General features: G+C 37.3%; 41 protein-coding genes and 5 tRNA genes. 7 read left to right on the top strand and 39 right to left on the bottom strand.

Annotated features, from left to right (window positions below; all coding sequences use genetic code 11):
- Window positions 1–180 (top strand): hypothetical protein (locus tag cpu_RS13935; protein ID WP_234970193.1); only part of this gene is annotated, 180 nt, incomplete at its 5' end.
- A 399-nt stretch (window positions 181–579) separates the two neighbouring features.
- Here cpu_RS13935 and cpu_RS05230 read toward each other — a convergent pair.
- From cpu_RS05230 to speE, 5 genes are all read right to left on the bottom strand, one after another.
- Window positions 580–945: a tetratricopeptide repeat protein gene (locus cpu_RS05230; protein ID WP_075858987.1), complete on the bottom strand. Its 366-nt coding sequence runs from the start codon at window positions 943–945 to the stop codon at window positions 580–582.
- Window positions 899–1756: a DUF5685 family protein gene (locus cpu_RS05225; protein WP_075858986.1), complete on the bottom strand. Its 858-nt coding sequence runs from the start codon at window positions 1754–1756 to the stop codon at window positions 899–901. The genes cpu_RS05230 and cpu_RS05225 overlap by 47 nt, the downstream gene beginning before the upstream one ends.
- 5 nt (window positions 1757–1761) lie before the next feature.
- The gene (locus cpu_RS05220) at window positions 1762–2307 is read right to left on the bottom strand and encodes a DUF3786 domain-containing protein (protein ID WP_075858985.1); all 546 of its coding nucleotides are present in this window, start codon (window positions 2305–2307) and stop codon (window positions 1762–1764) included.
- Between the two features lie 4 nt (window positions 2308–2311).
- Complete coding sequence (locus cpu_RS05215; RefSeq protein ID WP_075858984.1) at window positions 2312–2737, bottom strand: hypothetical protein; 426 nt, start codon at window positions 2735–2737, stop codon at window positions 2312–2314.
- A gap of 63 nt (window positions 2738–2800) precedes the next feature.
- Window positions 2801–3634, bottom strand: coding sequence for a polyamine aminopropyltransferase (gene speE / locus cpu_RS05210; protein WP_075858983.1), 834 nt, complete (start codon window positions 3632–3634; stop codon window positions 2801–2803).
- A 55-nt stretch (window positions 3635–3689) separates the two neighbouring features.
- Between speE and cpu_RS05205 the strand changes: the two genes are divergently transcribed.
- The gene (locus tag cpu_RS05205) at window positions 3690–4499 is read left to right on the top strand and encodes an Asp23/Gls24 family envelope stress response protein (RefSeq protein WP_075858982.1); all 810 of its coding nucleotides are present in this window, start codon (window positions 3690–3692) and stop codon (window positions 4497–4499) included.
- On the opposite strand, the gene cpu_RS05200 is transcribed toward cpu_RS05205, so the two are convergent.
- The 22 genes from cpu_RS05200 to cpu_RS05095 all read right to left on the bottom strand — a co-directional run bounded on the left by cpu_RS05200 (window position 4492) and on the right by cpu_RS05095 (window position 29951).
- A complete protein-coding gene (locus tag cpu_RS05200; protein WP_075858981.1) occupies window positions 4492–5598 on the bottom strand; it encodes a DUF362 domain-containing protein in 1107 nt (368 codons plus the stop codon). The two genes, cpu_RS05205 and cpu_RS05200, sit on opposite strands and share 8 nt — an antisense overlap.
- A 17-nt stretch (window positions 5599–5615) precedes the next feature.
- Window positions 5616–7208, bottom strand: a complete 1593-nt coding sequence (locus tag cpu_RS05195; RefSeq protein ID WP_075858980.1) for an ABC1 kinase family protein — start codon at window positions 7206–7208, stop codon at window positions 5616–5618.
- Window positions 7209–7267: 59 nt separating this feature from the next.
- Window positions 7268–7981 (bottom strand): ATP-binding protein, encoded by a 714-nt coding sequence (locus cpu_RS05190; protein WP_075858979.1) that lies wholly within the window; start codon window positions 7979–7981, stop codon window positions 7268–7270.
- 11 nt (window positions 7982–7992) lie between these two features.
- Window positions 7993–8727, bottom strand: coding sequence for a DnaD domain protein (locus cpu_RS05185; protein ID WP_075858978.1), 735 nt, complete (start codon window positions 8725–8727; stop codon window positions 7993–7995).
- Window positions 8727–9578, bottom strand: coding sequence for a histidinol-phosphatase (locus tag cpu_RS05180; protein ID WP_075858977.1), 852 nt, complete (start codon window positions 9576–9578; stop codon window positions 8727–8729). The genes cpu_RS05185 and cpu_RS05180 overlap by 1 nt, the downstream gene beginning before the upstream one ends.
- A 74-nt stretch (window positions 9579–9652) precedes the next feature.
- Window positions 9653–10570 carry a methylenetetrahydrofolate reductase gene (locus cpu_RS05175; RefSeq protein WP_075858976.1) on the bottom strand — a complete coding sequence of 306 codons (918 nt, stop codon included), beginning with the start codon at window positions 10568–10570 and terminating at the stop codon, window positions 9653–9655.
- On the bottom strand, window positions 10567–11235 hold the full coding sequence (locus tag cpu_RS05170) for a methylenetetrahydrofolate reductase C-terminal domain-containing protein (protein ID WP_075858975.1): 669 nt from the start codon (window positions 11233–11235) through the stop codon (window positions 10567–10569). Before cpu_RS05170 ends, cpu_RS05175 begins: the two co-directional genes overlap by 4 nt.
- 24 nt (window positions 11236–11259) lie before the next feature.
- A complete protein-coding gene (locus cpu_RS05165; protein ID WP_075858974.1) occupies window positions 11260–11619 on the bottom strand; it encodes a hydrogenase iron-sulfur subunit in 360 nt (119 codons plus the stop codon).
- On the bottom strand, window positions 11620–14301 hold the full coding sequence (locus cpu_RS05160) for an FAD-dependent oxidoreductase (RefSeq protein WP_075858973.1): 2682 nt from the start codon (window positions 14299–14301) through the stop codon (window positions 11620–11622).
- A 22-nt stretch (window positions 14302–14323) separates the two neighbouring features.
- Window positions 14324–15187, bottom strand: a complete 864-nt coding sequence (locus cpu_RS05155; protein WP_075858972.1) for a CoB--CoM heterodisulfide reductase iron-sulfur subunit B family protein — start codon at window positions 15185–15187, stop codon at window positions 14324–14326.
- Complete coding sequence (locus cpu_RS05150) at window positions 15187–15720, bottom strand: 4Fe-4S dicluster domain-containing protein (protein ID WP_075858971.1); 534 nt, start codon at window positions 15718–15720, stop codon at window positions 15187–15189. Before cpu_RS05150 ends, cpu_RS05155 begins: the two co-directional genes overlap by 1 nt.
- A gap of 53 nt (window positions 15721–15773) precedes the next feature.
- Window positions 15774–16565 (bottom strand): methyltetrahydrofolate cobalamin methyltransferase, encoded by a 792-nt coding sequence (locus cpu_RS05145; RefSeq protein ID WP_075858970.1) that lies wholly within the window; start codon window positions 16563–16565, stop codon window positions 15774–15776.
- Between the two features lie 22 nt (window positions 16566–16587).
- Entirely contained in the window at window positions 16588–17520 is a 933-nt protein-coding gene (locus tag cpu_RS05140) for an acetyl-CoA decarbonylase/synthase complex subunit delta (protein ID WP_075858969.1), read from the bottom strand.
- A 24-nt stretch (window positions 17521–17544) separates the two neighbouring features.
- Window positions 17545–18303, bottom strand: a complete 759-nt coding sequence (locus tag cpu_RS05135) for an ATP-binding protein (RefSeq protein WP_075858968.1) — start codon at window positions 18301–18303, stop codon at window positions 17545–17547.
- A gap of 21 nt (window positions 18304–18324) precedes the next feature.
- Window positions 18325–20220 (bottom strand): ASKHA domain-containing protein, encoded by a 1896-nt coding sequence (locus cpu_RS05130; RefSeq protein ID WP_075858967.1) that lies wholly within the window; start codon window positions 20218–20220, stop codon window positions 18325–18327.
- A gap of 54 nt (window positions 20221–20274) precedes the next feature.
- Window positions 20275–21612 (bottom strand): acetyl-CoA decarbonylase/synthase complex subunit gamma, encoded by a 1338-nt coding sequence (gene acsC, locus cpu_RS05125; RefSeq protein ID WP_075858966.1) that lies wholly within the window; start codon window positions 21610–21612, stop codon window positions 20275–20277.
- A gap of 73 nt (window positions 21613–21685) precedes the next feature.
- Complete coding sequence (gene acsB, locus cpu_RS05120) at window positions 21686–23884, bottom strand: acetyl-CoA decarbonylase/synthase complex subunit alpha/beta (RefSeq protein WP_088775888.1); 2199 nt, start codon at window positions 23882–23884, stop codon at window positions 21686–21688.
- Between the two features lie 17 nt (window positions 23885–23901).
- Complete coding sequence (gene cooS, locus cpu_RS05115; RefSeq protein WP_075858965.1) at window positions 23902–25914, bottom strand: anaerobic carbon-monoxide dehydrogenase catalytic subunit; 2013 nt, start codon at window positions 25912–25914, stop codon at window positions 23902–23904.
- 63 nt (window positions 25915–25977) lie between these two features.
- Window positions 25978–26742, bottom strand: a complete 765-nt coding sequence (locus tag cpu_RS05110) for a carbon monoxide dehydrogenase accessory protein CooC (protein WP_075858964.1) — start codon at window positions 26740–26742, stop codon at window positions 25978–25980.
- 197 nt (window positions 26743–26939) lie between these two features.
- A complete protein-coding gene (locus tag cpu_RS05105) occupies window positions 26940–27929 on the bottom strand; it encodes a hypothetical protein (protein WP_075858963.1) in 990 nt (329 codons plus the stop codon).
- A gap of 59 nt (window positions 27930–27988) precedes the next feature.
- A complete protein-coding gene (locus tag cpu_RS05100) occupies window positions 27989–29614 on the bottom strand; it encodes an ABC1 kinase family protein (RefSeq protein ID WP_075858962.1) in 1626 nt (541 codons plus the stop codon).
- A 31-nt stretch (window positions 29615–29645) separates the two neighbouring features.
- The gene (locus cpu_RS05095; RefSeq protein ID WP_075858961.1) at window positions 29646–29951 is read right to left on the bottom strand and encodes a phasin family protein; all 306 of its coding nucleotides are present in this window, start codon (window positions 29949–29951) and stop codon (window positions 29646–29648) included.
- Between the two features lie 153 nt (window positions 29952–30104).
- Here cpu_RS05095 and cpu_RS05090 point away from each other — a divergent pair.
- The 4 genes from cpu_RS05090 (at window position 30105) to cpu_RS05075 (ending at window position 30535) form a co-directional block, all read left to right on the top strand.
- A tRNA-Pro gene (locus cpu_RS05090) sits at window positions 30105–30182 on the top strand.
- Window positions 30183–30209: 27 nt separating this feature from the next.
- Window positions 30210–30295: transfer RNA gene (locus cpu_RS05085), tRNA-Tyr, on the top strand.
- A gap of 69 nt (window positions 30296–30364) precedes the next feature.
- Window positions 30365–30440 (top strand) — tRNA-Gln (locus cpu_RS05080).
- A gap of 9 nt (window positions 30441–30449) precedes the next feature.
- Window positions 30450–30535 (top strand) — tRNA-Leu (locus tag cpu_RS05075).
- A 48-nt stretch (window positions 30536–30583) separates the two neighbouring features.
- On the opposite strand, the gene hemL is transcribed toward cpu_RS05075, so the two are convergent.
- From hemL to cpu_RS05040, 7 genes are all read right to left on the bottom strand, one after another.
- Window positions 30584–31882, bottom strand: a complete 1299-nt coding sequence (gene hemL, locus cpu_RS05070; protein WP_075858960.1) for a glutamate-1-semialdehyde 2,1-aminomutase — start codon at window positions 31880–31882, stop codon at window positions 30584–30586.
- A gap of 15 nt (window positions 31883–31897) precedes the next feature.
- Window positions 31898–32893 carry a putative heme d1 biosynthesis radical SAM protein NirJ2 gene (gene nirJ2 / locus cpu_RS05065; protein ID WP_075858959.1) on the bottom strand — a complete coding sequence of 332 codons (996 nt, stop codon included), beginning with the start codon at window positions 32891–32893 and terminating at the stop codon, window positions 31898–31900.
- Window positions 32887–33870, bottom strand: coding sequence for a porphobilinogen synthase (hemB, locus tag cpu_RS05060; RefSeq protein WP_075858958.1), 984 nt, complete (start codon window positions 33868–33870; stop codon window positions 32887–32889). The genes nirJ2 and hemB overlap by 7 nt, the downstream gene beginning before the upstream one ends.
- Before the next feature lie 8 nt (window positions 33871–33878).
- Window positions 33879–34913 (bottom strand): uroporphyrinogen-III synthase, encoded by a 1035-nt coding sequence (locus cpu_RS05055; protein ID WP_075858957.1) that lies wholly within the window; start codon window positions 34911–34913, stop codon window positions 33879–33881.
- Entirely contained in the window at window positions 34906–35841 is a 936-nt protein-coding gene (gene hemC, locus cpu_RS05050; protein ID WP_075858956.1) for a hydroxymethylbilane synthase, read from the bottom strand. Before hemC ends, cpu_RS05055 begins: the two co-directional genes overlap by 8 nt.
- On the bottom strand, window positions 35807–37156 hold the full coding sequence (gene hemA, locus cpu_RS05045; protein WP_075858955.1) for a glutamyl-tRNA reductase: 1350 nt from the start codon (window positions 37154–37156) through the stop codon (window positions 35807–35809). Before hemA ends, hemC begins: the two co-directional genes overlap by 35 nt.
- A gap of 80 nt (window positions 37157–37236) precedes the next feature.
- Window positions 37237–38187, bottom strand: coding sequence for a polyprenyl synthetase family protein (locus cpu_RS05040; protein ID WP_234970192.1), 951 nt, complete (start codon window positions 38185–38187; stop codon window positions 37237–37239).
- Between the two features lie 125 nt (window positions 38188–38312).
- Between cpu_RS05040 and cpu_RS05035 the strand changes: the two genes are divergently transcribed.
- Window positions 38313–38409: transfer RNA gene (locus cpu_RS05035), tRNA-Sec, on the top strand.
- 49 nt (window positions 38410–38458) lie between these two features.
- Here cpu_RS05035 and cpu_RS13605 read toward each other — a convergent pair.
- The 5 genes from cpu_RS13605 to cpu_RS14120 all read right to left on the bottom strand — a co-directional run bounded on the left by cpu_RS13605 (window position 38459) and on the right by cpu_RS14120 (window position 43269).
- Window positions 38459–38632, bottom strand: coding sequence for a hypothetical protein (locus tag cpu_RS13605; RefSeq protein WP_159433971.1), 174 nt, complete (start codon window positions 38630–38632; stop codon window positions 38459–38461).
- 29 nt (window positions 38633–38661) lie between these two features.
- Window positions 38662–39996 (bottom strand): SpoVR family protein, encoded by a 1335-nt coding sequence (locus cpu_RS05030; protein ID WP_075858954.1) that lies wholly within the window; start codon window positions 39994–39996, stop codon window positions 38662–38664.
- A 16-nt stretch (window positions 39997–40012) separates the two neighbouring features.
- Window positions 40013–41149: a sporulation protein YhbH gene (gene yhbH / locus cpu_RS05025; RefSeq protein ID WP_075858953.1), complete on the bottom strand. Its 1137-nt coding sequence runs from the start codon at window positions 41147–41149 to the stop codon at window positions 40013–40015.
- A gap of 9 nt (window positions 41150–41158) precedes the next feature.
- Window positions 41159–43054, bottom strand: a complete 1896-nt coding sequence (locus cpu_RS05020; RefSeq protein WP_075858952.1) for a PrkA family serine protein kinase — start codon at window positions 43052–43054, stop codon at window positions 41159–41161.
- Between the two features lie 92 nt (window positions 43055–43146).
- On the bottom strand, window positions 43147–43269 hold the full coding sequence (locus cpu_RS14120) for a hypothetical protein (protein WP_268761775.1): 123 nt from the start codon (window positions 43267–43269) through the stop codon (window positions 43147–43149).
- Window positions 43270–43448: the final 179 nt, after the last annotated feature.

The raw sequence follows: 43448 nt of genomic DNA, 5'->3' as shown, positions 1-43448 counted from the left end.
TTCGATATCTCTTCCTTGCCCTGGGATTATTTGCCCCGAAATTTAAAGCTTTTGAACGAAACTATGGCCTATTACCATTTAATAAATATTTTAAGAAATTTTCAGGTAAACTTTTCTTTATATAATTCCATCCATAATATAGGATTATATAATAAACAATTGTTGCCAGCACCGCTATAATTACTAAATATCCATAGTTATTAATTTTGAAATTGAATAAATAAATAAAATTAAAATATTTTAAATAGGTAAATAAATAAATTGATATCCCAATACTTCCCAGAACAAGGCTAAAAAGTGCATAAATTGCTTTTTTTCCTATAAGGACCAGGAAGAGGGGTAAAAGGGTGTACAGCAAAAGATACTTTAATCCGACTAAAGGATTTAAAAAAACCATTTCTAAAAAACCCAATAAGAAAAAATAAAGCAAAGCTTGACGTTTTCCTAAATAATCTCCACAAAAAAGTACTAAAAAACCTTGAACAAAACCAATGACTCGAGGTGCTATCTGCAGGTACTCCGACATAAATCCGGCTAAAAACGCAAAAGTCACCAAAAAGGTGGCTATAAGATCTTTTCTTAACAACACGAAATAAAATCTCCTCCCATACATTCACAGCAGGTATCCAAAAGACACGCACCACAGGCAATATCACAAAGAGAAAAGCCTTCCCGCCGGTAATGCCGGGGATAATTGGGATAATAAGTAAAAACCTTTTCTTTAAGATGCGGTTCAGCTTTTTCAAAGGCGCGAAAGGCTTCAGAAAACTCTCCAGCTAAATCATAAAGGATTCCTAGTAAATACCAATATTCGGCGCTAAGTCCATTTGAAATATCATTTTTTACTATTTTAATTTGTTCGTCAAGCGATTTGTACTTGATTTTTTCCCAATAAAGTTCAAGGTTTTTGGGTAAGTATGCGCCAAGATTCAGGCAATAATCCATATTCACCCTCCTTTAAAGGTAAATTTTTTACAAAACCGTAGATGGTTTTAAAATAACTGTTTTGCAAAATTGCAATCATTTCCGGAGTAAAATTTAAGTCTAATTTGCTTAAACGATCTTTTATTACTTCTAAGTGCCGAAATAATACATAATTAATTTCTTGTAATGCTTTACCTGTTACCCTATCTTTTAATTCAGGATATGCGGCTAAGATCCCATTAAATCGACGTAAAATCAGGTCTTTTTTAAAATCATGAAGTGCATCTAAAAGATAAATTAATCTACCAACGTAAAAGGCAAGCTCATAAGCGAGAAGGGTCTTGTTTAAGGGAATATCTTTGTCTAGTAAAGTATCAGCAGTTATTATTCCCAGTATTCCTCCAGATATTTCTGCATAAAATTCCAAAGTTTTATTGTATTTCTTTTCCCGAAGTTGTTGCTCAGCTAAAAATGATTCAAAAAGTCCTTGGAAGTTAAATTGTTTTACGGGGAAATCTTGCCATAAATCAATTAACTTTAGTCGTAAAAAAATTTTGGTATAATATCCTGCTTTTGTTATTCCATAAGTAGGGTTTTTAAAGCGAAATTTTTTTTTAAGGGTATAAAGGCAAAAAAACTCTTCAAGGTTTTCATGATTTTCAAGGAGCGTATCAATAAAAATGGCCCAAAAGGTAAAATCATAGTTGTTTATTACCTTAAAACCTTCAAAGTTTTTGCCCAACTCCCGACAAAGGGTACAATAAGTAGCTCGAAACTTTATTCCAAATTCAGTATCAGAATAGTTTTTGGGAAGTCGCATGAAACCAAACATATTTTCTAGATCCCGCCCGTCAGATAGTTAACCGTCTTGATACCAAGCACATATAAATCAACGGTTTTCAAATAAGTAAGGCAAATTTCGTCAAATAATACTTGACCTTTTTGATTATTCCATTTAACAACTGCAATGGGTATCTTAGGAAGCGGGTATATTAAAAACGATGTCGAACCATAAGAAAGTTTTTCAGCATTCAAGGAGTAAAGCCTTTCCTTAATTAGAGGCTTTTCGGCCAAAGGTTTCAAGGCTTCATAGGCAAAAGGTTGATAGTGGTGCATTCCTTCAGGTAAATCTAAAAATGACAGCCACTTATTTTTTGGAGGAAAACCGCTTGCCTGAAATAAATAGCGAACAATTAAGGTCTTCTCAAATTCGTCAAGATTTAATGTACTAAAAGCAAACCGAGTTAAATCAAAGTAAAACTTTTTTCCAAGATATGATAGATAAATTTTATCTCCCCGTAAGGTACCTCCAGTGCGTTCAGCAATCCGATGTTTACCAGAGAAAAAAATAAAATCTCTTAAGGCATTTTCAAACGGTCTCAACCTTTCATCTCCTATTTAATAATATATAAATTAGAATTAAAAAAAATACAAAAAGCCAAATTATAAAAGTAAAATTATTCGTTTGCAATGTAAGTTTAATGTTTCTTTCTTTAGCTTTACTATTTAATAAATGATAAAAACTAAGTGAACCTAAAGCTTTAATAATGGTTAAATTTAAAATATTAATATTACCATTACTGGCAAGAATATCTTCAATTAAAGCATTTAAGTATCTCTCCCGCTGTTGAGGATTAGCTTTAAAAAAGCTTTTAAGGTCTATTTTTAATTTTTTTAAGATAGGTACCAATTCTTGGTAATATTTTTTTCGCTCTTCTCGAGTTAAGGTACTTAAAGATTTTAATAAAATTTTTTCTGAAGACGGTAGGGAAAAATTATCTTCTTTTAACATTTTTAAAACTTTGTTTCCCATTTTCTTCCCTCTTTTTTATATTCTTTTTAAATTGTAAAATTCCTTTTTTTATAAAAAAGTCCGCTAAAGGTTAGCGGACTTAAGCATTTCTTTTACAAAATTAGGTAATGCAAAGCAAGCTTGATGAATATCTTCATTATAATACTTGGTAGCAAAATTAATTTTAGGAATAACTTCCTTAGGATTATAGCACTTTGAAGCAACGGTAAAAGCAAAAAAGCCACTAATATAAGCCGGTACTGGGGCTAAAGCAATATTTACAACTGGAAAGATATCTTTTAATGTGGTAACAATTTTAGTAAAAATTTCTGGATAAAAATTTGGAGATTCAGATTGAACTGAAACAACCCCATCCTCTTTTAAGGCATCGAAAAGAGAGCGGTAAAATTCCTCGCTGTATAAGACTACAGCTGGTCCCACTGGATCAGATGCGTCAACAAAAATTAAGTCGTAGGTGTTTTTAACGTTTTTTACAAAGCGGATACCGTCGTCAATTATAATGTTTACCCTTGGATCATTAAAACTTTGACTTAAAAAAGGTAAATATTCCCTTGCTGCTTTGATTACTTCTTCATCTATCTCGACTAAATCAACCTTTTCAATTGTCTCGTGTTTTAAAACTTCCCGCAGAGTTCCTCCATCTCCCCCCCCAATGATTAAAGCCTTTCGAGGAGCTTTATGGGTAAAGGCAGCAGGATGTACAAGCATTTCATGATATACATACTCTTCTTTTTCAGTAGTTTGTACGGCCTCATCTAAAACTAAGGCCCGACCTAATTCAGCAAATTCTACCACCGTAAGATTTTGATATGGAGTTTTTTTCTGGTATAATATATCAGAAACCCGCCAGGCTACTTGATAATTCTCATTATGCTTTTCATAAAACCACATTTTCATTACATTGCACCTCCTAAATTAATTACAGACTTTTTAAGAAGAAAGGAGCTTGTAAATGGCAACAGTCGGTTTTGTAGGACCAAGCGGCACAGGAAAAAGTCACCGAGCGGCTCTGATTGCCTATGAAAATAATTGTCAATTAATAATTGACGATGGTTTAATTATTAAAGGGCAACAGATTTTGGGTGGTGTCTCCGCTAAAAAGCAGAATTCCAAAATTGCCGCTATCCGCGTAGCCCTCTTTCAAGATGATTTCCACCGGGAGATGGCCAGAAATATTCTGGCAAATTACAAATCAGCAAATATTTTAGTTTTAGGTACTTCGAAAAATATGGTAGAAAAAATATGTGAAAATTTATCCATTGAAAAACCCCAAAAATATATATATATAGAAGAAGTGGCATCACCGGAAGAAATTAAACTTGCCCGTTTTCAGCGTTCACGTCTTGGAAAACACGTTATTCCAGTTCCAGCTTTTGAAGTTAAAAAATCATTACCTTCAATTTTTTTTGAACCAATAAGAGTTTATTTTAAAAGGGGTAAACAAAACAAAACAGTTTTTGACAAAACCATCGTTAAACCCTTCTATAACGAAAGGGGTAAGCTGTCAATAGCTGAAGAAGTCTTGGAAAAAATTTTAACTTTTATTATTACCAAAAATAAACCTATAAAAAGAGTTTTAAAGGTGGAATTAACTTACTCCTATGGACAATTAGCAGTAAAAGTAGATGTAGCGGTTGAGAAAAGCCAAAACATTCCTCAACAAATTAAAAATTTCATTCCCCAAGTAGTTAAAGAATTTGAAAGACAAACCGGGATAGAGATCATTAAATTAGACATAATTGTTAAAAAAATTTCTATTTAACTTCAATTAATTTATAATCTCTGCTTCCAAGGCCAATAGCTTCGCCATAAGCTAATTGTTTTTCCCAATTTATGGCTGGCTTATTGGCTTTAATTTTATCTACTCCTGGGGCCAATTTCCCAATTACTGAATTTTCTAATGATATTGCATTATTTACCAAATCAACAGCTGCCTGATCAATGGCAATAGGATCAAAAGAAGCTAAAATACCGATATCCGGAACCAAAGGTATATCGTTCCAGCTGCAGCAGTCACAATCCGGTGATATATTTGTTAAAAATGTTATGAAGGCAGCTTTTCCTTTTTTATCTTTTAAAACCCCATAAGTATACTCCACAATTTTTTCCTGGATAACATCTTTTTCATCTTTCCAGTTGATTTTTATTGCTTGAAAGTTACAAGTGGCAGTACACTCCCCACAACCAATGCAAAGATCATAGTTAATTACTGCTTTTCTATTTTCATAAAAAATCGCATTGGCAGGACACCAACGGGCACATTTTTGGCAACCGGTGCATATATCTATTTTTACTTCTGGCTTTAAATCGGAATGCATTTGTTGTTTTCCCGAACGACTTCCAAGTCCCATCCCGATGTTTTTTAAAGTACCGCCAAAACCAGTTGCTTCATGTCCTTTAAAGTGAGTTACCGCTATAAAGGCATCTGCCAGTACAGCAGCACTACCAATATTTACCTCTTTAAAGTGTTTAAGGTTTACAGGAACCTTAATATAATCTTTACCGGTTAGTCCATCGGCTATTATTAAAGGAGCTCCCACTACAGCATAATCAAAGCCATTTTCAATAGCTGTTTCTAAATGATCAACAGCATTGGCGCGGCTTCCAACATACAGGGTATTAGCATCAGTAAGAAAAGGTTTGCCCTTCTTTGCCTTTACTTTATTAACTATCCTTCTCAGGAATTGGGGCCGAATATAGGCAGTATTACCCCTTTCGCCAAAATGAAGTTTAATTGCAACTAGATCATTGGGTGCTACAATTTCCATTAAACCACTACGGTCAATTAAACGTTCGAGTTTTTCTAATAAACTTGAGCCTTTTTGAGCATGCATATTTACATAATAAACTTCAGAACTCATTTTAAACCCCCCTTTTTTTAATGCCACTTTCCCGATTTTAATATTAAATACATTAATGAAAGAGCAGCCCCTATTGATAATAAATAAGTAGTTGTTCCAAGGGTTTGTAAAAGTTGTCCATCAGCTGCTACAATTAACCCTGAAGCAATTAATAAAGAGGCAATGATAAGACCAAAAGTAATCCGCATAGACGTCCGGTCTAATGCTTTTATGATTGACTCTAACCCCGCATGTTTAAAAACCACTTGGCTATTTCCTTCATCAAACTTTTTTAAGATTGATAATAAAAGTAATGGTATCTTCTCACTAACCTCAAGCTTTTTATATAAATTTAAATAAATTGCTTGGGGCTCAAGATATTTGAAATAATTTTTACTCAAAGCTTGTTCACTGTACTCCTTTGCCAGATCCAAGAAATTAAAGCGAGTACCTAAAGAAAAGGCAGTACTTTCAATGTTTAAGGCAGCTTTCCCAATATAAACAAGATTTGCAGGAACGTTAATACCATACTTTATGCTAATTTTAATAATATCAAGAATTATTCGTCCCGCCAAGACCTCTCCTTTACCTATTTCTGATACTAGTTCAATTATTTTATAAATTTCCTGGTAAAAAGTAAAATCATCAATTTCTCCTCGATGTTGGCCAAGACGGTAAATTAAATTAATTATACCATTGAAATTTTTTTCACTTAAATATAAAAATAGCTCAGAAAGAATGTCGCGAGTTTTATTATCAATAAATCCAACTGCTCCAAAATCCACAAAGCCAATTTTTTTATCTTTAGTCAGTATAATATTTCCTGGATGGGGGTCAGCATGAAAGAGATTTTCTATTAAAAGCATTCGACAAAAACTTTTAACCAGCTTTTCCCCTAAAGCTGGATAGTAAACCCTATTTTTTAAAAAATTCGTTAACTGGTTCCCTTCAATGTATTCCATGACCAAAATATTTCTTCCGGATAAATCTTTAAAAGCTTTTGGAATAAGTATATCTTCTTCTGCTTTTAAGGCGTTGTAAAAAATTCTAATATTTTGTAGCTCATGTAAAAAATCCAATTCTTCTTTTAGTTTTAATTCAAATAAATTATAAATTTTTTCTAAGTCTAAAGGAGAAATGAACCCCAAAACTTTAAATTGGGGTAAAAAATATTTCTTTATTATCTCTAAATCAGTTGCAATTATCTTTTCTAAAATTGGTCTTTTTATTTTTAAAACCACTTTTTGACCGTTTAGAAGAGTTCCACGGTAAACCTGAGCGATAGAAGCACTAGCTAAAGGAATTGGTTCAATTTCTCTAAACTGGTTAAAATAATTTTCGTGCAAAGTTTCTTCAATAAATTTTTTACAGTCTGTAAAAGGCACAGAGGGAACATTATCTTGCAAATTTCGCAAAACTGCAACAAGTTTTTCATCGACCAGATCCGGTCGAGTACTTAAAAACTGTCCAAACTTAATAAAAGTCGGACCTAATTCTGAAAACAATTGTAAAATTTGTTGTTCATCTAAAAGAAAGGTTTTGCTCTCTTTTTTTATTTTATTTTCTAATATTCTCAAACCATATTTTCCCAATATCCTAATGATTTCTTTAAGCCTTTGGGTTTCCTGCATTTAAACCAACCCATCTAGATAATATAGAGAACAATATTATTTTTTCCCCAAAATCTCCTTTACATTCCTCGTACTTTCTTTAAGCGAATGTCTAAATCTACCGGTAACCAGTAATGATGACAAAGTTGAAAAATACGGGAAGTTGTTCGCTCTCCTAAGTAGCTTTCTAAATCTTCAAGGCCAATATTTGTAGTAATAATAACAGGTAATTGATAATTTAACCGGTGATTGATAATTAAATATAAGGTGTTTCGAGTCCATTCAGTGTAATTATGGGCTCCCAGGTCGTCTAGAATTAATAACTCTGAAGATAAAGCTTTTTTCATTAAAAAACCGTCATCCTCTTCCCCGAAGCTTTGCTTAACTTTTTCTAAAAATTCCGGAACAACTACAAATAAAACCTCTTTTCCCGCTTTAATTGCTTCATTGGCTATTATAGCAGCTAATAATGTTTTACCACTACCTACCGGGCCGGAAAAATATAAACCTTTAGTTGGTTTATTAAGAGAAAGTAGTTTAACAAAATTAACTGCTGCTTTTAATGCTCGCTGGGCACTTTCATAATAAGAAATATTACGTTCCCGGTCAAAGTGGAACTTTGAATAATAGCTTAAATTAAAATCAGAAAAAGACTTATTCCTGTAAAGGGGTGGAATTAAGCTCTGAACTTGTTTTAAATCATGACTTTTTTTAGTAACGCAGTGACATTGAATATATTCTCCCTTTTCGTTTTTTATTAAACCCCGGTCTTGGCAATCTGGACAGTTTGCCATCTAAAAATCACCTAGCTTAAATAAAGTTTTTTAATTATCTCTTTCTTTCTTTCGTCTGAGTCCTTGGACTCTACTTTACTTGTTTTTGGTGTCCTTTTCTTTTTTGTTTGTTCCTCAAAAGCATTAATTTCCTCGATGGATTTTAAATTATTTGTTTCCCATCGATATAATATAGCATCGATATAGCGAAAACTTTTTTTATTTAACATAACTGCACGCTTTAAAGCTTCATAAATTAATTCTTCTTGATACTGCTTTTGATTAAGCCAATTATCAATAAGCTCTATTTCCATTGGCGATAATCCCCGGCCAAATTCGCGACTAAAAATTTCCACTACTCTAGAGGTAGTGTCTAGGTTTACCTTATCTGGAATTTTATTACTTTCCTTAAAGACTTTTTGAGCAGCCCAGAGATCTGTAAGTTTTTCCAATAGTGGTATATAATCAATTGTTTCCACGTATTTTGCGGATTTTTCATCAAACTTACGGCTAACCGAGATAATTCCTTTTTTGATAAGTTCGCGGTAGTTTTTTTTAACTTCAGCTAAATCTTCTCCTAAAGTTTGGGCAATAAATTCAGCCGAAGGTAGCAAATTCCCTTCATTAATAAAACTCATAAGCTGCAACAAAAATACCAGTTCTTTTTCATTTAAATTTAAGTGTTTATAATTTTTTAAAAGAAAGGTGGGAACACTTATTAAACCTTGATTAAAAAGTTCCGCCAAAAATAAAGTAAGTCCACTCATTAAAAATCCTCCCTGGCTGAAACTACCCCATTCGTCAAAGAAACCGGTTTTAAGTTGAAATTTTTAAGAAGGGTTAACATTGTTTCTTGCCCAAAACCAAGTTCAGAAAGGGAATGAGCATCAGAACCAATAACAAACTTATCTATTCCTAAAGAGATTAATTTTTTTAGAAAAAATTGATGAGGATGAATAAAATCGTATCCCCGCCTTAACGAAGAACTGTTAAGCTCGATAACAAGCTCCCTTTTTTTAATTAATAAAAAAACATTCCTAATTCTCTCGTTGAAAATTAGTAAATTTTTCAGACCATAAAAAGATATGCCGTAGCGCAAAAATAAATCTAAATGACCAATAACTTCAAACAAACCGGATTGAATAAGGTTTTCTAATCTTTTAAAATATTTTTCTAAAATTTCCTCTGCCGACAACCGTGAAAATAAGGAAGGAGCTTCTTTTTTCGATGATATGGCAATGTGATCCAGGGTATGGATGGAACCCATTATAAAGTCAAAGGGATAATTTTCTTTTAACTTTATAATCTTTTCTTCAATACCTTCGAAATAACCTACCTCTAAACCAATTTTAACATTTAAACCATAGCTTTTATAGACCTCTCTTAAATCTAGTAATTCATCAAAATAAACTTTTAGCCAATCCTCTTTCTCCATTGGAACTAAAGTGCCATTTATCCTTAAAAACCAATCTATTTCCCGTCTTTCAGGTTCTGCCTCATAATGGGTGGTAAAGGCAATTTCTTTTAAATTAAGAGCTAAAGCCTTTTCACAATAATCCTTTGGCGTATAATTGGCGGCATCAATTGAATAGCCAGGGTGAATGTGATAATCCTGCACCTGTTACACCTCCATTCCTGCAATCAATACTATATCAGAATTTATCACTGTTTAAAAGAAAAAAGACCTGAAGTTTAAACTTCAGGTCGCGGAAGTAACCCTGCTCGTTCAACAATTACAGGAACAATATCTTCCCAGGCAATTGCCATTATATGCACCCCGGCAACGCCTTTAACGGCTTTCAAGTGCTCAATCATTTCCACAGCTATTTTAACTCCTTCTTCTTTCTGGTCTTCTGCTTTTTCCATCCGTTCAATTATGTGATCAGGCATGATCATACCAGCGACGTTTTTCATATATTTAGCCGCTTTTGCTGATTTTAACGGGGTTATTCCCGCCAAGATATATGCCCTTTCATGTAGTCCCCTCTCCCGAACCATTTCCATAAATCTTTCAAATCTTTCCATGTCAAAGATGCACTGGGTTTGGATAAACTGGGCACCAGCTTCAATTTTTTTCTCAAGCCTCAATACTCGAAATTCGAAGGGGTCACCAAAGGGGTTTTCAACAGCTCCAATAAAAAACCGTGGCTCATGTTCTTTAATTGCTTCTCCCGATAAAAACTGCTTTTCGTCCCGCATTTTTTTTATAGTTCGAATGAGCTGGATCGAATCTAAGTCATACACATTTTTCGAAGTAGGATGGTTCCCAAAAGATTGATGGTCACCCGTTAAGGCTAGAACATTACGTATTCCTAGGCTGTATGCTCCCAGGAGATCTGACTGTAAGCCAATGCGGTTACGATCCCGACAGGTCATTTGAATTATCGGATCTAGGCCTTCCGACAAAACATGGTACCCCGCTGCAATACTTGATAACCTTACTACAGCTGTTTGGTTGTCGGTAAGGTTTGCTCCGTCGATGTAATTTTTTAAGTTCCGGGCATGTTTTCTTACTACTTCTCCGTTACTATTTTTAGGAGGTCCAATTTCAGCAGTCACCACGAAATGTCCATCGGTAAATAATTTTTCTAAACGGCTCTCAGTAATCATAACCGGACCTCCTCCTTAATTACTTTTCGGGGACCGCCATCCCGGGCTTTGGACCAATCTTTAGGCGGTTGAATTTTAAGGATAAGGTCTAGACTATTTAAGCTCTTTAAACGGTCATAAATTAATTGCCAGGCACAGTCAATTTCACTGGAAACTTCACATTTCCCATTTTGGGAACCACCACAAGGACCATTTAACAAACTTTTGGAACAACGGATTACAGGACAGACACCACCAGTTAAATGTAAAATACACTCGCCACAGAGACCGCATCTTTCCCCCCAAACTCCCAGCTCTAAGTTCGCTCCCGCGAATTTCGTATTAAGAGCCGGATAAACCCACTTACCGGGGTAATTTTCTGCCATAAACTGTACTCCTACACCACAAGCGGTAGATAATACAGCGTCAGCTTTGGCCACTTCTTCCGCCACAGACTTTACATATTCCGGGTCACATTGTCTGGTAATAGTTGTGGTAATTGTTTTAAACTGTTTGTTTTCCTTTTGAAAATACAGGCGTAGGGTTGTTGCTAATTGTTCGGCTTCTTTTTCTCCACCTGCCAGACACACGGTTACACATCCACCGCAACCTAACACCAGAATATTTTCGTGTTTTTCAACCATTTTAATTATTTCTTCAATAGGCTTTCTTTCGGCAACAATCAAGTTTTGTCACCCTTTCCCAGAGTATTAAAGCTTTATTAAAATTGTTTTAAGACTCTCTAAGTCACCCGGTTTTAGTTCATAAAAAGAAAGTCTTGTCGGTTCATAACCAATTTCCTCTAAGATTTTTTGCGCCTCAAGAACTCTTTTTTGAGCCCTTAGGCTCCCTTTTAAAAACCGGCAATCGTTACTGGTTCCCCCAATGACAACGACCTTTTCAAACCCTTTTTCTATTGCTTCTAAGAGCATATTTACTGATAAAGTTCCGGTACAGGGGAGATCGGTAATCACTACATTTTCCTGAAGAGAAACCTTGTATTGGCCAAGTAAATCCAAAGTTAAATAGGAACAATAAGAGCAATGGTAAATTAATACTTTCCCTGCCATTTATTTCCCCTCCCCGGCTAAAACCCTGATTTCTGCTAAAACACCGTCGTGGGGACGGTTGTGCTGGACTATTGCCTTATTGGGACATTCTGAAGCACAAACACCACATCCTTGACAGGCAATTGGGTCAATATAAGCTACGTTTTTACCATTTATAACTTCTGGAATAGAATATGGACATACCCGGACACAAGTTAGGCAAGCTGCACACTTTTCTTCAATAACTTCGCTGAAATTGGTTTTTAGCTGGGATTGCTGAATTTGATTTAAAAAAGCTAGTACATTTTTTGCCGCATTTTGAGCAGAGTAAAGAATTTCCATTACTGTTTTTGGCCCTTGAGCTTCTCCTGCAATAAAAACTCCCCATTTCGGGAAATACCCTCCTGAAATATCCTGGTGTGTTTCGCGTAAAAAACCAAACTCATCAATACCAACTTTAAATATCTCAGCTAACTTCCTATTTTCTTCTTTTGGTTTTGTTCCTTCGGCAAGAACCAGTAAATCAAGATAAATATCATCTAGATAGTTTTCAGTTGTAATAACTTTAATTTTATCTCCAACTGTAGAAAATTCTGGATATTGCCCCCGGTCATAAGGAATAAATTTAACTCCCATATCTCTTGCTTTTAGGTATTTAAATTCATACTTTCCGTAAGCCATAATGTCTTGATAAAATATATATACTTCCTTTTGCGGAAATTTTTCTTTTAAATACAGAGCAGTATCTAAGCTCTTAATACAGCAGTTACGGCTGCAAAGGGGATTTTCTACATTACGACTACCGGCACACTGTAAGAAGCCAATAGAATTATATTCCGAAAGTTTATTATCGAAAGTATAAAAATCTTCCTGGTAAATTACCTTTTGACTTCTGGTAAAATTACCGTAACTTTTTTGAGCTCCAGTAGCTAACACAATTGCAGCTGTTTCCAACGTAAACTGTTGTCCAAAACGTTCCGCCAAAAGTTTATATTTACCAGGACCCCCAAAGACCTCTACCACCCGTGTATTTTTAAATAAATTAGCACCGCGATTTTCCAATAAAGTTACAGTTGTTTCAATGTGTTTCTTTAAATTCAAACCTTCTTGGGGAATGCTAATATTTTGATATCTTCCACCAAAAGAATTTTGCTTTTCAATTACCGTTACAGGTACTCCTTTTGCCGTCAAAGCTTCAGCGACCTTTAATCCTGCCAGCCCTCCACCTATAATGGTAACCCCGAGATTCACCTCAGCTTTAGTATTTAAAATTGGGCTTTTAAGGTATTGAATTCTGGCAAGTGTTCCTGCTACCATTGTTCTGGCAATGGACTTTAACTTTTCTTTGCCATATAAAGAAAACCCTTGTTCTTTAATGTTAACTACTTCAAAACGAGTTCCTAAATTTTCTTCCAATGCTAATTTTTCTAAACCAGTTTTAATTTTAACTTTACTGCAACCAACAAAAACTGTCCTGCCTATTTGGTTATCCAAAATAAACTTTTTAATTTTATTTAATTCCTCTTCTTTTAAGCAATCTGAAACAACCATTTCCGGAAGGTTTTCTGCTACTCCTTTTAATTCATCTACGGGTATTGAACCCCGGCAATTACAGTAGATAATACCAGTGTTTGGATAATTTTTTACAGCAATTTCTGGCTGGATATCCCTATTTAAATTAACCTCATTAAAGACAGAAGAGCCGGCAGAAATCATGCTCTCTGCCCCATCCATTGGGTTTAAAAGTGAACCGGCAAAATATATTCCTGGAAGGATTTGATGGGGATTTTCCGGGGTACCTGAGAAATTTATAATTTCCTTTTCCGAAATATTGAAATTTGCTAAAAGTTTTTTTAATTGCTGACCTAGATCTGCACCTTGAGCTAAAACCACCAGGTCAAAAAGTTCGTCTTTAAAGCGACCATTATCTAAATAACGAACGATTGGTTTATAGCTTTTTGGTTCTTCTTTAATAGCAGAAATCATATTACGAATAAAAATAACGTTTTTGGCAAGAGCTTTTCTGTATAATTTTTCGGCTCCTTTATTATAAAGCCGTAAATCTAAATAAAAAACTTTAATTTCTGTATCAGGCAAAGCTTGCTTTAAAAGGTCAATTTCCTTTAAACTGTATAAACAACAAAAACCAGAACAATAAGGCTTTCCAGCTCCAATTCCGTTGTTTCTGGAGCCTACACATTGGATAAAAGCAATTTTTTCTGGAGGATTCTTTTTAAGCTCACCAGTTTTTAGTAAATTTTCAAGTTCTAAGCCAGTTAAAACAAAACTATTTATTCCATATAAGTATTCAGCTCTTTCTTCAGGATTAAAAGGCACAAAACCGGGGGTAAGATAAATACTATCAAAAACTTCAGTTAAAGTTTCATTTTGACTTACAATCTCTACCGAAAACTTTCCGTTAATTTTATTAATTGTGGAAACTTTCGTATTATAAAAAAGCTTTGCCCTTTTGGATGCCATAAGGCTTACTGCTTTATTAGTATACAGGTAATCGCCTGGATGATAGATGCCGCTTAAAAAAGCTAAACTTATTCCCGGTTCTAAAGGCTTTTGGCTGTTAAATTTTCCTCCCGGCATTGATGTTTCTTCCACCAGCCAAACCTCGTGACCGTTTTCTTCAAGATCCAGAGCTATCTGTAAGCCAACGGCTCCGGCACCAACAACTAAAAATTTTTTAGCCATATTTACCTCCCCACCTTCCCCTTTAATCTTTTAACGAAGGGGGAACAAGATGTTTTGCAAACCACTTTTCTGTTGGAAGACCCAAGGCGTAACCAATAAGCTCGGAAATGTACAAGACTGGTAATAATTCTTTGTTTTGTTCTGGGGAATCCCAGTTAATTTGCCGACCATCCAAGTTTGCCTGACATAATGGACAAGCGGTTACTATTAGCTGGGCACCATTATCCCGAGCATTGGTTATAATGTTTCCCACAAGCTTTACCACCAAATTAGGCTTTGAAAGGGCTTGACTACCACCACAACAATCACTTTTAGCACTCCAGCGAACCGCTGTAGCCCCTAAGACTTCTAAAAGCTGCTCCATTTTCGTTGGTCGTTCAGGATTATCAAAGCCTACAACATTATGAGGACGTAAAAGTAAACAACCATAATAAGCAGCTATCTTTAAATCGGTTAAGGGTCTTTTAAGTAACTTTTTAATTTTTTCAATATTTTCTGGCTTTAAAACATACTCAATAAAATTTAATATTTTTATTTTGTTTTGATATTTAATACCTATCTGGTGTTCAAGCTCATATACTACCTCTTGAGAATGATTTGGATTTTCTGAAACTTCAAATTGAGCAGTTTTAAAAAGATTATAGCAGGCAGCACAGGGAACCAATACTTCCTCTAAACCTTCTTTTTCGGCCAGCATTAAATTCCTTAATGGAAGGCCAATTGCTAGTTCCGGAGCTGTACTGTGGCCGGCGGTAGCTCCACAACAATTCCAATCATCAATTTCTTTCACTTCATTATTAATTGCTTTAACTACTGCTAATACCGAATCATTATACTCGGAAGCAGTAGAATGGAGTGAACATCCAGGATAGTATCCGGTTTTCATTACTCACTCCCCTTTACCTTGGTAAATAAATTTTTAACTTCCCATATCTTGTTGATTTTATGGGGAGCTAATTTGATTTTTCCTTTAAAAAACATCGTTATGCCCATTTTCACATCCTGGGTAAAATTTTTTGTCTTAAACTTATGTTTAACAATCATTCCTAGCTCATAAGCCCGTCCGTAATTGTAAACGGTATCTAAAAAGCTCTCATAAAAGTCAGCCACGGGTTTAACTCCTATGGGCAAGTTTTGTTGAAAATGATAATGTTTTACCGCATCATGAATGGCCCCAACATCTATACCATTAGGACAACGCTGTACACAGGTTTTACAGCTGACACAAATCCAGGAAGCTTTACTTCCTATTAATTTTTCTGTTTGTCCTTTATTAATTAAATCCACTGCCTGATGGGGCAAGTAATCCATTTCTTCAGCAACAGGGCAACCTAAACTACATTTTTGACACTGAAAGCAGCGACTTACCGGTTGGTGAGAAAGCTCCACAATCTCCCTGGTTAGGGTGGTATTTAACATTACTATCCCTCGCCTTAAAAAATGGTATTAAGACGGGGCAAAGCCCCGTCTTTCTACTTTTGTCTAAAGGTTTTCAAATAAGAATCACAATAAATTTCTTTGTTGAGTAAGATATGAGCTGTAGCTGCTGCATCAACTAAAGCATCATCATCCACATCTAAGATAGCTGCATCCAAACCAGCAGTCATTGCCATAACCAGGTAAGTTCTATTGATAAGCGGCCGGTCCGGGCATTTTTGAGAAACGTTACTTAAACCTAAAACAGTTCTAGGTGCAGGATTAGCCATTAGCTTTATTTGCCGGATAGTTTCTAATACCTCCACGGCATGTTCTTGAGCAACATTAACCGGCAAAATAAGTGGGTCAATATAAAGCTCTGTCATGGGAATGCCATAGGCATCGGCATTTGCCACAAGCTCCATAGCTAATTGCGAACGGTCGTTAGCATCTTTGGGGACACCCTTTTCATTCATGGTAAGACCAATAATTGCCGCTTCATATTTTTTAGCCATGGGAAAGAAGATATCCATTTTCCACTGGTCGGCAGAAGTAGAGTTAATCATGGCATTACCGCGGTGAACCCTTAAACCCGCTTCAATGGCATCAGGATTAGTAGAGTCGAGGCAACAAGGAAGGTCAACGACTTCTTGTACAGTTTTAACCAACCATTCCATAACTTTTACTGGGTCTTCGGCCGTGGGGCCGGTGTTTACATCTAAATAATGAGCACCTTTTTCCGCTTGCTTTCTTGCCCAATCCTGAATCGGCCGGGGATCTTTGTTAAGAATTGCTTCCCTAATGTCTTTAAACATCCCGTTGATTCTTTCACCAATCAATACAAACATTTAATTTCCCTCCTATAAAAAATTATTTTAAAATTCTCTTAAGATGTTCTTTAACTTCAGCCAACGATTTAGGATGGCGCATAACAAACAGATGGCCACCCGACTGGAGTAAACCAACTGTGGTTACTGTTTCCCAGTGAATAGCTCGAAGTCCATAATCTCCCCACTCCGCTACTTCTGGATCCTTAGCTTCTTTGGCCTTCCAGGCTTCCTGACCTACAAAACACACTACCGGCATCGCCAAAATTTTATCCCCCGTTAAGGCTCCTAAACGCATCCGCTCAATAATGGAATAAGAATATTCAATACCATATCCCAATGCCCCAATTAGGGGGTCCATTACTATTCGGTTAGGTGCAAGGTTCATTTCCATAATCATAATGTTTAGCTGCTTTGATAAGTTAATATCGAGGGGAGCCGAAGCAACTACGGAGTGACCGTGCACCATGCAAGTGGCCACTATCGGCTTGTAATTATCTTTCGTTGCCGACGACAATAAACAATTTCTTCCAGAAAGCGCTTCACCGATTATTGGGAAAATTTCCGCATCTTTTTCTTCAACGCCGCAACCAATGATCATTAAAGGTACATCAATAGCATCGGCAACAGCTTTGCAAACCTCAGCAACTTCTGCTCCGGAGCGATTTAAACCATCGGGATGGGCTGAAACCAGTCTCAATGCTACTAAATCCGCTCCATATTCAACACACTTTCTAGCCCAAGCTACCGGGTCATTAATTACATCTTTAAACGGTTCCACTAAAATTTCCGGCCAGTCGCTGGGAGGAGTATCAAACACTTCTAAGGCAAACCGGGGAGGATTAGGTATTTCTCCTTCAAAGGTTAAAAACGGAAGAGTGCTGTCCCCTCCAAGGGTTACTGCTTTATCCCCTGTTCCAAGGGTAACTTCTACTACTTTAGAATTCCATTTTTCTTTAAAAACTTCTACAGCCATTAAAATCTCTCCTTTCATGTAAAATTAAAGGATACCAACATTTTGTAAAATTTTCCTCACTGCCCTTACTGCCGTACTGTCATCGGGTAAATTAATTAAAGGTTTACTTTGCCGGTCAAATTCAGTTACCAACTCATCATCGGGAATTACCCCAATTAACTTTAATCCGGTCTTTTCAATCTCCTCCTGAACCTCAGGAATATCTTCTTCGTTAATTCTTGTAATAACTAAATACTTATCTTTTATTTTTAAATCTAAAGAATCAATTAATTGTTTTATCCTCCCTGCAGATCTTATCCCCCGTACACTTCCGTCGCTGATGACAAAAAAGACATCCACTTCATCGGTAGTCCTACGGCTTAAATGCTCCATCCCAGCTTCGTTATCCATTACAATATAAGGATAATTGTTGCTAAGGGTTAAAAGAAACTGGCGCAATAAATTATTAGCATAGCAGTAGCATCCTTGACCTTCCGGGCCTCCCATTACCAAAAGGTCCACATCTTCGCCTTCCGAAAGGGTTTCATGGATTTTAAAACTTATATACTGGTCTTTGGTCATACCAGCGGGAATCGGGTCCATATTTTTAGCAAGACGATTAATCACATCGGAAATTGCTTGCTCTACTTCTAAACCCAAAGCTTCATTTAAGTTAGCATTAGCATCAGCATCTACTGCCAAAATTGGCCTTTTACCTGCCAGCAACAACTGCTTTATTACTAATGCGGAAAACGTAGTTTTACCTGTACCACCTTTACCAGCAACAGCTATTTTAAACGCCATTTTTACTCCTCCTACTTTTACTTATTCAACCGATGGAAATAAATGCAAATCGGTATGGGGAATAAAGGATGCAGAAACAAATTCATCCATAAAGGTGGTACCCACGCTTAGCTCCAAATAGGTCATTTTGCGTGCGATTTCCTTAACATCCGCACAAGCTTTACGGGATAATAAAGCTTTTCGAGCACCCTTTAGAGAGCTATTCCCCACATAGGCAAATTTATTAAGATCAATATCAGGCAAAAGGCCAATAGTTATAGCATCCCGAATGTTAAGATACTTACCAAAACCTCCAGCAATAATAACCCGATCAATAGCTTCTAGTGGTAAATCAACCATGGCTAACATTGTCCGCACTCCTGCAAAAATAGCTGCTTTAGCGCGAATTAAATTTTGGATGTCAGCTTCGGTAATTACTACATCTTTGTTAGTTCCACTTTCTGCGGCCCAGGCTAAAACAAACTCCAAACCGTCTTCCCCTTCCCGGATGCGTTCTTTATTAACTGTCCGGTCAATTTTACCATTTCGGTCAATTATTCCTGCCCTTTTTAAGTTTGCCAGTAAATCGATTAAACCTGAACCACAAATCCCTACCGGTGGTATGCCACCAACTGTTTGGTATTTAACTTCTTTACCTTTGTCCAAGATATTAACCCTTTCAATTGCCCCTTGCATGGCCCGCATACCATGTTTTATTCCACTACCTTCAAAAGCGGGACCGGCAGAACAGGCGCAGGTTACAAGCCAATCCTTGTTTCCTAAAACCATTTCTCCATTAGTTCCAATATCAATAAAAAGCGTGATTTCCTCCAAATTGGCAAGTCCAGTATATAAAACTCCAGAGGTAATATCCCCTCCCACATAGCTTGCTACATTGGGCATAACGTAAACTAATCCTTCGGGATTCATCTCAATTTTGGCCAAACTCGCTGGTATAGGTGGTATAAATAAAGCAGCCGGTGTATAAGGCTCTAAACGAATAAACCTTGGGTCAATTTCTAAAAAAAGGTGAGTCATAGTAGTATTGCCCGCAACAACCGCAGAAACTATATCTTTTTTCGCAATTTGCAGTTCAGTGCAAAGCTGTAAAACAAGCTCGTTGATAGTGGACAATACTGCTTTTCTTAATTTTTCCGCACCATCGGGGTTTTCGTCTACATAGATAATTCTGCTGATAACATCATCACCAAAAGCCGCTTGTTTATTGTAATTACCTTTAGTTCCTAAAACTTTACCGTTTGTAAGATCTATTAATTGCACAACTACAGTAGTTGTGCCAATATCAATGGCAAGTCCATAAAGTTTTTGTATTAAATTGCCGGGTTTTAGAAACATAACTTTATTTTTACCTAGATAATCATTTACTCCTAACGTTACGATAAAGTTTTCTTTCCTTAAAACTTGCGGTAAGTCCTTTAAATGTTCGTATTCCAGAATAAGTTCATTGCTTTCCTGACGGGCAAAGGTCGCAGTAAGTCTGGATAGATCATCTCTTGGGTCGTCAAGCGTAGGCACTGGTAATTCGAGAGATATTTGTTTAAAAAGTGGGTCAAACTCATCCACTTCGGCTAAGTCTAATTCGTTCATGACTCCAGAAGATTTATCCTCATCGGTAACAATTTGGTGAGTAGTAAGCCTGGAAGTAAAAGGTATTTCCACTACCAAGTCACTTTCTGGAAAGGTCTGGCAGGCCAGCACAAAGCCTTGATTTATTTCTTCTTGCTTTAGCTTTCCGTAACTAACTACCCTTTTTTGTCCTTCAACCACTTTAACCAGACACTTGCCGCAAGTTCCTGCTCCTCCGCAAACTGTTTTAATATTTATCCCGGCTAAATTTAAAGCTTCCATTAAATTGGTACTTTCTGAAATTCTTACTTCCTTCTGGTCTGGTTTGAACAATACTTTATGTTCTGCCATTTTTAAAAACCTTCTTTCTTTATAAATAAAAAATCTCCTTTTATAGCTTTATAGTTATGCATTCCAGCGTTGCTTAATAAAGGAGTTAATACCCGAGGACTCTCTTGGACCAACCAAAATCTCCCATCCAGATAATTCCTGGAGTTTACCACTCAGCACTGCAACTCCTCCCGGGAGAATTGCTTTCCGGTGGTTAACTTTTTCAGCAATACCACTTTCATTTAAAAACTGAGCAATTTTTTCGGGAGTAAATTTCCCAGCAGCCCAGGCCGTTAAAACTGAAGTTCCATCGGTATCTACCGGTAGGATGTATGCTGGAATTCTTGCTCCTTCCACGTCACCGGCAACACAGAAGTAGGTCAGTGAGAAGTTAGTAGTAATAAACACCGGAGCATCTGGACCGGGGTTTAAAATTTCATAAACCTTCGGTTCGACAGCTATTGGTTTTTGTGGGTCGGTGTAAATATTAAGCCTTAAAGTAATAAGCGGCAATATATTTGCCGGCTCCACAGTATTCAAAACTATAATACCAGCATACTTGGTAATGTATACGGAGGCTTCCAGTACAGCCTGATAAGGATTATCATCTAAAACAAAAGCTATTGTTGGATAACCAAAAGGCCGGAAAAGCTTCTTAATAGCTTGTCTTCTAATTTGGGTTTGGTAAAATAACCCTTCGTAAATGTTTTCCGGCTGGGGATCTAAAACCAAGTTTTTATATCCCATTGAAGTGATTTTTTGAACCAAGTCGGCTAAAGCATCTAATCCTTTTGCGCTAACAGCTAAGGGAACATTATATTTTTTAGCAAGTTCCACCATTTGTTCATAATTATCTGCCGTAGCTGCATAAAGAAGGGGATTATTTGCACCCTCCGTTTCCAAGGCTGACGCTAATTGTTCTGGAGTGCCAATTAAGACAAAAGGCATATCGGTAACTGCACGGGCAGTAGCAACGGCTTTAGCAAAGGTTGCAGCCTCTCCCGAACTACCTTTGATGGCTACTAGATTAACTGAGTGCAATTGTCCTACACGGTCAAAGATAAGCTTATTTATTTTTTCTACCCTATCCTTTAGTTCATCTTCACTTAAAGTATCTTCTACCAAAATAGCTAAGCCGCAGGGATGTTCAAAACGCTTGTCATGGCGGAATAAAACAGTTTCATGACCAATTTCTAATACCTTTTCTCCTTTACCCACTTTTACTAAAGCAACCGGTGGAGCCGAGGCAGACTCCAAAAGTTCTTTAGCCTCATCACTAACATAGGGGCAAGCATCCAAACCAGCTTTACCGGCAGCAATCTGCATAGCAAAAGCAAGACAGGTTGGTTGACCACATTCTTTACAATTTTTCTTTGGTAGGTGTTTGTAGATTTCTAAACCCGTTAAGCCCATTTACGATTCTCCTTTCTTTTTCTTTTGATTTTTATAAACAGGCGGAAGGAAAACCTTCCGCCTGTAATTTTGCTTACAGTAGCGGCTCCATGGTAAGGGCAGGATGTCCTTTTTCTTCTAAGAATGGTAATACTTCATCGACAGTTGTTCCAACAGTTTCATCGGCAATCTTATCGATGAAATCGCGGCCAAGTCCTTCTTCTTCGGCTCTTTCTTCAATTATCGCCCGTAATTGTTCTTTGAGGTCTTTAGGCATCCAAACTACCCGGGCAAGACCGCCATCTGCTTTAACAAACTTCTTCGAACCAATGTAAGACTTACCAATTCCCATAAAGCCAGGAGTTTGCGTTCCACCACCAACCATACCGGCTAAAGTGGAGAAGGTCATGCCAATGGGGGTCATTCCACTGTGTTCCCGGTTGACGATCATAAAACCATTTAATTCGGGCATATAAGCCATGATAGCTTCAAAACAGCCACAGGAAGTCATGGGATATTCCATAATCGTATAAAGATTCATTCGTTCAATTGTTCGTTGCGAATTCTTGTAAATGTATTCGTTAAATGCCTCCCATTGACCTTTTACCGGATCAATTAAACCTTCTTTGGGTACAGGTTGGTTAGGACCATTGGGATTAATTTCATAGGCTGCTTTTGCGTCTAACCAGCTAATTGCTCCGCAAAGTCCAACCCTTTCTGGCGATACAATGCAGACGTGGGTTGGAGCAAAAGACTGGCAGAGTAAGCAGGAATAATAAGTATCAACAGCTTCATCGCTAAGTTCTCTAAGTCTAGCATCCCGTTCAGCATATTTTTTCCGAGCTTCTTCCCGAAGCTCTAAAACTTTTTGTTCATCAGTATAAATCGTTACCTGGACTCGGTCAACGATTGACGGAAACTCTTGTTTAAATTTAGCATAAAGGAGTTGCCCCAAGTGTTTAAGTCGTGCTCCCTTGGCAAAAGCCTCTTTACTTATCCGGATCCAGGTTAAATCCCGTTGGGCTGTATGCCAGAAACCTTCACCGTAGTTGGTAAAGTAGTGAATCCTTCTTTCAAGTACCGGTTCAAAATCTTCTTGCATCTTCCGACCGTAAATATCTACTACAATACCAATTGGTAATCTGCCACCCGGTTGTACTGTGTCAATATCTGGACCAATAAGCTCAACTTTGCCATCTTCTATTTCATCCGGCCCAACCATTCTTACCAATTCAAAGCTTGGAGTTTTCGAACCACCAAATTCTACATGCATATCGCCTTTGCGGATGGATTCACCTTCAAAGGCAGGGCCAAAGTTTATAGGTAGGTCGATGTCTATTGAAGTTATCTTGATACCCCGGACTTCCAGAGCAGTTTGTACAATTTTATCATAATCCGGTTCAGAAATAAACCAGTCTTTAATTTGTTTGTCTTCCGGTAGCGGTTGATCGGTAATTACAGGGAAGCCGGTGAAAATTCCGCCCATTGCGGCAGCTGTTTTAACCATGTCGTGCTCGCCTAAATATAGAATAAAAGCTAAAACCCGACGCCGTTGATAATCCCTATGAGCTTCCCGAAGTCCTGGAGCAATTCCACCAAACATAAGTCCGGCCCGTAAAGCATAGTTGGCTGCGTGAACCACTTGCGTGAAGTTACCTAACGGATAGGCAATATAGTCTACCCCAAGTTTAACGTTTTCTTCCAGTAGCTGCTCAATGATTTCATCGCACAGGAAAAGCATTAAACCTTTGCCCATTAAATCGTCAACAATTTTTTTTGCAGCTTTACTGTCTTTGGCCCGACCTATTATTACTGCTTCTCCAGGAATGGTCCAGTCCACCATTTTAATACCATACTGCCGCACAACCGGGTCGCCGATAAAACCGGTCCAGGGAGGAACAACAATTGGATTTTCTTCAGAGTGTTTAAGATACCGAATAGCTTCGATAATCTCCGCAGCATACCAAGTAGCTTCACCGGCCAAGCGAGCGTTTTCAAAAGTAAGCTCGCTTTTAATTTGAGAACGCATCCTGTTTAAAATTGGTACCATATCTTTTAAGGTTCTTACTTCTTCACCACTAAAAGCCCGAATTACTGGAAGGAAATACGCAGTATCGGGATAGCCTACAGGATGATCAGGACCATACTTGGCAATTGCCCGAGAAAGAAGGATTTCCGCATAGCTGGTAGCGGTAATAGCTCCTTCATAAACTTCTTTAAAAAGCCTTTTTGGTTCTTTACCCGGCTCGATTGCTCCATCAAAAATCTGATCAAAATTAATAACTTCGCTCATATACTCCCCTCCTCACCTTAGTAATTTTGGCAGAGGGCCGATTCGAATTTTTCTGCCGTTTGCTTGTGAACGCCCAACTTCCAGGTTCTATACTCAAGAGCATTTAAAATCTTTTTAGCAGCTACAACCGGGTCAACTTCAAACATGAAGTAACCGCCGTATACGTCTGAAGCAATTTGGGTGGTAATACTGTAGAACAGTTCACTACCTTCTAGAGGTGGCATCGTACCTACGTGTACTGGAACATCGAGAGTTACAAACCAGGTACCTATTGATACTGCTTTTCCACTCATAGCTTCGGGAGCAGAAGCAACAAACGGTACCTTAGGTGTATCCACCCCGAGATCCTTGGCCATGGCAACCAAAATATCCGAGGCCCGAGTATTATCAACGCAAGAACCCATAAAGAACGCAGGTGGCAGCTGCCCCTGTAGTCCTGCTTTTTCTTCTAACATCTTTATAAAGGACTTAAGTCCCTCTCCGGCAATTTCTAAAGCTTCCGGCCGTAAAAAGCCATGTTTGGCAAAGGCTTGAGCAGAACAACCGGTTGCCACTACAAATACATCGTTCTTAAGCATTTCCTGCAAGATGGTAATATGACTTTCATCCTGTGGCCGTTTCAAGTTATTGCAGCCTGCGAATAAGACAACACCTTTTAATTGACCGGATAAAATAGCATCGTTTAATACCTTAATAGGATTTTCTGGATTAACATGGGCAAAGATTTCCATTAATGCTTCAAAGCTAAATCCAGCAACAACTTTATGCTTAATATCGGGGATGTGAACAGGTTTGCCAATACGTTGTTTGTAGGCTTCAATCCCTAAACGGACAATTTCTTTGGCATTATCGTGGGCAGTTTCTACATTGAAGGGTACGTGGTAGGTTCCAGGCATTTTCGCGATGTTTGAGGTAGTAATTAGGCGAGTATGATAGCATTCAGTTACTTGCTTTAAGCCGGGCATAATACATTGAACATCAACAACAACAGCATCCATAGCCCCGGTGACTATGGCAAGCTCACTGGAAGCAAAGGAAGTTGCCAAATGCACTCCCCGGCGCATTAAAACTTCATTACCAGTACAGCACATACCTACAATGTTTATTCCATCGGCTCCAGCAGCTCTTGCTTCCTCTTCTAATTCTTTTGCAGCATCAACTACTTTTTCACTTAAGAGAGGGTTGTGACCATGCACAGCAATATTTACTTTATTGGCGTCCAATACACCAAGGTTAGCTTCGGTAACAATTGGTTTGGGAGTACCAAAAAGTACGTCCGAAAAATCGGTTGCGATATGCATGCCAGCGTAGTCAGTTAAAGCAACCCTTAAAGCGCTAAAGGTGATATTAACTGGGTCATCATCATTTCCAATGTGGGCTTGGGCTAAAAGGTCAGAAATATCACCAAAAATACCTGAAGGCATAATATTACAGTCATCATATTTTTCCAGCCGTTCTTTGTTTAAGGTTGTTTTAATCCAGAGGTTTTCACCAAAGCCAGGTAAGCGCGCAAAATCTTCAAGAGCTAATTCTGCAACTTCCTTAGCTAAGGTCAGATCATCTTTCCCTTTGGTATCCACTCCAAGCCTTTGGGCAATTCTTCTTAATTTGTCAGGGTCGGAAATTTTATAATCGGGAGTTTTTCCTTCCGCTAATTCTTTTAGCGCATGGGCAATGTGTCTAGCATGTTCGTTATGGGCAGCAGCACCAGTTAAGATTAAAGTTCCAACCGATCTTGCCGCAATAGTCCAAGCTGATGCTCCACAAATTCCCTTCTTACTGGGGTCATCGTTTGGCAAACGGCAAGGTCCTTGTAAGCAAAAACGACAACATAGACCTTTGTAGCCAAACTGACACTGGGGTTGCATTTCTACGAAACGGTCAAACGCCGTTTTTACCCCATCTTTTTCTGCTTTTTCAAGCATTTCCAAAGCTGCAGGATCAGTGGTTCTTCTACGGTTTTTAGGCTCCCATACCCGCTCAGCCTTGGAAGGTTTTGAGGTATGCTCTAAATCTCTAAACCTTGGCATTTAATACCCTCCTTTTTCAAAAATTTTTTGAACTAATCGTTAAAGCTACCCCCCTCTTTTTGGTTATACCACCTCCAGGCGTAATTTTTGGTATATGTGATTAAGTTGCTCAAAAACCGGATTAGTAGATTGCCAAACTTCTTCTCCTTTTAATGAAAGTTCGATAAAAGCATCATTGTATGGTATAATGCCCAAAATCTTATCCTCGGGTAAATGCTTTTTAATTAGCTCTTCTTCCAGAGGATTGTGGACCTTATTTATTACGTAACGTACTTTTCTAATCCCTAAATCCCCGGCTAACTTTTCAATATTAAGACCAGTTTTGATACTGTTGAGGTTTGGTTCAATTACAGCAATCATCATATCAACGGCTTTGGCCGTGCCCCGGGTTAAATGCTCAATTCCTGCCCCCATATCCATAACTACCGCTTCTTTTTTATCCAAAAATAAAGCACTTACCACCGAACCCAAAAAAGAGTTTTCGCGGCAATAACATTGGGAGCCGCCCTTTTTTATTTCTCCCATTCGAATTAAAAAAATTTTATCATTAATATATCTACCATATTTATCAAGATCGCCATCTACTTTAGGATTTAAAATTAGGAGTCCCCCGTCACCGGTTTTTTCTTTAATTTCTTCTTTCATTTCAATTAAGGGAGTAATTGAATAGGCTTCTTCAATCGGAAGACCTAAAGCTTGCCCCAAACAGCTATCGGGGTCACCGTCAACGGCATAAATCTTATCGTAATCAGCAACCATGGCTTTTATTATACCAGCCGCTATTGTTGTTTTTCCAACTCCGCCTTTTCCGGCAACTGCTAATTTCAATTTTTTCCCCTCCGATGAATATTGTTCATTTTATATATTCGACCATTCAACTTTATTTTCCTACCGCTTACGGAAAATTTTATAAACTTAGTTATTAATTTTTCGACACTTTAGTCAAAAATCCTGCTTGTAATATCTAAAATTTTCTGAATTATTTGTGATTTTCATAACATTAAAAAATGACCCCTTTCCCGGGGTTAAAAGATTAAATATTTCTTTTTTAATAGTTTATACTCCAGAAAAAGTAAGAAAAATCCTGTTATAATCAAGCCAAAGACAGTTAATTTATAAATTACAATTTTCAATTTAAGCTTTTTTATAGTAGCATGTAAAGAAGTACTTTCGTGTTCTTTACCCATTAATTTTGTTAAAAGTTTCTCTTTTTCTTTTTGAAAATTTTTTATTTCCCTATCTTTTTCAGTTATTACCTTACGAAGTTTAAGCACAAAAGCTAATATCTCTTTTTGTTCTTTAGCCCGATTTTGATTTTCGGTCTCCCAATCCCCTGTATAAATCGCACTCCATAAAGTAGGTCCCCATTCTTCCTGAGGGTAAATCCCCAGCGCTAACGAAATCGTAGGAATTATACCGTCATCTAAGATAAATTCCACTTTTACGTTCTTTTTGATTTTATTAGCAAAGGTTGTAAAAACTCCACTTTTACCGCTGCCAATTACAACTACTATAGTATTTCTTAGCTCCCCTGATTCATAAAGTTTTTCTACCACTTTATCGGCTAATTTTTCTTGGTCTCTTTTAAAGGCTAAAATAAATCCATTTTTTTCACTATCACCAAATTTTGATTCCATAAATTGTAAACTAGGCAGATATTCAAGACCAGAATAATTTTTAATATTAAAACCATAGGCATAAACTCTATAACCGTATTTCTTAGCCAAAAGAGGAAAATTAGTTTCAAAACCTTTTAATTTTAAAAGATCTTCAATATACTCCTGAAGATTTAACTCATTGCCCAGGGTTATGCCACTATAGCCCATTTCATATAAATTTTTTATGTTGGGAAGGTAGGATTTAAAAAGTTTTTCCTGACTAAAGTCTTCAATAACGATTATAAGAAATTTCAAGGCATTTTGGGGCTGGTTTTTATCAGTTATTGGTTGCTCCGCTAAAACAGTAGAACAAAAGAAGGTTAAAACTAAGATAATCCCTACAAATTTTTTTAACAATTTACTCCCCCCTTAGGGCTTTTTTCTAAAAAAAATATGCCCTAAGAGGACAATCTATGCTATACCCGATGCTTTTTCCATAAAATATATCCACCGGAAAAGTAAGCAACAGTAATAAAAAGAAACATTTTGCCTCTGTGTTCAAGAGGCAAAGCCTTTAAAATCGCTGGAGAGCTCAAAAAATAGGCAGCGTAAAAAATTACTACAGCTAAAAATTGAACGCTTTTAGTAAAGGAATTAGTAAGCTTGTCTAATTGGCGTTCTTCGAGTTTAAGGGTTAGTTTTGCCTTTTCTAAATTGGCAAGACTGCTTTCAAGCATTCCTGGAAGCGCTGTTAATTTATCAAAAAGATCATAAATTTCTAGGGCAATTTTTTTTAGAGAAGGAAGTTTTAATACCCGACTTTTTAAAAGACTTGTGGCAATTGGTTCGGCTAATTCGGCAACGGATAATCCGCTATTTAAGGTTTTTACGATTCCTTCTAAGGCAATAATAGTTTTAGCTACTAGCACAATTTCTGGTGGAATTACAATCTCATGTTTTTTAGCAAGAATTAACAGTTCTTTTAGCAACTCCCCAAGAGAAAGGTAAGCTAAAGACACAAAATAATACTGATTAAATATATCCCGAACATCTTTTTTTATCTCTGCTGGTGTAATATCTTCCCGGTGACTTAATTCAATTAATAATTCAGAAATTCGCGCAAAATCTTTTTTTACTACGCTTATTAATAATGAGATTAAAATTTCCTTAAGCCAGGGATTCAAAAATCCCACCATGCCAAAATCATACAAAATAATTTCCCCTAAGGGTGTTACTGCAATATTTCCCGGATGGGGATCGGCATGAAAATAGCCATCTTCTAAGATTTGCATGACAAATATCTCCACCAAGTCCCGGGCTAAACGGTCTAAGTCAATGCCCATTTCTAAAAGACGTGACCGTTCGCTTACTTTTACTCCGTAAACTGCCTCCAAAACCAAAATATTTTCATTGGTGAACTCCCAAAACACTTTGGGTATGATTAGCTTTTTATATTTCACATTTTTACGGAAATTGTCAATATTTCTAGCTTCACCAGTATAATCCAGTTCCCGTTCTAAGCTTAATTTTAATTCTTCCCACATCCGTAACGGTTTGTTGAGCTTTCCCCAGTTAGTTTTATTTTCAATAAAAGAAGCAATTCGGTATAAAATTTGTAAATCGGTTTTTATTAAGTCATCGACCCCTGGTCGTTTAACCTTTACTACTACTTCTTTTTCATCCTGAAGTTTAGCCCGATAGACTTGTCCTAGGGAGGCGCTAGCAATTGGGTTTTCGTCAAATTCAATAAATATTTCCTCTAAAGGAGAATCCAAGTTTTCTTCAATATATGATGCAATTTCCCTAAAAGGCAACGGTGTTACTTGATCTTGAAGTTTTTCTAACGCTTCTTGAAATGGCTTTGGCAAAATATCTTTTTGGGTACTTAAAATTTGTCCCAGTTTTATAAAGGTGGGTCCTAATTTTTCCAGCATTTTTTTTAGATTCCCAGCAAGTTCAGTCATTCGGTAATCATTCAAATCTATTTTTTCAACATTATTTGGTCGTCTAATATATGCCAACAAGAAGCCAAAACCGAATTCCGTTAACACTCCAGCAATTTCCCGGAATCTTGATAGATGTTTAGGCGCTAAGGGTAGCACTTTTCATCCTCCCTAACAAAACAAGGGGTTATTACCCCTTGTTTTGCTCTTGGATTTTAGTTTCTAATTCATTTAGCCGATTTTCCAAAAGTTTTAATTCTTCTCTGGTCACCAAATTTAACTCTTTAATTATTTTTTGCAGTTCTGCGTTAATTTCAGCTTTTAACTCTTCTTTTTGGCTTTTTCCTTTAGTAATTAAATCATCTAAAAATTTTTGCGCTTCATCTTTGCTCATCTTGCCTTTTTCCATAAGCTCGTTCATAAACTCTTCCGCCTTTTCCTTAGTGAGGGTAATTAACCCTAAACCAAGCATTATACTGCGCTTAAAAATATCCATAAAAATCACACTCCTTATGGCAAATTATAACATAAAAAACAGCAGCATACTACTATTTTAATCCTTAGTTTAATGTCTTATTCCAATATTTTTTTAATTTAATACTTGACGACCTTTCATAAAATATATATAATAAAAACTGTCCTGATTGAACGGGATGTAGCGCAGTTTGGCTAGCGCGCCTGCCTTGGGAGCAGGAAGTCGGGGGTTCAAATCCCTCCATCCCGACCAGTGCAATTAAATAATCGTTGATTATATGGAGGGGTTCCCGAGTGGCCAAAGGGAGCAGACTGTAAATCTGCCGGCGGACGCCTTCGTAGGTTCGAATCCTACCCCCTCCACCATTTAAACTGGTAAGATGTCAGAGGTCGTTGGATCTCTGACTTTATTTAACTTAATCTTATATGATAAGTTGGGGCGTAGCCAAGCGGTAAGGCAGCGGTCTTTGGAACCGCCATTTCGTTGGTTCGAATCCAGCCGCCCCAGCCATTTATTTATGCGGCAGTGGCGGAACGGCAGACGCGCTAGACTCAGGATCTAGTGGGCATTAGCCCGTGGAGGTTCAAATCCTCTCTGCCGCACCATTATTTTGTAAGAAATCCCTTGAAGCTTTTGCTTCAAGGGATTTTTGTTTATATTTTGGCCACTGCTTTAAACGCCACATAAGCCGCTTCAATGGTTTTGTTTAAATCCTCTTTAGTATGCGCCAGAGAAACAAACATGGCCTCAAATTGTGATGGAGCAATATATACCCCATTTTCCAGCATGGTCTTAAAGAAAATAGCAAATTTGTTAGTATCGGAAGTGCAAGCTGACTTATAATCCACCACTTCCTCCGATGTAAAGAAAGTACAAAGCATTGAGCCGACGCGGTTAAACCAAAGATTTAATCCGGCTGCCGTTGCCGCTTCTTTAAGTCCCTGCTCTAAATATTTAGACTTTTCCTCCAACTGTTCATAAACTCCTTCTTCTTTTAATACTGATAAAGTTGCAATACCAGCGGTCATTGCCAAGGGATTACCTGATAAAGTTCCTGCTTGATATACGGGACCTGCCGGAGAAACCATTTCCATGATTTCTTGGCGTCCACCATAAGCTCCAACCGGCAGTCCTCCGCCAATTATCTTTCCTAAAGTAGTAATATCAGGCTCTACGTTGTAGAGTACCTGCGCCCCTCCCCAGTGAACCCTAAAGCCAGTCATAACCTCGTCCATGATTAATAAGGCTCCATATTTTTTTGTGATATCCCTTACCCCTTCCAAAAAGCCTGGCTTTGGTGGCACAACCCCCATATTCCCCGCCACCGGCTCTAAGATAACTGCTGCAATATCATTGCCTTCTTGTGCAAAAATTTCTTCCAAAAGAGATAAATCATTAAACTGAGCAGTGATAGTGTTATAGGCAATATTCACAGGTACTCCCGGACTTGTAGGAACACCTAAAGTAAGCGCTCCGGAGCCAGCTTTTATCAAGAGTGAGTCAGCATGTCCATGATAACACCCTTCAAATTTAACAATTTTATTTCTTCCGGTAAATCCCCGGGCTAAACGTATTGCACTCATGGTAGCTTCAGTCCCAGAGTTAACCATCCTCACCATATCCATTGCCGGAAAAGCGTCAACTACTAGCTTTGCCATTTCGGTTTCCAATAAGGTTGGGGCACCAAAGCTAGTCCCTTTTTTAAGACAATTAGCTAATGCCTTTTCTACTTTGGGATGGCGATGACCTAAAATTAAGGGACCCCATGAGCCTACATAATCAATATAGGTATTGCCGTCAATATCATAAATCTTTGCTCCTTCTCCCCGTTCTATAAATACAGGATTTAAGCCTACTGATTTAAAAGCCCGAACAGGACTGTTAACTCCTCCTGGAATAACTTTTTTCGCTTCGCTAAACGCTTCAATGGATCGGTCAAATTTTAGGCTCACATTCTCCCTCCTTGCTTAGTATCCTTTTCGCCCTTGATATAAGCACCAGGGCTCTTCCGCCATATAATCTCCATCGTGATAAAAGTAAGCCCGAGCGCGACAGCCACCGCAAATTTCTTTATATTTGCAAGTACCACAACCACCTTTATAGTTTAAAGTGCGAAGTTCCTTTAAAACAGGATGGTTTTTCCAAATTTCACTAAAGGGTATTTCCCGCACATTTCCCAAAGGGATATTTAAATAAGCACAGGGCTGGACATCACCTTTAGGGCTGATAATACAGTAAGAAGTACCAGCAAGACAACCTCGACCAAACCGCAAATCCATGCCCATTTGTTTAGCAATCCGCATAAACTGCGGAGCACAGGTGGGCTTTAATTCAATTGGTACCTCTTGCTGTTTTTTCATAATCCTGTGGAGAAGCTTTTCATACTGCTCAGCTCTAAGGGACTCTTGCTCAATATTAACTGCTCTGCCAGTAGGAACTAAAAAGAAAATATGATGAGCTATTGCTCCAATTTCCACTGCAAAATCAGTTAACTGTTCAACTTCATCGTAGTTCCACTCGACCACGGTGGTATGAATTTGAAAAGGAAGCCCCGCTGCTTTGCAATTTTTCATTCCTTCCACAGCTTTTTCCCAGGAACCGGGGGAAGCGCGAAAACGGTCATGCTTTTGGGGATCGACACTATCTAAGCTAATTCCCATGGCTAAGGCCCCAGCTTTTTTAAGCTTTTGGGCCATCTCATAAGTTATTAAAGTACCGTTTGTACCAAATACTGGCTTTAGTCCTTTCTGGGAAGCATATTCTACTAACTCGAGAATATCTTCCCGCATCAAAGGTTCGCCTCCAGAAAAGATCATAATTTTAAATCCTGCTTTGACAATTTCATCAATTAGTGCTTTGCCTTCTTCGGTAGATAATTCTTCTTCGGCCTTTGCTCCTGCATCCCTGTAGCAATGCTCACAATATAAATTGCACTGATTTGTTGTATTCCAGGAAACTAACATTTATTTTCCTCCTTTAGCCATTTAACGACATCTTTAGCATGATAAGAAATTATTAAATCAGCTCCGGCCCGTTTCATGGAAGTAAGAATTTCTAAAACAATTCGTTTTTCCTCAACCCATCCGTTTCGAGCAGCCGCTTTCACTAAAGAATATTCACCACTAACATTATAAACACAAACCGGATAGCCAAATTCTTGTTTTACCCGCCAAACTATATCAAGATAACTTAAGGCCGGTTTTACCATTACTATATCAGCGCCTTCTTCAATATCAAGCAATACTTCCCTTAAAGCTTCATTACCATTAGCCGGGTCCATTTGGTAGGAGCGGCGATCACCAAATTGCGGCGCTGACTCGGCTGCTTCCCTAAAAGGACCATAAAAAGCTGAAGCATATTTGGCAGAGTACGCCATAATAGGAATATGGCTATAGCCGTTAGCATCTAAGGCTTCGCGAATAGCTTGAACCCTTCCGTCCATCATATCCGATGGGGCCACCATATCTGCGCCCGCTTTGGCATGGGATACGGCAGTTTTAGCTAAAAGCGTTAAAGTTTCATCGTTTATCACTTCCCCACCCCGTACAATACCGCAATGTCCGTGACTGGTATATTCACAAAGGCAAACATCGGTAATCACATAAAGTTCCGATAGTTCTTTTTTTATTGCCCGGATTGCTCTTTGGACTATCCCGTCATCGGCATAAGCTCCACAAGCCACTTCATCTTTATGTTCGGGAATCCCAAAAAGGATAACCGCTGGAATTCCAAGTTCATATACTTCCCTTGCTTCTTTTACTGCTTCATCAATTGACAACTGAAATACCCCTGGCATTGAACTTACTTCTTTACGATAATTTTCCCCGGGTGCAATAAAAAGGGGATAAATAAAATCTTCTGGATGCAAATGATTTTCTCTTACCATTGAGCGGATTTTTTCGTTGGCCCGAAGCCGCCGCATTCGAAGTTTCAAATCCATTTTATACCTCACTCTCCTTGAATATAAGTTTTTAAAGTATGCCACAGCCCATCAAGTGTGTGTTTTGCTGCAAAGTATTTATTTTTTATATTTTTCATCGTAAAAGCTTCATAAGTTGTTGGACCTATAGCAAAATGAGGAAGCTTTAATGCAAGAGTTTCATCCTCAAGAAACTCATAAAAATTATTAAAGGTCGATGGGCTAGTAAAGAAAAGAACATCTATTAACTCGGCTTTTAATAATCCATTTAAAAAAGGCTTTATTTCAGTGTTAGGAGTATTTTCATAAACCAATAGTTTTTGGGTAAGAATATTATTATTTTCAAAAATTTCTAGAAGTTCTAATCTTCCAAGGTTTCCTTGAGCCACAAGAACTTTTTTCTTAATTAGCTTTGAATTAATTAATTCCAAAGCCAAATCCTTGGCGGTAAACTTTGAAGAAGTAAAATCAGCAGTAAAACCAAATTCTTTTAAAGTTAAAGCAGTTTTCTCTCCAACAACCGCGAATTTTATAAAAGAGAGCTTTCTTGGGTCAATTTTAAAATGTTGTAAATTGAAAAAAAAGCCCCGCACCCCATGGGTACTGGTAAAAATAATCCAATCATACTCGGAAAAATCTAAAGTTTTTAAACTTTCATCTAAAATATAATTGATTTTAAGCAGTGGAACTTCAATTCCGACAGCACCAAAACGTCCAATTTCCTGTTCCTGTTCTTTTTCAGTTCTAGGAATTAAAACTTTTATTCCTGCTAATGGTCCAACGGTACAAAAACGGCCTAAATTGTAATAGTAAAAACTTTTTAAATAAGATATTTTAGTTAAATCTTTTAAATCACTGATTAAAATACCATCATCAGAAGAAATTTCAATCGGGAGATCACTTATTTTATGAGCATTTGGAAAAAATTCCAAAGGTTTTGCAAATTTCTCATCAAAATAATAGAAGTTTTTCGAATCCCTTAAACTCCGATAAAAAATTTCGGATTTAATTAAATAATCCCTCTCACTGGCAAAGAAAACCCGGCAAGAAACCGAGTTACCCATTTTCATCACACCTAATAGTTTCTAAAATTTTATCTGCACCTTTAGCTAACAGTTCTTCAGCTAAACGAATTCCTAGTTTTTCGGGTTCATCAATACTACCATGGGTCTCTCCCTTAAGAATCACCTTGCCCTCTAAACTAGCCACAACCCCCTTTAAATAAAGTCCGCCTTCCCTAACTTTACCTAAAGCACCAATGGGGATTTGACAACCGCCCTCCAAGCGTTTTAAAAAAGCTCTTTCCGCCCGAATTGCCCGGTTAGTTTCCAAGTGATTAAGAGGCTCTAAAAGTTTTTCCATAAAAGTATCATCTTCTCTAATTTCAACCCCTATAGAACCTTGCCCCACCGCTGGTAAACAAAAATCAAAACTCAACTTTTCCGTAATCTTATTAGCAAGACCTAGTCTCTTTACTCCCGCAAAAGCCAGAACTATACCATCTAAACCCATTTCCTCCATTTTACGAAAACGAGTAGATAGATTTCCTCTGAGGGAAATCATTTCTAAATCCGGTCTTACGGCTAAAAGTTGGGCAATCCGCCGCAAACTACTGGTACCAATTTTCGCACCATGAGGTAGATCCGAAAATTTATATCCTTTAGGTGAAATTAAGACATCTCCCGGATATTCCCTCTCACAAAAGGCTCCTATTTTAAGTCCTTCGGGCAATACCGTGGGTAAATCTTTCATACTGTGAACTGCCATATCAATTTTATGATTTAATAAAGCATGCTCTAACTCTTTGGTAAATAATCCCTTATCACCAATTTTAGCTAAAGCTACATCCAAAATTTTGTCGCCCTTTGTTTTCAATGTAACAATCTTAAAATTAATTTCAGGATAGATTTCTCTTAATTTATCCACTACCCAGTTTGTTTGCCATAAGGCCAGTGCGCTATCGCGACTCCCCACAATAACTTCTTTCGTCATTGTCGTCCTCCATTTCTTCAAGATGAGGCAAACTCGCTTTTGGCCGCTCTCCTTCTACCTGAAGATTGAAGATATTTTGAAATATTTCAGTATAGAGATGACCTTGTGGAGTTAAGGCATACTGTTTTAGCTGTACTATTGGCGTGTGTAACATTTGATTTATAATGCCGTGGGCTAAAGCACAAACAATATTTTTTTCCCTTTCGCTAACATTACCTAATTTATTTAAAGCTTTGGTAAGCTCTTTATTTTTTATTTCTTCAGCTTTTTTCTTTAAAGCTACAATAGTTGGTATAACAAACTGTGAGCTATGCCATTCAATAAATGCTTTGAGTTCTTTTTCAATGATATTTTCAGCCATTTCGGCAAGTCTTTTTCTTTCTTCTAAGTTTTTGGTTACCACATTTTGCAATTTATCAATGTCATGTAACAAGACATTGGGAAGATTTGTTATTTCTGGATCAATATCTCGGGGTACGGCAATATCTATTAAGTACAAAGGCTTTACCCGCTTTTTCACAATAGGCTCAAGCCGGTCTTTATGAATAATTAAATGAGGTGCTCCGGTACAGCTAATTACTACGTCAACCTCTAAGAGGATGTCGTAAATTTTTTCAAAAGGTATAGCAGTGCCATTAAACTGCCGAGCAAAAGTTTCAGCTTTGTCAAAGGAACGGTTGGTAACAATAATTTCTTCTATTCCATAATAACTTAAATGCTTTGCTGTTAAATTACTCATTTTACCAGCGCCAATTAATAATGCCTTTTTATCCCTAAGGCTTCCAAAAAATGAACACGCTAATTGAACTGCGGCATAACTAACCGAAACTGGATTTTTATCAATTCCAGTTTCGGTACGAACTTTTTTACCCACAGTTATAGCGTGTTGAAATAACGTATTCAATATTTTATTGGAAGCTTTGAACGAAGAAGCTTTTATATAGGCATCACGAACCTGCCCCAAGATCTGGGTTTCCCCTAAAATCATTGAATCAAGTCCCGATGCCACTCTAAATAAATGGTGTACTGCATCATACAGTGTGTAGTTATAAGTATAGTTTTTAATCTCAGAAAGGGACAAACCAGCCCAATTAGCAAGAAATTCCCGAACAGCTTTTAACCCATTGTCAATTTCCAAAGCAGCTACATAAACTTCAGTGCGATTACAAGTAGAAAGGATTACAACACCATCAATTGTAGGATAGGATTTTAATTTGGCAAAAGCTTCTCCTAATCGGTGTTCGGAAAAAGATAGTTTTTCCCGCACATCGACCGGAGCTGTCCTGTGATTTACCCCCACAACCACTAAATACATACCAAACGCGCTCCTTTTTGTTTTTTAAAATACACTTTTCACAAATAATTTCTACAAAATTGCTAGTTTTCCTGCTAAATTTAATAATTTCTTGCAACAATAAATTTTGCTATTTCCAAAAAAGAATCTTTAACCGGTGAATTGGGTACAAATTCAAAAGCCTTTATTGCTTTATCCACGTAATTTTTGGCCCAAACATAAGCTTCATTTATACCTCCAAGGGCCTTAACCTCTGAAATTATTTGTTCTACATTGGCTGTACTGTTATTAAGCTTTAAAAGTTCCGTCCATAACTTATTATTTTTATCATTTTTTAATGCCAGTAAAACCGGTAAAGTTATTAATCCTTGTTTTAGATCACTTCCTACTGGTTTTCCTAAAACTTTTTCATCCGCCGTAAAATCCAGTATATCATCAATAATTTGAAAAGCCATACCCACATAAAGCCCATAAATTTTAAGGGCACTTACTACCCGAGATGGAACATTAGCCATAACTCCCCCAAGCTCACAGCTTGCGGATAATAAAAGCGCCGTTTTTCTGCGGATTTTTAACAAGTATTCTTTGACACTGGTTGAAATTCGCTTTGCACTGTTTAATTGTTGAATTTCTCCAGCACTCATTTTAACACTAACATCGGAAAGCACTTTGGCAACGTAGCTGTTTTTGCAAGCATCAATTAAAATTAAAGATCTTGCAAAAATCCTATCCCCAATATGTACCGAAATTTTATTACCCCAATTTGCTTTAACAGTAGGAAGCCCTCTCCGTAAAAACGAATTATCCACAACATCGTCATGAACTAAAGTGGCCATGTGGATTAATTCTAAAGCTACAGCTAATGGCTTAACTTTTTCAAATTCATAATCCCCAAGCTTTGCTGAAAGCAAAGCAAAGGCAGGACGCAGTCTTTTCCCTCCAGCCCTTAAAAGATGAAGCGCCGGGTCATTTAAATATTCTTCCCGTTCCGCGACTTCATTAAAAAGTTCCCGTTCAACTTTCATTAGGTCTTCTTTTATCAGATTAAACAATTTCCTATCCTCCATAACTATTTTCTCACACAAATATTCTTCTTCTAGAGTCAAAAATCCTTCTTTGAGATACTTTTGACGAGATAACAATTTTATTATATAATAATTCATGTTCATAAAAAAGCGGGAGTGACTGGGTCCTGGTGGGCCCCGCGGGCTTCAAACCCGTCGTTGGGCGGCAAAACCGTCCATGGTAGGTTCGATTCCTATTCACTCCCGCCAGAATATAAAAAATATGCCGGTCGTTTGAGGACCGGCTTTGGTTTTTAAATTAATCATCTTCTTTATTGCTGTCAAAAAACTTTGGCGTGGTAGTTTTAAAACCCAGTGGAAACTTTTCTCTTTCGGCTGAAATTCCCTCTTTTACCTGATTAACATTCCGCCAAAAATGCTCTCTTTTAGTTTCTAATAATTCTCCGTATCGATCTGGCTTTTTAGGTTTCATCTTTATTAAAACCTCCTTTGCTTTTATTATTACCCCGATTTTTCGATTAATTTTCGTTGGTGCTTTTCACCATTATAGGTAAACAAAACATTTTTACGATCTACTACCGTTTCTAAATGAACTGGCTTTCCCCAAAGTTCAAAAACGTACGGTAAGGTTTTTTCTAGATAATAAATATCCAGCTCTATTCCCTCAAAGCGATGTTTCAAATAAAGTTCACCGTTTTTTGCATAGTCTCCATCAGTGACTTCAATGTAAGGAAAACCACAATTGTTTAAAGTTAAAACCAAATTATCCCTTACCTTTTCCCAGGCCTTTTCTGTTACCCGCCATTCACTGCCGACCTTTTGAAAATTATATAAATCAAGCTCTTCCACTAACTCTTTGGTGAGGTAATTTCTTAAAAAGGATTGGTCAGAATCAATTTCTCTAACTTCAAAAATCATTTCCCGGCCATATCTTTTTTCAATATCTTCAAAAATTTTAAGTCCTAAAAGATATGGGTTGATACTATACCGGGATGGATGTAAGATTTGGGCATTTAATTTAGCGTATTCAATGCTTTCAACCTCAGTCAAATCCAATTCCCGCATAATCCTGATATGCCAATAAGCCGCCCATCCTTCATTCATTATTTTAGTCTTAAGTTGCGGCCAAAAATATTCCATTTCTTCCCGAACCATAAAGATTATTTCCCGTTGCCAATCCTCTAAATACCTGCCGTTATACCCAATAAAACCCAATAAGTCTTTTTCCGGTTTTTTCTCTTTTTCCTTTTCTCTTTTTATTGGGTTTATCTCCTGCCAGAGGTCATCGTACGGTGTCATAACATCCTTTACTTTTTTCTCCGCTTTTTGCTCTTTTATCCATTCTGCAAAGGGGTCAATATGTTCTTCAATTGAAAGGACTGCATCTAAAAACTTTTCAACTTTCTCTTTCCCGTAACGAAAGGAAAATTCATCAATCCTTTGAGCATGCACCGACATTGTTTCAAGCATTTGCCTATTGGTATTTTTAAAATGCCAATTATTTTTAAAAAAATCTGAATGTCCATAAACGTGGGCTATTACCAGTTTATTTTGAATTAAACTGTTTCCCTCTAAAAGAAAAGCATAACACGGGTTGGTATTAATTACCAGCTCATAAATCCGACTTAAATTATAATCATATTGAGTTTTCATTTTATGGTAAGCTTTGCCAAAGGTCCAGTGGGAAAAACGGGTGGGCATACCATAAGCCCCAAAAGTATAAATAATCTCTGCAGGACAAATTTCAAATCGTATAGGGAAAAAATCTAGCCCAAAATTAGAAGCTATCTTTTCTATTTCCTCAGCTGTCTTTTCCAAATAAGCCAATTCTTCCATAGGCTCTCCCCCAAAGCTAATTCTCTTTTTTTAAAAAAGCTTTTAAAGCTTGATATACGCCAATTTTGTCTTTAATGGTTACCATTACAAAATTGGAATTGTTTATCTTTTTATATTCATTTTTTAAGGTAGCGGTATAGTAGTAAGGTCCTTCGATTTCGCCATAGCCTACTAAGTTGCAAACATTTAATAGTTCTCTTACAAGTTTTAGACAAAGCTCATTATCGGAAGACAGATTATCCCCATCGGAAAAATGAAAAGCATACAAATTATAAAGATTGGGATTATACCGGTGTTTTATAATGTCTAATGCTAACTGGTATACCGAAGAGCATCTCGTGCCGCCACTTTCCCCTTTGGTGAAAAACTCTTTTTCCGATACTTCTTTAGCTTCAGTGTGATGGGATAAATAAACAATTTCAACATTTTGGTATTTTAGCTTTAAAATTCGTACCAGCCAAAAGAAAAAGGTACGGGCAATGTATTTTTCAAAGGGTCCCATGGAACCGGAACTATCCATCATTGCTATTACCACAGCATTGGAGTCAGGTTTTTCCACTATTTCCCAGGTTTTATACCGTAAATCTTCATCAGAAATTTGAAATAGATTTTCCCTATTTTTTAAAAGATTTCGTTTTAATGCTTCATAAACAGTTTTTTTGCGATCGATATTACCTTTTAAACCTTTTTTTCTGACATCCCTAAACTCATAACTTTCATTCTTTATCTGATCGTAACTTTTATTTTTCAAGTGGGGCAGTTCTAAATCTTCCAAAAGGATTTCCGTTAACTCATCAATGGAAACTTCCGCCTCATAATAATCCTGCCCTGGCATATCCCCGGCTCCTTTACCTTTATCCCCCTTAGCATTACTCCCATCTTTTCCCAAAACATCACCAACTTTTGTCTCACCGCTACCTTGCCCGGTATGTTTTTGTTTGTTTAAATCGTAGCGAAAGCGAAACTGTTCAATACTGCGAATTGGAACTTTAACAATTTTTTTCCCATCACTCATGATTATCGCTTCATCGCTTAAAATTTCCGGAAGATTTTTTTTAATTGCTTCCCGCACCTTTTGCTGATGACGCTCTTTATCTAATTCCCCTTTACGGTGAAGACTCCAGTCTTCCTTAGAAATAATAAAATTTCCCATCGTCCTCACCTACCTGTTTAACAAACTTCCCACGTATTTTAAAAGTTCATTGGCGCAAACCGCACAATAACCATGGTGGTTGATAAGGCGTTCACTAACCTCGTTTAGTTTCTTGAGTTGCTGGGCATTGGGCGTCTTTGTTGAGGTAGTGATTTTTACCACATCTTTTAAATCGGCAAAAAGTTTTTTTTCAATAGCTTCTTTTAATCGTTCATGGGAGTGATAATCGAAAATTTTACCCTTACGGGCGTAAATGGAAAGACGAATTAAAATCTCTTCTCGAAAGCTTTTTTTTGCCGACTCGGTCACACCAATTTGTTCTTCAATAGAACGCATCAACTTTTCATCAGGATCTATTTCCTCATCAGTAATAGGATCTCTTAATTTTGTGCCGTTACAATATGCTTCCACATTATCTAAATAATTATTAAATAAATTTCTAGCCGATTCCTCAAATGAATAAACAAAAGCTTTTTGCACCTCTTTTTTAGCTAACTCGTCGTATTCTTTTCGAACTATTGATACCAGGTTTAAAAGTCTGTCCTTTTCTTCTTTGCTTATAGACGGATGCTGATCTAAACCGTCCTTTAAAGCCCGTAACACATCTAAAGGATTAATGCAGGCCGTTGCGGTTTTAATTAATGCCGAGGAAAGCCTGTTGATTACATACCTGGGGTCAACCCCTGACATTCCTTCTTCCTCGGCTTCGTTTTGTAACTCTGCCACATCCTTAGGTTTAAAGCCTTCCACATCTTCTCCGTCATAAAGCTTCATTTTTTTCACTAGGTCCATTCCTTGCTTTTTACTTTCTTTAAGCCTTGATAAAACCGAAAACATTGCCGCAACTCTAAGGGAATGGGGAGCGATATGGATGTTGGTTAAATCACTTTGCTTTATTAACTTTTCGTAAATTTTTACCTCTTCCGAAACTTTTAAATTATAGGGGATTTTAATTACAATCATGCGCGAAAGCAGGGCTTCGTTCTTTTTATTGCTAATAAAGGCTTTATATTCTGCTTCATTGGTATGGGCAACGATTAGTTCATCAGCATAAATTAAGGCGAATCTTCCTGCTTTAAAATTTCCTTCCTGAGATAAGCTTAATAAATTCCATAAAAATTTTTCGTCACATTTTAACATTTCCTGGAACTCCATAATTCCGCGGTTTGCGATATTAAGCTCCCCGTCAAAGCGGTAAGCTCGTGGGTCAGATTCTGCTCCATAAACCGGCAACGCGCTAAAATCTACGCTTCCCGTCAACTCAGCTATGTCCTGGGATTTGGGGTCAGAGGGTGAAAAAGTTCCAATACCTATGCGCTTTTCCTCAGATAAAAATATTCTTTCTACCCTTACTTCTTCAATATTGCCATGATATTCTTCTTCCAGCATCACCTGGCAGCGGGGACATAAATCTCCTTCGATAAAAACCCCAAATTCTTTTTCAAAATCTTCCCTCAATTCTTTTGGTATTAAATGGAGAGGCTCTTCATGCATCGGGCAGCCCTTAATGGCATATAGAGCCCCTTCCTCAGTGCGGCTGTACTTTTCCAACCCCCTTTTTAAAAGGGTAACTAAGGTAGACTTCCCTCCGCTAACCGGCCCCATTAATAAGAGAATCCGCTTTCTCACATCTAGCCTTCTTGCGGCTGGGTGAAAATATTCTTCGACTAATTTGGATAGGGTCTTATCTAAGCCAAATAATTCCGAGGTAAAAAAGCGATATTTTCTCCCTTCTTCGCTATCAATTACTCCATAAGATTTAATCATGTTATAAATGCGGCTGTGAGCAAGCTGGGCAATATATGGCCGTTTTTTTACCAATTCTAAATATTCTTTAAAACTGCCCTCCCAGGCCAGTTCCCGCTCCCTTTTTTTGTAAGCCTCAAGTTTCTCTAAAAACTCCATAGGCTTACCTCCCTTCGTGTTAATACATTATATGCAGTAGACATTTTACTTAAGCAAAAGATAAGTAATAAAAATACCGGCAAAAGCCGGTTTTATCCTGGTAATTTAACAACTATAAGGTTTCTATCCAGAAGATCTCGGATTATTTTTTCAAAATCTTTTGCAAATATATACCATACTTCTTCACCCTCACAAAAAGTAACTAAATAAATCATTTACTTATCCCCCTGTAAATACGCTCCTGGTAAAATATATGTATACAAAATTCATTTATTCCATAGGCAAAAAAACTGCCCCTTTTGTGAACTGGTCAAGACTTAGTAGACACAAAAAATACTAGATGAACCCCTGTTCAATTCTATATTGGACGGGGGTTTTGTAATTAAGGGCAAAT

Source organism: Carboxydothermus pertinax (assembly GCF_001950255.1).
In the GTDB taxonomy this organism is placed as follows: domain Bacteria; phylum Bacillota; class Z-2901; order Carboxydothermales; family Carboxydothermaceae; genus Carboxydothermus; species Carboxydothermus pertinax.
The sequence above is the reverse complement of the archived record's forward strand: the minus strand, read 5'-3'. Positions and strand labels throughout refer to the sequence as shown.

What these genes read in the sequence shown, in the direction of transcription:
- cpu_RS05230 (WP_075858987.1), bottom strand. Translation starts at nt 945, where the DNA reads ATGGATTATTGCCTGAATCTTGGCGCATACTTACCCAAAAACCTTGAA.
- cpu_RS05225 (WP_075858986.1), bottom strand. Translation starts at nt 1,756, where the DNA reads ATGTTTGGTTTCATGCGACTTCCCAAAAACTATTCTGATACTGAATTT.
- cpu_RS05215 (WP_075858984.1), bottom strand. Translation starts at nt 2,737, where the DNA reads ATGGGAAACAAAGTTTTAAAAATGTTAAAAGAAGATAATTTTTCCCTA.
- speE (WP_075858983.1), bottom strand. Translation starts at nt 3,634, where the DNA reads ATGAAAATGTGGTTTTATGAAAAGCATAATGAGAATTATCAAGTAGCC.
- cpu_RS05205 (WP_075858982.1), top strand. Translation starts at nt 3,690, where the DNA reads ATGGCAACAGTCGGTTTTGTAGGACCAAGCGGCACAGGAAAAAGTCAC.
- cpu_RS05200 (WP_075858981.1), bottom strand. Translation starts at nt 5,598, where the DNA reads ATGAGTTCTGAAGTTTATTATGTAAATATGCATGCTCAAAAAGGCTCA.
- cpu_RS05195 (WP_075858980.1), bottom strand. Translation starts at nt 7,208, where the DNA reads ATGCAGGAAACCCAAAGGCTTAAAGAAATCATTAGGATATTGGGAAAA.
- cpu_RS05190 (WP_075858979.1), bottom strand. Translation starts at nt 7,981, where the DNA reads ATGGCAAACTGTCCAGATTGCCAAGACCGGGGTTTAATAAAAAACGAA.
- cpu_RS05185 (WP_075858978.1), bottom strand. Translation starts at nt 8,727, where the DNA reads ATGAGTGGACTTACTTTATTTTTGGCGGAACTTTTTAATCAAGGTTTA.
- cpu_RS05175 (WP_075858976.1), bottom strand. Translation starts at nt 10,570, where the DNA reads ATGATTACTGAGAGCCGTTTAGAAAAATTATTTACCGATGGACATTTC.
- cpu_RS05165 (WP_075858974.1), bottom strand. Translation starts at nt 11,619, where the DNA reads ATGGCAGGGAAAGTATTAATTTACCATTGCTCTTATTGTTCCTATTTA.
- cpu_RS05160 (WP_075858973.1), bottom strand. Translation starts at nt 14,301, where the DNA reads ATGGCTAAAAAATTTTTAGTTGTTGGTGCCGGAGCCGTTGGCTTACAG.
- cpu_RS05155 (WP_075858972.1), bottom strand. Translation starts at nt 15,187, where the DNA reads ATGAAAACCGGATACTATCCTGGATGTTCACTCCATTCTACTGCTTCC.
- cpu_RS05150 (WP_075858971.1), bottom strand. Translation starts at nt 15,720, where the DNA reads ATGTTAAATACCACCCTAACCAGGGAGATTGTGGAGCTTTCTCACCAA.
- cpu_RS05145 (WP_075858970.1), bottom strand. Translation starts at nt 16,565, where the DNA reads ATGTTTGTATTGATTGGTGAAAGAATCAACGGGATGTTTAAAGACATT.
- cpu_RS05140 (WP_075858969.1), bottom strand. Translation starts at nt 17,520, where the DNA reads ATGGCTGTAGAAGTTTTTAAAGAAAAATGGAATTCTAAAGTAGTAGAA.
- cpu_RS05135 (WP_075858968.1), bottom strand. Translation starts at nt 18,303, where the DNA reads ATGGCGTTTAAAATAGCTGTTGCTGGTAAAGGTGGTACAGGTAAAACT.
- cpu_RS05130 (WP_075858967.1), bottom strand. Translation starts at nt 20,220, where the DNA reads ATGGCAGAACATAAAGTATTGTTCAAACCAGACCAGAAGGAAGTAAGA.
- acsC (WP_075858966.1), bottom strand. Translation starts at nt 21,612, where the DNA reads ATGGGCTTAACGGGTTTAGAAATCTACAAACACCTACCAAAGAAAAAT.
- acsB (WP_088775888.1), bottom strand. Translation starts at nt 23,884, where the DNA reads ATGAGCGAAGTTATTAATTTTGATCAGATTTTTGATGGAGCAATCGAG.
- cooS (WP_075858965.1), bottom strand. Translation starts at nt 25,914, where the DNA reads ATGCCAAGGTTTAGAGATTTAGAGCATACCTCAAAACCTTCCAAGGCT.
- cpu_RS05095 (WP_075858961.1), bottom strand. Translation starts at nt 29,951, where the DNA reads ATGGATATTTTTAAGCGCAGTATAATGCTTGGTTTAGGGTTAATTACC.
- nirJ2 (WP_075858959.1), bottom strand. Translation starts at nt 32,893, where the DNA reads ATGTTAGTTTCCTGGAATACAACAAATCAGTGCAATTTATATTGTGAG.
- hemB (WP_075858958.1), bottom strand. Translation starts at nt 33,870, where the DNA reads ATGGATTTGAAACTTCGAATGCGGCGGCTTCGGGCCAACGAAAAAATC.
- cpu_RS05055 (WP_075858957.1), bottom strand. Translation starts at nt 34,913, where the DNA reads ATGGGTAACTCGGTTTCTTGCCGGGTTTTCTTTGCCAGTGAGAGGGAT.
- hemC (WP_075858956.1), bottom strand. Translation starts at nt 35,841, where the DNA reads ATGACGAAAGAAGTTATTGTGGGGAGTCGCGATAGCGCACTGGCCTTA.
- hemA (WP_075858955.1), bottom strand. Translation starts at nt 37,156, where the DNA reads ATGTATTTAGTGGTTGTGGGGGTAAATCACAGGACAGCTCCGGTCGAT.
- cpu_RS13605 (WP_159433971.1), bottom strand. Translation starts at nt 38,632, where the DNA reads ATGAAACCTAAAAAGCCAGATCGATACGGAGAATTATTAGAAACTAAA.
- cpu_RS05030 (WP_075858954.1), bottom strand. Translation starts at nt 39,996, where the DNA reads ATGGAAGAATTGGCTTATTTGGAAAAGACAGCTGAGGAAATAGAAAAG.
- yhbH (WP_075858953.1), bottom strand. Translation starts at nt 41,149, where the DNA reads ATGGGAAATTTTATTATTTCTAAGGAAGACTGGAGTCTTCACCGTAAA.
- cpu_RS05020 (WP_075858952.1), bottom strand. Translation starts at nt 43,054, where the DNA reads ATGGAGTTTTTAGAGAAACTTGAGGCTTACAAAAAAAGGGAGCGGGAA.
- cpu_RS14120 (WP_268761775.1), bottom strand. Translation starts at nt 43,269, where the DNA reads ATGATTTATTTAGTTACTTTTTGTGAGGGTGAAGAAGTATGGTATATA.